This window comes from Pseudomonas sp. KBW05 (genome assembly GCF_003852405.1).
Classification (GTDB): Bacteria; Pseudomonadota; Gammaproteobacteria; order Pseudomonadales; family Pseudomonadaceae; genus Aquipseudomonas.
Map to the genome: position 1 here is coordinate 1 of NZ_QAJM01000001.1, position 56,516 is coordinate 56,516.

The 56,516-nt window shown below is 62.6% G+C and carries 49 protein-coding genes (1 of these 49 running past the window's edge); 22 read left to right on the forward strand and 27 right to left on the reverse strand.

Annotated elements, in window-relative coordinates:
• Positions 1-45 precede the first annotated feature (45 nt).
• The 4 genes from pgm to DBR46_RS00020 form a co-directional block, all read right to left on the reverse strand.
• Positions 46-1,689 (reverse strand): phosphoglucomutase (alpha-D-glucose-1,6-bisphosphate-dependent), encoded by a 1,644-nt coding sequence (pgm, locus tag DBR46_RS00005; RefSeq protein WP_124524441.1) that lies wholly within the window; start codon positions 1,687-1,689, stop codon positions 46-48.
• 112 nt (positions 1,690-1,801) lie between these two features.
• A complete protein-coding gene (locus tag DBR46_RS00010) occupies positions 1,802-3,208 on the reverse strand; it encodes a PLP-dependent aminotransferase family protein (protein ID WP_124524442.1) in 1,407 nt (468 codons plus the stop codon).
• A 35-nt stretch (positions 3,209-3,243) separates the two neighbouring features.
• Positions 3,244-4,680 carry a hypothetical protein gene (locus DBR46_RS00015; RefSeq protein ID WP_124524443.1) on the reverse strand — a complete coding sequence of 479 codons (1,437 nt, stop codon included), beginning with the start codon at positions 4,678-4,680 and terminating at the stop codon, positions 3,244-3,246.
• Between the two features lie 705 nt (positions 4,681-5,385).
• A complete protein-coding gene (locus DBR46_RS00020) occupies positions 5,386-6,408 on the reverse strand; it encodes a zinc-dependent alcohol dehydrogenase family protein (protein WP_124524444.1) in 1,023 nt (340 codons plus the stop codon).
• A gap of 269 nt (positions 6,409-6,677) precedes the next feature.
• Between DBR46_RS00020 and DBR46_RS00025 the strand changes: the two genes are divergently transcribed.
• The gene (locus DBR46_RS00025) at positions 6,678-7,592 is read left to right on the forward strand and encodes a LysR family transcriptional regulator (RefSeq protein ID WP_124524445.1); all 915 of its coding nucleotides are present in this window, start codon (positions 6,678-6,680) and stop codon (positions 7,590-7,592) included.
• Positions 7,593-7,609: 17 nt separating this feature from the next.
• Here DBR46_RS00025 and DBR46_RS00030 read toward each other — a convergent pair whose 3' ends face one another.
• Positions 7,610-8,467 (reverse strand): alpha/beta fold hydrolase, encoded by an 858-nt coding sequence (locus tag DBR46_RS00030; protein WP_124524446.1) that lies wholly within the window; start codon positions 8,465-8,467, stop codon positions 7,610-7,612.
• 91 nt (positions 8,468-8,558) lie between these two features.
• Complete coding sequence (locus DBR46_RS00035; RefSeq protein WP_124524447.1) at positions 8,559-9,455, reverse strand: LysR family transcriptional regulator; 897 nt, start codon at positions 9,453-9,455, stop codon at positions 8,559-8,561.
• A 105-nt stretch (positions 9,456-9,560) separates the two neighbouring features.
• Between DBR46_RS00035 and DBR46_RS00040 the strand changes: the two genes are divergently transcribed.
• A complete protein-coding gene (locus DBR46_RS00040) occupies positions 9,561-10,229 on the forward strand; it encodes an RraA family protein (RefSeq protein WP_124524448.1) in 669 nt (222 codons plus the stop codon).
• The gene (locus DBR46_RS00045; protein WP_124524449.1) at positions 10,226-11,449 is read left to right on the forward strand and encodes a pyridoxal phosphate-dependent aminotransferase; all 1,224 of its coding nucleotides are present in this window, start codon (positions 10,226-10,228) and stop codon (positions 11,447-11,449) included. The genes DBR46_RS00040 and DBR46_RS00045 overlap by 4 nt, the downstream gene beginning before the upstream one ends.
• A gap of 204 nt (positions 11,450-11,653) precedes the next feature.
• Here the strand turns inward: DBR46_RS00045 and DBR46_RS00055 are convergent, their stop codons facing one another.
• Both DBR46_RS00055 and DBR46_RS00060 read right to left on the reverse strand, forming a co-directional pair.
• Positions 11,654-12,316, reverse strand: coding sequence for an RraA family protein (locus tag DBR46_RS00055; protein ID WP_124524450.1), 663 nt, complete (start codon positions 12,314-12,316; stop codon positions 11,654-11,656).
• A 59-nt stretch (positions 12,317-12,375) separates the two neighbouring features.
• Positions 12,376-13,725: an MFS transporter gene (locus DBR46_RS00060; RefSeq protein ID WP_124524451.1), complete on the reverse strand. Its 1,350-nt coding sequence runs from the start codon at positions 13,723-13,725 to the stop codon at positions 12,376-12,378.
• A gap of 174 nt (positions 13,726-13,899) precedes the next feature.
• On the opposite strand from DBR46_RS00060, the gene DBR46_RS00065 reads away from it, so the two are divergent.
• A complete protein-coding gene (locus tag DBR46_RS00065) occupies positions 13,900-14,799 on the forward strand; it encodes a LysR family transcriptional regulator (RefSeq protein ID WP_124524452.1) in 900 nt (299 codons plus the stop codon).
• Between the two features lie 99 nt (positions 14,800-14,898).
• Entirely contained in the window at positions 14,899-15,564 is a 666-nt protein-coding gene (locus tag DBR46_RS00070; RefSeq protein ID WP_124524453.1) for an RraA family protein, read from the forward strand.
• Between the two features lie 63 nt (positions 15,565-15,627).
• On the opposite strand, the gene DBR46_RS00075 is transcribed toward DBR46_RS00070, so the two are convergent.
• The 3 genes from DBR46_RS00075 to DBR46_RS00085 are packed head-to-tail and all read right to left on the reverse strand — an operon-like array spanning position 15,628 to position 19,923.
• Positions 15,628-17,286 carry a N,N-dimethylformamidase beta subunit family domain-containing protein gene (locus DBR46_RS00075; protein ID WP_124524454.1) on the reverse strand — a complete coding sequence of 553 codons (1,659 nt, stop codon included), beginning with the start codon at positions 17,284-17,286 and terminating at the stop codon, positions 15,628-15,630.
• A 14-nt stretch (positions 17,287-17,300) separates the two neighbouring features.
• Positions 17,301-18,623, reverse strand: a complete 1,323-nt coding sequence (locus DBR46_RS00080) for an MFS transporter (RefSeq protein WP_124524455.1) — start codon at positions 18,621-18,623, stop codon at positions 17,301-17,303.
• Between the two features lie 49 nt (positions 18,624-18,672).
• Positions 18,673-19,923 (reverse strand): MFS transporter, encoded by a 1,251-nt coding sequence (locus tag DBR46_RS00085; RefSeq protein ID WP_124524456.1) that lies wholly within the window; start codon positions 19,921-19,923, stop codon positions 18,673-18,675.
• Between the two features lie 102 nt (positions 19,924-20,025).
• On the opposite strand from DBR46_RS00085, the gene DBR46_RS00090 reads away from it, so the two are divergent.
• Positions 20,026-20,994, forward strand: coding sequence for an AraC family transcriptional regulator (locus tag DBR46_RS00090; protein ID WP_124524457.1), 969 nt, complete (start codon positions 20,026-20,028; stop codon positions 20,992-20,994).
• Between the two features lie 38 nt (positions 20,995-21,032).
• On the opposite strand, the gene DBR46_RS00095 is transcribed toward DBR46_RS00090, so the two are convergent.
• Both DBR46_RS00095 and DBR46_RS00100 read right to left on the reverse strand, forming a co-directional pair.
• Complete coding sequence (locus tag DBR46_RS00095) at positions 21,033-22,133, reverse strand: extracellular solute-binding protein (protein WP_124524458.1); 1,101 nt, start codon at positions 22,131-22,133, stop codon at positions 21,033-21,035.
• A gap of 53 nt (positions 22,134-22,186) precedes the next feature.
• Positions 22,187-23,002 carry a carbon-nitrogen hydrolase family protein gene (locus tag DBR46_RS00100; protein WP_124524459.1) on the reverse strand — a complete coding sequence of 272 codons (816 nt, stop codon included), beginning with the start codon at positions 23,000-23,002 and terminating at the stop codon, positions 22,187-22,189.
• Between the two features lie 96 nt (positions 23,003-23,098).
• Here DBR46_RS00100 and DBR46_RS00105 point away from each other — a divergent pair, with 96 nt between their 5' ends.
• A complete protein-coding gene (locus DBR46_RS00105) occupies positions 23,099-23,881 on the forward strand; it encodes a helix-turn-helix transcriptional regulator (protein WP_124524613.1) in 783 nt (260 codons plus the stop codon).
• Here the strand turns inward: DBR46_RS00105 and DBR46_RS00110 are convergent.
• Both DBR46_RS00110 and DBR46_RS00115 read right to left on the reverse strand, forming a co-directional pair.
• Positions 23,872-24,975, reverse strand: coding sequence for a P1 family peptidase (locus tag DBR46_RS00110; protein WP_124524460.1), 1,104 nt, complete (start codon positions 24,973-24,975; stop codon positions 23,872-23,874). The two genes, DBR46_RS00105 and DBR46_RS00110, sit on opposite strands and share 10 nt — an antisense overlap.
• 99 nt (positions 24,976-25,074) lie before the next feature.
• A complete protein-coding gene (locus tag DBR46_RS00115) occupies positions 25,075-25,815 on the reverse strand; it encodes a class II aldolase/adducin family protein (protein ID WP_124524461.1) in 741 nt (246 codons plus the stop codon).
• A gap of 266 nt (positions 25,816-26,081) precedes the next feature.
• Here DBR46_RS00115 and DBR46_RS00120 point away from each other — a divergent pair, with 266 nt between their 5' ends.
• A complete protein-coding gene (locus DBR46_RS00120) occupies positions 26,082-27,212 on the forward strand; it encodes an LLM class flavin-dependent oxidoreductase (protein WP_124524462.1) in 1,131 nt (376 codons plus the stop codon).
• Between the two features lie 11 nt (positions 27,213-27,223).
• Positions 27,224-28,285: an ABC transporter substrate-binding protein gene (locus tag DBR46_RS00125; protein WP_124524463.1), complete on the forward strand. Its 1,062-nt coding sequence runs from the start codon at positions 27,224-27,226 to the stop codon at positions 28,283-28,285.
• Here DBR46_RS00125 and DBR46_RS30185 read toward each other — a convergent pair.
• Positions 28,268-28,408, reverse strand: coding sequence for a hypothetical protein (locus DBR46_RS30185; protein ID WP_158619141.1), 141 nt, complete (start codon positions 28,406-28,408; stop codon positions 28,268-28,270). The genes DBR46_RS00125 and DBR46_RS30185 overlap by 18 nt on opposite strands.
• 144 nt (positions 28,409-28,552) lie before the next feature.
• Here DBR46_RS30185 and DBR46_RS00130 point away from each other — a divergent pair, with 144 nt between their 5' ends.
• The 5 genes from DBR46_RS00130 to DBR46_RS00150 all read left to right on the forward strand — a co-directional run bounded on the left by DBR46_RS00130 (position 28,553) and on the right by DBR46_RS00150 (position 34,475).
• Entirely contained in the window at positions 28,553-30,793 is a 2,241-nt protein-coding gene (locus tag DBR46_RS00130) for a TonB-dependent receptor (protein ID WP_124524464.1), read from the forward strand.
• A gap of 2 nt (positions 30,794-30,795) precedes the next feature.
• A complete protein-coding gene (locus tag DBR46_RS00135; protein WP_124524465.1) occupies positions 30,796-31,977 on the forward strand; it encodes an MFS transporter in 1,182 nt (393 codons plus the stop codon).
• Between the two features lie 142 nt (positions 31,978-32,119).
• The gene (locus DBR46_RS00140; protein ID WP_124524466.1) at positions 32,120-32,902 is read left to right on the forward strand and encodes an ABC transporter permease; all 783 of its coding nucleotides are present in this window, start codon (positions 32,120-32,122) and stop codon (positions 32,900-32,902) included.
• Positions 32,899-33,654 (forward strand): ABC transporter permease, encoded by a 756-nt coding sequence (locus DBR46_RS00145; protein WP_124524467.1) that lies wholly within the window; start codon positions 32,899-32,901, stop codon positions 33,652-33,654. Before DBR46_RS00140 ends, DBR46_RS00145 begins: the two co-directional genes overlap by 4 nt.
• A 17-nt stretch (positions 33,655-33,671) precedes the next feature.
• Positions 33,672-34,475 carry an ABC transporter ATP-binding protein gene (locus tag DBR46_RS00150; RefSeq protein ID WP_124524468.1) on the forward strand — a complete coding sequence of 268 codons (804 nt, stop codon included), beginning with the start codon at positions 33,672-33,674 and terminating at the stop codon, positions 34,473-34,475.
• Positions 34,476-34,629: 154 nt separating this feature from the next.
• On the opposite strand, the gene DBR46_RS00155 is transcribed toward DBR46_RS00150, so the two are convergent.
• Entirely contained in the window at positions 34,630-35,697 is a 1,068-nt protein-coding gene (locus DBR46_RS00155) for a sigma-54-dependent Fis family transcriptional regulator (protein WP_124524469.1), read from the reverse strand.
• A gap of 267 nt (positions 35,698-35,964) precedes the next feature.
• On the opposite strand from DBR46_RS00155, the gene DBR46_RS00160 reads away from it, so the two are divergent.
• Genes DBR46_RS00160 through DBR46_RS00180 form a run of 5 tightly spaced genes read left to right on the forward strand, consistent with a single transcriptional unit; the run spans position 35,965 to position 42,117 of the window.
• Positions 35,965-37,314 carry an amidohydrolase gene (locus tag DBR46_RS00160; RefSeq protein ID WP_124524470.1) on the forward strand — a complete coding sequence of 450 codons (1,350 nt, stop codon included), beginning with the start codon at positions 35,965-35,967 and terminating at the stop codon, positions 37,312-37,314.
• A complete protein-coding gene (locus DBR46_RS00165; protein WP_124524471.1) occupies positions 37,311-38,381 on the forward strand; it encodes an ABC transporter substrate-binding protein in 1,071 nt (356 codons plus the stop codon). The genes DBR46_RS00160 and DBR46_RS00165 overlap by 4 nt, the downstream gene beginning before the upstream one ends.
• 21 nt (positions 38,382-38,402) lie before the next feature.
• Complete coding sequence (locus tag DBR46_RS00170) at positions 38,403-39,587, forward strand: LLM class flavin-dependent oxidoreductase (protein ID WP_124524472.1); 1,185 nt, start codon at positions 38,403-38,405, stop codon at positions 39,585-39,587.
• Entirely contained in the window at positions 39,587-41,170 is a 1,584-nt protein-coding gene (locus DBR46_RS00175) for an ABC transporter substrate-binding protein (RefSeq protein WP_124524473.1), read from the forward strand. The genes DBR46_RS00170 and DBR46_RS00175 overlap by 1 nt, the downstream gene beginning before the upstream one ends.
• Complete coding sequence (locus DBR46_RS00180) at positions 41,167-42,117, forward strand: ABC transporter permease (RefSeq protein WP_124524474.1); 951 nt, start codon at positions 41,167-41,169, stop codon at positions 42,115-42,117. Before DBR46_RS00175 ends, DBR46_RS00180 begins: the two co-directional genes overlap by 4 nt.
• 128 nt (positions 42,118-42,245) lie before the next feature.
• Here the strand turns inward: DBR46_RS00180 and DBR46_RS00185 are convergent, their stop codons facing one another.
• Genes DBR46_RS00185 through DBR46_RS00205 form a run of 5 tightly spaced genes read right to left on the reverse strand, consistent with a single transcriptional unit; the run spans position 42,246 to position 49,036 of the window.
• Complete coding sequence (locus DBR46_RS00185; RefSeq protein ID WP_124524475.1) at positions 42,246-43,700, reverse strand: ABC transporter ATP-binding protein; 1,455 nt, start codon at positions 43,698-43,700, stop codon at positions 42,246-42,248.
• The gene (locus DBR46_RS00190) at positions 43,697-44,533 is read right to left on the reverse strand and encodes an ABC transporter permease (RefSeq protein WP_124524476.1); all 837 of its coding nucleotides are present in this window, start codon (positions 44,531-44,533) and stop codon (positions 43,697-43,699) included. Before DBR46_RS00190 ends, DBR46_RS00185 begins: the two co-directional genes overlap by 4 nt.
• A 5-nt stretch (positions 44,534-44,538) precedes the next feature.
• Positions 44,539-45,699, reverse strand: a complete 1,161-nt coding sequence (locus DBR46_RS00195) for an LLM class flavin-dependent oxidoreductase (protein WP_124524477.1) — start codon at positions 45,697-45,699, stop codon at positions 44,539-44,541.
• Between the two features lie 48 nt (positions 45,700-45,747).
• Entirely contained in the window at positions 45,748-47,982 is a 2,235-nt protein-coding gene (locus tag DBR46_RS00200; RefSeq protein ID WP_124524478.1) for a TonB-dependent receptor, read from the reverse strand.
• A 4-nt stretch (positions 47,983-47,986) separates the two neighbouring features.
• A complete protein-coding gene (locus DBR46_RS00205) occupies positions 47,987-49,036 on the reverse strand; it encodes an ABC transporter substrate-binding protein (RefSeq protein WP_124524479.1) in 1,050 nt (349 codons plus the stop codon).
• Between the two features lie 297 nt (positions 49,037-49,333).
• On the opposite strand from DBR46_RS00205, the gene DBR46_RS00210 reads away from it, so the two are divergent.
• Together DBR46_RS00210 and DBR46_RS00215 are read left to right on the forward strand one after the other, a co-directional pair.
• The gene (locus DBR46_RS00210; RefSeq protein WP_177413977.1) at positions 49,334-50,551 is read left to right on the forward strand and encodes an acyl-CoA dehydrogenase family protein; all 1,218 of its coding nucleotides are present in this window, start codon (positions 49,334-49,336) and stop codon (positions 50,549-50,551) included.
• A gap of 88 nt (positions 50,552-50,639) precedes the next feature.
• Entirely contained in the window at positions 50,640-51,176 is a 537-nt protein-coding gene (locus DBR46_RS00215) for a sterol desaturase family protein (RefSeq protein WP_124524480.1), read from the forward strand.
• On the opposite strand, the gene DBR46_RS00220 is transcribed toward DBR46_RS00215, so the two are convergent.
• A complete protein-coding gene (locus DBR46_RS00220; RefSeq protein ID WP_124524481.1) occupies positions 51,131-52,111 on the reverse strand; it encodes a LysR family transcriptional regulator in 981 nt (326 codons plus the stop codon). The genes DBR46_RS00215 and DBR46_RS00220 overlap by 46 nt on opposite strands.
• Before the next feature lie 110 nt (positions 52,112-52,221).
• Here DBR46_RS00220 and DBR46_RS00225 point away from each other — a divergent pair, with 110 nt between their 5' ends.
• On the forward strand, positions 52,222-52,434 hold the full coding sequence (locus DBR46_RS00225; protein ID WP_124524482.1) for a DUF2790 domain-containing protein: 213 nt from the start codon (positions 52,222-52,224) through the stop codon (positions 52,432-52,434).
• Here the strand turns inward: DBR46_RS00225 and DBR46_RS00230 are convergent.
• The 4 genes in view from DBR46_RS00230 to benC are tightly spaced (at most 41 nt apart) and all read right to left on the reverse strand, a layout consistent with a single transcriptional unit that may run on beyond the window.
• Positions 52,431-53,687 (reverse strand): OprD family porin, encoded by a 1,257-nt coding sequence (locus tag DBR46_RS00230; protein WP_124524483.1) that lies wholly within the window; start codon positions 53,685-53,687, stop codon positions 52,431-52,433. The two genes, DBR46_RS00225 and DBR46_RS00230, sit on opposite strands and share 4 nt — an antisense overlap.
• Positions 53,688-53,727: 40 nt before the next feature.
• Positions 53,728-55,062 carry an MFS transporter gene (locus DBR46_RS00235; RefSeq protein WP_124524484.1) on the reverse strand — a complete coding sequence of 445 codons (1,335 nt, stop codon included), beginning with the start codon at positions 55,060-55,062 and terminating at the stop codon, positions 53,728-53,730.
• A 41-nt stretch (positions 55,063-55,103) separates the two neighbouring features.
• Entirely contained in the window at positions 55,104-55,865 is a 762-nt protein-coding gene (locus tag DBR46_RS00240) for a 1,6-dihydroxycyclohexa-2,4-diene-1-carboxylate dehydrogenase (RefSeq protein WP_124524485.1), read from the reverse strand.
• An 11-nt stretch (positions 55,866-55,876) separates the two neighbouring features.
• A protein-coding gene (gene benC / locus DBR46_RS00245; RefSeq protein ID WP_124524486.1) for a benzoate 1,2-dioxygenase electron transfer component BenC crosses the window boundary here: on the reverse strand, positions 55,877-56,516 show its 3' portion. Its footprint extends 383 nt past the window's final position; only the last 640 of its 1,023 coding nucleotides appear in the window; its start codon lies beyond the right edge, outside the window; the stop codon is at positions 55,877-55,879.

Consider the following 56,516-nt stretch of genomic DNA (forward strand, 5'->3'; position numbering starts at 1 on the left):
GCCCGCTCCCACACAAGCCCGTTCCCACATTTAGGGGCTGTGGTGTTACTGGGCAATAGCGCCGTCCACCAACACCTGGGCCTCTTCCACCAACTGCTTGAGGTGATCTTCGCCAATAAAGCTCTCGGCGTAGATCTTGTAGATGTCCTCGGTGCCGGATGGCCGCGCTGCAAACCAGCCGTTTTCAGTCATGACTTTCAAACCGCCAATCGCCTGGTTGTTGCCCGGCGCATGGCTGAGGATTTGCTGAATGCTTTCCCCGGCCAGTTGCGTGGACGTGACCTGCTCCGGTGACAGCTTGCCCAGCAGGGCTTTCTGCGCCGGCGTGGCCTTGGCATCGACGCGGATGGCAAACGGCTCGCCCAGGACATCGGTCAAGCCGCGGTAGATCTGGCTCGGGTCCTGGCCTTTGCGCGAGGTCATTTCCGCGGCCAGCAGGGCCGGGATCAGGCCGTCCTTGTCGGTGCTCCAGACGCTGCCGTCCTTGCGCAGGAACGACGCCCCCGCACTTTCTTCACCGCCAAACCCCAGCGAGCCTTCAAACAAACCATCGGCGAACCACTTGAAGCCTACCGGCACTTCGTACAGACGGCGGCCAATGCGCGCGGCCACGCGATCGATCAAGCCGCTGCTGACCACGGTCTTGCCCACAGCCGCGTCGGCACGCCAGTCGGGACGGTTCTGGAACAGATAGTCGATGGACACCGCCAGGTAGTTGTTCGGCGCCAACAGGCCGCCGGACGGTGTGACGATGCCATGGCGGTCGTGGTCCGGGTCGCAGGCGAAGGCCACGTCGAAACGCTCCTTGAGGCCGATCAACCCTTGCATGGCGTAGCTGGACGAAGGATCCATGCGGATCTGGCCGTCCCAGTCCACGCTCATGAAGCGGAACGTGGAATCGACTTCGGTATTCACCACGTCCAGGTTCAGGCGATAGTGCTCGGCAATCGCCGACCAGTAGCGCACCCCTGCTCCGCCCAACGGATCCACGCCCAGGCGCAGGTCGGCGCTGCGGATGGCGTCCATGTCGATCACATTGATCAGGTCGGCGACGTAGCTGTTGAGGTAGTCATGGCGATGGGTGGTATCGGCCTTGAGCGCCTGGGCGTGGGTGATGCGCTTGACCCCGGCCAGCTTATTGGCCAGCAACTCGTTGGCCTTGGCTTCGATCCACTTGGTCACGTGGGTATCGGCCGGGCCGCCGTTGGGTGGGTTGTACTTGTAGCCACCGCTTTGCGGCGGGTTGTGGGACGGTGTAATGACGATACCGTCAGCCAGGCCACTGGTACGGCCACGGTTGTAGCAGATGATCGCGTGGGAAATGGCCGGGGTCGGCGTGTATTCATCGCCTTCGGCCAGCATCACGTGGACGCCGTTGGCGGCGAGCACTTCCAGGGCGCTGGCGCCGGCTGGCGTCGACAGCGCGTGGGTGTCGAGGCCGACAAACAACGGGCCGTTGATGCCCTGTGCTTCACGGTACAGGCAAATGGCCTGGCTGATGGCGAGCACGTGCCATTCGTTGAAGCTCAGCTCGAAGGAGCTGCCACGGTGCCCGGAAGTGCCAAAAGCGACACGTTGAGTGGAGATCGCTGCATCAGGCTGGCCGGTGTAATAGGCCGTGACCAGTCGCGGGATATCCACCAGCAACTGGGCTGGCGCCGGCTTGCCCGCAAAAGGACTGATTGTCATGCATAAACCTCAGAAAGAAGGATTCGGAAAAATGGCAGTTTACTGGGTGTTGGACTACTGCGCGATGGTATCTATCCCACAGCAGAAGTAGAAATTTCACACAGCCATCAGCTCAATTGACCTGCGACTGAAGCAATGCGTCGGCCAGTGCGTCCAAGGCCACATCCAGGTTGGGATGCCCATTGAAGGCGTGGCTCACCCGTACATGCTGCTGATGCAGGCCGCCGAGGCTGAACAACTCCCCCGGTGCAATCACCACCTGCTGGGCCACCATGCGCTGAAACACCTGGCGCATGTCCACCAGGGCCAGCGATTGCAGCCAAAAGCTCGCCCCTGCGGCCGGCATCCTATAGCTCACATGCCCTTCAAGGCGCGCATCCAGGCGCTGGCTCATGACTTCGGCTTGTTCCTGAAGACGGTGGCGCACCGTGCGCAGGTGTTGGTCGAAACGCCCACTCTGGTAAAGCCGCGCAATGGCGCGCTGGCGGATCGATGACAGACGGAAAGAGCGCAGCAAGAATTGACGTTGCAGCTCGCTGCTCAAGTGGCGGGACAACACATAGCCAAAGGGCGCTTCGGCACCGAGGGTCTTTTCGAACGAGGAAAACACGATCAGCCGCTCCGGATTGACCAGATTGCGTAGCGCAGGCAGGCGGGGGCCGAAGACCAACTCACCAAAGGTGTCGTTCTCCAGCAGCCAGCAGCCGTGCTGATCCAGCAGATGCGCCACCTGCAAGCGCTCCGGCATGGATAGCGCCACCCCGGACGGCAAGCTGACCACCGACGACAGCAACACGACGTGCACCGGCTCGTCGCGCAAGAGTCGCTCGAATGTCTTCAGGTCCAAACGACCATCGGCTTGCCAGGGCAATTCGACCACGCGTACGCCAGCGGCCTGCAACAAGCGCAGGATCAACCAGTCGCAGGGCGACTCGACAAGCAACGTGGTGCCCTTGAGGCCCAATACATCGATCAGGATTTCCAGTACGCCCTGCAGGTCGGCGCCGACATACACCTCATCGGCCTGCCAGCAACGCGAGGGCGATGAGGTATAGCGTGCCGCCAACGCCGCCCGTAGCTCCCAGACACCGCAAGGTTGCGACCACGGCTGCAGGTGACGCGGGTACCGGCGTATCAGTTGCCGCTCCAACATCAGCAGCGTGCCATCCAGCGTTGCCAGCAATGCCGGTTCATCACCACTGAGCACCACCATTCTGGGACGACGCGCCGCTGCATAGAGCCTTTCCAGCAGATCGCCCGTCGATGCCAGCAGCGGGTTGCCGGCCACGGGCCAGGCAAAATACCCGGACTTGGCCACTGAATAGACCCGGCCTTCCTTTTCCAGCAACGAATACGCGTACTGGATCGTAGAGATGGACACACTCAAGCGCGTCGACAGTTGGCGCAGGGACGGCAGCCTGACGGGGGTCTCAAGGCTGACTTCGTTGATCAGGTTGATCATGTAGCGGTACACCGCCTGATAGGCAAAGTCCGCCTGCCGCTCACCGCGCAAGTTCATTGCCACACACTCGCGCGGCGTATTCCAAACATGCCCTAGCGCCCGGACAACTGAAACGTGCGCAATTCGGCGCCGCCCAGTGAACGCAGGCTACGTCGGCTGCGTGCGCCGGCACTGTGATCGGTCGACAACGGCCGCTTGCGGTACAGGTGCTGAAGCAACGGCAGTGGCAGCCCGCTGGTGTCGGTCACCCACTGTTGCAACATTTCCGCCGCCGACTTGCCTTGCAACACCTTGTGCAGCTCCGGCAGGGCGACCAGCATGCCCGGGTGACATTGGCGCAGGTAGCCTTCCAGCCGCGCGCCGTGGTGAATAAAGGGTGAGTAAAGCAGGCACGTCAGTTGCCCCTCCTCCAGGCCAAAAAACTCCTGGGCGTAGGTTGCCGACAACGTTCGTCCATCCCGGCTGCTCGCCCCGGCAATCAGGTGCTCGGGGATTTTTCGATCACACATGTAGTCCTGTGCCTGGCGGATAAATCCTTCCACCCCATCTTCGTAGGAAAGCTCGCGCAGGCACTGGGCTTGCAATCCAGACAGATGGGCCATCAGCAGCGGATTGGGAAAATCCGGATGGCTGAAATGGAAGCCGAGGGGGTCTGGCTTGCGGGCCAGAAACTCGTTAAGCAGCGGGGTCGAACCAGGGTCCACCTCGCCGAGCAGATCGGCAATGCCGATGTAGGCCAGGTGCCGGTGCCCCCCTCGCCCCGGGCTTTCACTCGCCACGTATTGCTCACCATAGAGGTCGCGATAACAACCGACGCTCCACTCTTCCATTCGCGCAAACAGCCCATTGAGCGATATCGGTTTTCCGGGGGGCATGGTAACGCCAGCCTTCAAGGCGTTCTTTTTCAGCCACGCCAGGTACTGGCCCTGCTTGCGCGGTGAATCACCACTGACCAGCGCATGAACCCCGCCATTCCAGGTGGTGATGCGCTGGTAGAAATCGCCAAGGGACAGGTAGGTGTCATTGCACAGCGTTGCGCGTACATCCCCGGACGTCAGGTGCCCGACCATCAACATGGCCCGCTGGCTGACTTCCCGCCCGGCGCTCGATGGGGGCCGCTGGTGATTGAAGGGCAGGACCTCCTGGTTTTCCACCATCAGCAGTTCCACCCGCGGGTCGTCATGGAAAAACAACGCGCTGTACCCTTGCTGCAGCGTATCGAGCGTGGCCTGCGTCATGCCAGCGTGACGCAGCGTTGCTACCCGTAGCTGGAAAGTCTTGGGGGCCCGACCGGCAATCGACAATTGCGCGGCACGCAGCAGCGCCAGCGTGTAGCTGCTGACGTCACCGCCACCATGGGCGACCAGCACCTTGTAGCCCCCCACTTGCTCCATTCCGCCCGCCGCCACCACGATCCGCTGAATCAGTAATTGAAGTGCAGTGCGTTCGACGCGGGAAAAGTGCCCAATCAGACGCTGCAGAACTTGTTGGTAAACATAGTTCATGGCTTGTTCGTGAATTACGCTCATAGCTTTACTACCCAAGTTGAAATATCAGTTTCAAGCAAGTGCTTAATTGGCACTTGCTCGACCCATTACATCTGTAGGCTTGACGTTTATTGCTCGGCACTTCGACTAATAAACACTAGCACCTTGCAACAAAAGCATTGCGGGCGAGGATCCATTCACTCAGCCGCCAGGCTGCTACAGAAAGGCTGAAGCGCCAGGCTGGGCTTGAGATCTCAACGAACCTAGGAATACTCCGACAACTTCCTACACCTTTTTAACCGGGAAATTAAAGACGCGTCCGACGTATATTAATCAACCGTATTAGCGCACCCCTTGTAAGGCTGTGCCTTTCAATAACCGGCCTTCGGGCACACAGAGAAGCGACCCGATTAGTACGAGTAGCGCGAAGCGCTGATGTCAGATATTCAATCATTGCTCAATCCTTGAGATGACAGTGAGGCCACAATTATCGGCACTCGAATAATGATTAACAGATACAGAAATTCACCTGAAACCAGCGCAGATGAAAAGCAACCGGGACTTTGTTTTCGCCCACACAACAACGCCGCACTGAAATTCAGTGCGGCGTCAGGGACAAAGGCATTGTTTGCGGGCCTTGGGGGCCGAGCGGCGACTCAACCCGAGAACGGGTTAAGCCCTGTCAAATGGCGTATTTACCCCATCCATTCGGATGCAGATACATTCATTTGCGAATACTCCTACAGCTCAAACAGCTTCAACCTGCAACGCAACCCGCTCACGACACGGGCATTCGTCCATGTAGCGGTGCGCTTCGACAAACTGGCTGAACGCAAATACCGTGGTTTTCAGCGGCACCAGCACGCGGTCGGCGGTGAGCTGGTTGATATCACGCAAGGCGCGCTGCAAGGCCACGTGGTCCTGGGTGATGCCCAGCTCCGGTTTACCGGTGAAGTTACCGATGCAGTGGACAAAGAACTGAATGTTCTTCTGGAACGCTGCACACGCCGGGAATGGCGTCTGGTTGCCGCCCTGCAAGCCGTACAGCACCAGGCTGCCACGCGGGGCCAGTACATCGCCGAGCAACGACATCTGCGGGCCACCCAAACCATCGAATACCACGTCCACGCCGCGGTTGTCGGTGAATTTGTTGATCTGCATGAGCAGGTCCTGCTCTTCGGTGACGATGACTTTTTCCGCGCCGAGCGACAACAAATACTCACGTTCTGCGCTGTCCTTGGTGGCGGCAATCACCCGCACACCCAGGGCTTTGCCCAGTTGCACAAAGGAAGGGCCAGCACAGTGACTCGCGTCCGTCACCAGAGCAAATTGGCCGGGCTTGACCCGCGCCAGGTCCACATAGGCAAAATAGGCGATCAGCAACGGGGTGTAATGTACACTGGCTTCAATCGGGCTCAAGACGTCCGGATAACGGGTCAGGGCCGAACGGGGCAAGACGATCTGCTCGCCATACACCGGGTAATCATTAGGGCTCTCGGCCGGAAAACTGGCGACTTTATCGCCCACTGCCAGGTCATCCACGCCTTCGCCCAGGGCGACCACCACCCCGGCCATCTCATGACCAAGGCCGGAAGGCAGGCGCGCATGGGAAGACGCCAGGTTCTGGCGCCACAGAATGTCGTACCAACTGATGCCGATCGCTTCGACACGCACCTGCACTTCGCCCGGTGCGGGCTGCGCGGCTACATGCTCTTCGCACTTGAGCACCTCGGCCGGACCAAACTTGTGAAAACGGATCGTGCGGGACATCGCAAACCTCGTCAAAGTAACCTCTAATGCCATGAACTCTATCTGGGCTTTCCCGGTAAGACCACAGGTCACCATTAATAGTCGACATGCCTGTCATTGATTCCGCTCCCGAGGAAAAGACCCCGGCTAACGCAGGAAAACTCAATTAGCCGGTGCAGAGTACCAGCCTTTCCCCGTAAGATTCATGCCGGTCATGCTTTTCTAATCGAATCCAAGGGGTTCTTTCATGGCCGCTCTCGTCAAGCTCGCTGACTCATCCAGGACACAAGATGAACCGTAACGACCTGCGTCGTGTCGACCTTAACCTCTTGATCGTATTCGAAACCTTGATGCATGAGCGCAGCGTGACCCGCGCCGCCGAGAAACTGTTCCTCGGCCAGCCGGCGATCAGCGCCGCACTGTCGCGCCTACGCGGGTTGTTCGATGACCCATTGTTCGTACGCACCGGCCGCAGCATGGAACCGTCGGCCCGCGCCGTGGAAATCTTCGCCCTGCTCTCCCCGGCCCTGGATTCGATTTCCACTGCCGTCAGCCGTGCCGCCGACTTCGACCCGGCCACCAGCACCGCCGTATTCCGTATCGGCCTGTCCGACGACGTTGAGTTCGCCCTGCTACCCCAACTGCTCAAACGCCTGCGCGCCGAAGCGCCCGGTATTGTACTGGTGGTGCGTCGCGTCAACTACATCCTGATGCCCGGCCTGCTGGCCTCCGGCGAAATCTCCATCGGCGTCAGCTACACCGCCGACCTGCCGGCCAACGCCAAGCGCAAGCTGCTGCGCCGCAGCGTGCCAAAACTGCTGCGCGCCGACAGCGTACCGGGCAGCCTGAGCCTCGACGACTTCTGCGCCCGCCCCCATGCCCTGGTGTCATTTGCCGGCGACTTGAGCGGGTTTATCGACGAAGAACTGGAAAAACTCGACCGCAAACGCCACGTGGTACTGGCCGTACCGCAGTTCAACGGCCTCGGCACATTGCTGGCGGGCACAGATATTGTCGCCATCGTGCCCGACTATGCCGCCGAGGCCTTGACGGCTGCGGGCGGCTTGCGCGCGGAAGAACCGCCGTTGCCGGTGCGTTCATTCGAGCTGCATATGGCGTGGCGTGGGTCGCAGGATAACGACCCGGGGGAAAGGTGGTTGCGGTCGCGGATTCAGATGTTCTTTGGCGACCCCGAAAGTTTGTAACTGAACGCCATAAAGATCTAAAAACCCTTTAATAACATAGCATTACCATTGTCCACACCGACACCCGGATGACGATGATGAAAGTCAGCAATGCGCTGCCACATCTCGACGGGGTTGGAATACATCGGGAAGTGACCGCAGGCTGAAATGCTGGCGAGTTCAACACCCTGCGCCTGAATATCGGCCAGGTAGGACAGGTGGCTGTTCTGCTCGCCATACATGAACATGCGAGGGCACAGTAGCCCAAGGAACTTGCTCATCAAGTCGCCGTGGTCGGACAACTCCACCATTGATGTGAATATCCCGCGGACTGCTTCGACGCGAACCTTGTATGGGAGGCTGCCCGCATAAAGCGCGCTGGCAGGGTCGCTGCCATGGCGTGTGCGCTCGATGAATGCGTCAAAAAACACTTCGGGTTCATCCGCAGGATAGTCGACGATCTGGCGGCTCAAGAAGCAGTCTTCCGGGGCAATGTTGCCCTCTATGTCGACAAAGCTGATAACCCGTTCGGGATGCTGATGGGCCAGCAGCAGTGCGGTGAGGCCGCCCATCGAATGGCCAACCAGATGAAAACGCTTGATGCCAAAATGATCAAGCACTCTGAGCGCGGTGGCCAACAGAATCGGGATGCACAAGCGTGACAGGTCAGCACACTGACTTTCACCAAACCCTGGGGCATCGTAGGCCACGAAGGGGCGCCCGGCGAACGCAGGTTGACAGGTCAGACCGGCGAAATCCTCCTTGGTTGAGCCGAAGCCATGCAAAAACAGGATGGGTGCGCCTTGCCCTGCGCGATACACGCTGGAGATTTCAAGACCAACGCCGTCAACACTGATGGGCACAAGGTCTTGGCGGAAGGGTTGCGAGTCTGGCACACGAAGGCTCCTTTATAGTTCAGCCCGTCACTGTCGGCGCTGGCCCAGGATATGTAAATTCCTCATCAAGAATGATCTTCATACGACAAACCTATTGATCAGACTGTCGGGACTGGGCCACCAGTGCTTCGACCAAAGGGTTGGTTCGATCGGCATTCCAGGCGACTGTCGTGGTCACTACGCTGACCTTCTGTGTCAGTGGGCGCAACACGACGTTGGCCGGCGCCAGCTTGCTCATGGCTGCGGGCACCAGCGCAATGCCCTGGCCACAGCTCACAAAGGCGATTTGCGACGCCACCGAACGCACTTCATGTAGTACCCGCGGGGCAAAGCCATAGGCCCGGCACGTGGCGATCAGATTATCGAAGTACAGTGGGCTGACTTTGCGTGCGAACATCACCAATGGTTCGCTGGCCAGACTCGCCAGGGCGACCCGATCCTGCTGTGCCAACGGATGCTCGGCCGGTAGGGCAACCATGAGGCTTTCTTCAGTCAGTGGCAGCCATTGGATGGACTTGCCCAGGTCGCCATCAAGACGCGCAAACGCCAAATCGATATCGCCCGACTCCAATGCCGGTACGGCTTCGACACTGTCGATTTCTCTCACCGATACCGTGATGTGCGGGTATTCCAGCTTGAAGCGCTCGATGATCCCCGGCAACACATCGAACATCGCTGATGAGATCGCGCCAATGGTCAACATGCCTCGATGGCCTGCCACTGCCTCATCGACTGCCAACTCCAGACGCTCAAGCTGATCGGCGAACTTGCGCACCGCCGGCAAGATCGCAGCACCCACCGGGGTTAACCGTGCGCCACGCCGGGACCGCTCGAAGAGCTTGACCTTGAGGGCCTGCTCAAGAATCTGGATTTGTTCGGTCAAGGGCGGCTGAGTCATACCGAGGCGCTTGGCGGCGCGACTGAAGTTCTGCTCTTCGGCCACGGCGAGAAACAGCCACAAGTGACGAACCAGGCGAAAATTGATCATGAAATTTCCATAGGTTTAGCGTATGTAAAAGATCTTTGATTAGTAATATACCTATCACACTGCGTGCTCGACACTCCCGGCTTCCAAAAGCCTAGAGGTCTACCTATGAACCAAGACGCCATTCTTGAACAGCTGGCGGCACTGGACAGCAATACCCTGTCTGATGCACTCGATTTTCTCGGCCTCCCCGGCGCGACCTTTGGCCTGCGTCCCTTGTGGGACTGCGCAAAAGTCGTCGGCCGAGCCAGCACGGTAAAACTGGCCGCGAAGACAGACGCCATACCCACCGTCCACCTGATCACGCCGGTTATCGAAGCGATCGAAACCGATGACCGCGTACTGGTTATCGCCGGCGGCATCGAAGGCATTTCCTGCTGGGGCGATATTCTGGCAAACGCCGCCGTGGCCAAGCGAGTGCGCGGCAGCATTATCGATGGCTGCAGCCGCGATATAGATGGCAGCGCAGAGCTTGGTTATCCGGTCTACGGTCGTGGCGTGACGATGATCAGCGCGCGCAATCGCGTGGTCCAAGTCGATGCCGCTTGTGCCGTTCTGGTTGCGGGCGTAACGGTGAATCAGGACGACTACGTGCTTGCCGACCGCTGCGGCACGGTCTTCGTCCCAGCAGGGCACATCGACGAAGTGCTGGAACTGGCTGAGCGGATCGCCCGTCGGCAGAGCGCCATGGTCGAGGCTGTACGCGCAGGACGATCGGTGGCAGACGTGATGCATGACAATCAATTTACAGCGATCAACACGGAGCACCACCGATGAATCGTGCCGGCCAAAAATCACTCAACCGGAACCTGGCGGCAGCTCAGCCCTCCGCCACCTACCGCATCATTGATCGGGTGGCCCAGCGTCGCGCCGAGGGTGCAAAGATTATCTCGCTGTGCGCCGGGGAGCCGGATTTCGATACGCCTATCCACATCCGTGAAGCCGCCAAGGATGCCATCGACCAAGGGTACACCCGCTACACTCAGGTCGCCGGCAGTCGAACCTTGCGAGAGGCAGTTGCGGCCAAGTTCCGCCGAGAAAACGGATTGCCGATCGACTGGCAGGACACACTGGTCTGCAGTGGTGGCAAGCAAGTGATCTACAACGCGCTGGCAGTCACGCTCAACGAGGATGATGAAGTCATCGTACCGGCGCCTTACTGGGTCAGCTACCCAGAGATGGTTCAACTCAGTGGTGCACGAAGCGTAATTGTGACCTGCGAGGCCAGCAATGGTTTCAAGTTGACGCCCGAGGCCTTGGCGGCAGCAATCACGCCACGCACCCGCTGGCTGATCATCAATTCGCCCTCCAATCCGACCGGTGCGGTCTACAGTCACAATGAACTGCGGGGCCTTGCGGATGTGCTGCTTCAACACCCTCACGTGCTGGTGTTGGCGGACGATATCTACGAGCATCTGATTTTCGACAATCAGGTATTACACACGCTGGCCCAAGTCGAGCCCCTCTTGGCAGAGCGCACCCTGACAATGAACGGTGTGTCCAAAGCCTACGCCATGACGGGCTGGCGAATCGGCTTCGCCACTGGACCTCGCTGGTTACTGGCGGCAATGGAAAAGCTGCAAGGCCAACAGACATCCGGCGCGTGTTCGATTTCCCAACATGCCGCGACTGCCGCGCTCGAAGGCCCGAGGAACTTCATCCTGCACAGCAGGGAAGTTTTCCAGCGACGGCGTGATCTCATGGTCGACATGCTCAATTCCATCCCGGGCATTCAGTGTGAAAAGCCGGCGGGTGCGTTCTACGTATTCGCCAACTGCGAGGGCTTGATCGGTAAGACCTCATCGGCAGGTCGGCTGCTTGCCACTGACGAAGATGTAGCGCTGGCGTTGCTGGAAGAGAATGATGTCGCGGTAGTCCATGGCAGCGCATTTGGCCTTGGCGGTCATATCAGGATCGCTTACGCGATGGACGATTCGTCACTTGCCCGGGCGTGTGAATCAATCAAGCAGTTCTGTCAGGGCACTCAGAGCATGTGACCGGCCCAGATGCCCTGCTCCACCAATTCCGACGCCCACTCGACAAATGTCTCGCCGACATAACGCGTGGCCGGACTGACTTTTCTGTCGGCAGTATTCGCGACGGTTAAATCACATGAGGGTTGTTGTAAGAAAAACGGCAAGCGCTTCGTCCAACGGATTGAACGTCTCACTTGCCGTCTGCGGGGGATCTACGCAACAGTATTACGACTTGCGTTGCAAGGTGTGATAGCCCAGCTCTTCCCGGGCTTGCTTGAGGGTGCGACCCTGGCTGATCAAGGCACGGATATCAGCTTCGATCGCTTCAATCTGCCGGGCAACCTGGGCAACCTCTTGCGCCCGCGCACGCGGCACCACCACAACGCCATTGGCGTCCGCGACGATAATGTCACGAGAGCATACCCGGGCCTGGCCGATGGACACCGGCTGGTTGACTGACTCGACTTGGACACGGTCTTTGCCGGTACGCATAAAACGTCCTTGGGTAAACAACGGATAGGCGTCGCCCAAGGCTTTGTTGACATCGCGGCAGACGCCGTCGATCACCGTGCCCGCAATGTTCCGGCTGCCGGCATATTGGGTCATGATGTCCCCCCACACCGTGCAATCGGTACGGCCATCATTGTCGATAACCACGATATCGCCTTCAGCGACATCCTCAATGAAGTCGCCGACAGTGCCAGGCGGAACGCTCGCCGAGACGTACTTGACCGTAAACGCAGGCCCCACGACAACCTGCTTGTAGTTGTCGAGCGGCATCACACCAAAGCAGTGGCCTGGCAGGCCGAGCTTGTCCAAGGCATCCGAAACACCGGGTGTATCCAGGCCATCGAACAGGGCGACCAGCGCTTTATCTTCTGAGTGCATCATTAACTCCTTTCAAACAGGTTGATTGATCACATCGGGTGACGCCACCCGCGTTAAGGTCACACCTTGTTGGACGTGGGCACCGGTTCCAGAATCGTCAGCAACAGCACGAAGCTGGCAAACGAACCAATTGCAAGGTAGGTGAACACGTAGTTCCAGCCGTAGCTGTCGAGCAATAGCCCGGTCATGAAGGGGGTCGCTGCCGCCCCAAGCTGCCCGACCATGTTGACAATGGCGTTGGCGACGGGGAAGGTCTTCTTGGTTGCCAGCGCCATGGGATAGACCATGTACGACGAGAACCCAAAGCTCAGCACGATCCCCGTTGCCATCAGCAATAGTCCGTATGAGAGTGGTTCGCCAGGCGAGTGGATCAACAGGTACATCATCACCGATGTCCCGAGTGCCGACAGCAACATCCCGGGCTTGCGCCGCCCGCCCAGCCATCGGTCTGAACAGTATCCGCCCAACAAGTTGCCCAGCACGGCACCGACCCAGGGCGCTGCCGAGACCAGGCCCATGTTCATCAGCGAGAAGCCTTTGACCGTGATGAGGTAGGTAGGGATCCAAGACAGCAACACACTGGAGACACCCAACTGGAAGCAGTAGGCCAGTGCACTCCCCCAGATCAACCACGAGCCGAAAACCTGCCGTTTGGTCTCCAGCGCAGACACTTCGCGGCGACGAATAAAGAAGTCCAGACGCTTGAAGGCTCGCTCCGACGTCTTGTTCAGAGCCGGCGCAACACTGGCTGCACCGTTAAGCGGGGTTTTATCGGCAATGTAGTCGAGCTCCGCCTGATTGACGAAGCGGCTTTTCGACGGGTGATCCGTAATCAGAAAATACCAGGCAATCGACAATAAAATGCCGGGTATGGCAAAGAAGTAGAACACCTCGCGCCAGCCCCAGACGGCGATGATTACCGCACAGAGTGGCGGCACGATGACCGGACCAAACTTGACCGCAGACAGAAAAATGCCCGAGGCGATGCCTTTCTCCCTCGGCGGAAACCAATTGTTGATCGTGGTGGTCATGCTAATCGGCAGCGGCCCCTCGGCCAGGCCCAGACCGAACCGATAGATCTTCAACGCGAGCAATGAACCCGCCGTACCGACCAAGCCCGTCAGCACCGACGTCATGACCATGGCAGTCGGCAAGATCCGGCTCACGCCCAAGCGACTGAACGCCAAACCTGCCGGGATTTGCGCCAACGCGTAGGCCAGCAGGAACAGGCTCATCAGCCCACCGGCTTGCGCGTTACTCATCTCGAATTCTTTGCGAATGAACGGCAGTGCAACACCTAGATTGGCCCTGTCAGCAGCAGCAATGGTGTAGATCGAAAAGATCATGCCAGCCACGATCCACCGATAACTGCTGCGCCCTTTTGTATGAACCACTTCAGCGGTCGACATACTTCATACCTTTGTTTTTGTAATTCGGCGGTAATCTAGGCGCGACGAAGGTAGAAAAAAAGCGACAAATACTCACCACTTATCATCGCTTTTGGTGGACAATCCGCCTTCCTTTTCTGCCTTGCAACTCTGGCCAAGCCGCGCGATTGCAGGCTCACGACCTTGGGGCACGCGATGATCACGTTGAAGCAGATCGAGGCAATCTACTGGATTGTCGAGTTGGGCAGCTTCGAAGCGGCCGCGACCAAGCTCAACATGTCCCAGTCTGCGATCTCCAAACGTGTGCAAGAGCTCGAGGATGCCTTTGGCGTAGCCATTTTCGATCGATCCAAACGCAGCGCCCGACTTACCCAGAAAGGCCTGGAGCTACATGGCTGTGCCGTCGAGATGCTGCGCCAGCGGGATAACCTGCTCGAGCGCGTCAGCTCTAAAGAGACGCTGGTGCGGCGCTTGAGGCTTGGTGTGACGGAACTCACGGCGCTGACCTGGCTGCCGATCCTGGTCGATCAGATACACCAGACCTATCCCAAAGTGGATCTCGAACCCTCGATCGAATTGAGCACCGACCTGTTGCGACGGCTGCAGGCCGACGAGCTTGACCTGATCATCGTGCCTGACATTTTCCGTGACGCCCGCTTCGTCAGCACCCCGCTCATGGCTGTTGAAAACGCCTGGATGTGTTCACCCTCGCTTTACCCGAGTGACGCGCCAATGGACTTGCAGGCGCTCTCCTCGTTCACCGTACTCACTCAGGGTGGCAGTTCAGGTACCGGGCAAACCTACGAACGTTGGTTGGCAGAGCATAATGTGCGACTGACCAAGACCCTGACCAGTAACTACCTTGTCGCTCAGGTCGGGCTGACGATATCTGGCGTAGGGCTCAGCTACCTGCCTAGACAATGTATGAGCAGCTTGATCGAACAGGGCCGCTTGAAGGTCATTCAAACCGATTTGCCGCTGCCGCCGATCAGTTATGTCTGCGTACATCGGGCTGACCGCTACCAAGGACTCATTAGCGAAGTCACACGCCTGGCGCAAAATGTATGCGACTTCACACGCCTTATCATCACCTGAAGCGATGTTTTTTTATCAATAAATATCGCTAAAAGTAACTGCTTTTCTCTCCTACCATCGGTGCCTACCCCGCTGGTTTAAATCATTCAGGAGATTGTCATGCAGTTACCCGGGTCTCGTATCCTGCCGTCGCCAACACTCGCCCCTGCCCATGTGATCGAATCGTTCCAATCGGTCGTCACGCCGCACATCAGCGACAACCTCGGTCGACACATCGGCGCGCGTGGGCTTACTCGCTACAACTCCTCGGGCAAGATTATCGGTACTGCGCTGACCGTGAAAACCCGCCCAGGTGACAACCTGTTCATCTACAAGGCATTAACCCTGATTGAACCCGGCCATGTGCTGGTCATCGATGCCCAGGGTGACACCAATAATGCGGTCATCGGCGAATTGATCAAGCTCTACGCAGAGCAGCGCGGCTGTGTGGGCTTCATCGTCGACGGGGCGATACGCGATGTTGATAGCTTCAAGTCCAGCCCTTGCTATGCCCGGGCGGTTGTTCACTGCGGCCCGTACAAAACTGGCCCAGGCGAAATCAACGTACCGGTATCGATTGGCGGCATGATCATCTCACCCGGTGACATCATCGTCGCGGACGAGGACGGCATCGTCGCGTTCCCTCAGGATGTCGCAGAACAGGTGCTGGAAAAGGCACGTGAGCACGAGGCGCATGAAGAGGCGGTCAAGGCAGAGATCGCTACGGGCGCACTGGACCAATCGTGGCTGGACAAGGTGCTGGAAAAAGCAGGCCTGGCGAACTGACGCGAGTACGCTCGTTTGTCTGTAATCACCCTGATCAGTCGTTGATAAATGAGGGCAGATCACTCAGCCCTCGCGTTCAATCAAGAAACGCTCGAGTACATTTCTTGTGATCATCACGGTGTAAATGTCTGCCTGCATGAGCCCATGTACCCATTCGCACGTGGCGGCAGTAAAAACCTCACCTCGACCTTTGTGGAAGTGCACCATCATGCCGGCCCCACGGCTGTGCAATGCGATGCTGGCGTCGCTAAGGTCGGGCGCCAGGATGGAAGCACGAAACCGCGCATCGCCGTCGCCGAGCATGAATGAATAGACGTCCTCGGACCGGCCGTGCTCGGCATTGGTCGCCCAGCCCATGGCGAGAATTTGCAGTGCGCTGGGCGCCCCGTCTGTGCCGAGCGGTTCTGGAAGGCCGTCGATGAACGTGTAGTCGAGGCCGTCCACTTCATAGCCAAAGATGTTGGCTTCGTCCCCGAACATGTCCGCGTAGCCAAGGCCCGTCCCGGTAAATGCCCAGTGCTCAGGCCTGAACACCGTATATCCACGCGGGTTGCGCGGTGCCATTGCGCCAAAGCTGGCGTATATCCCGCGCAGCGCATTCACCCCGAACGTCGATGCCCCGGGGTGATTTACCCGCGGGTCTTCCCAGGCTCCCGTTAGCCGATGAGGCTCGGTAGCCGCCACAGGATCGAGCGCGCCGGCATCGTACTTGTAGGCCACCTGCCGCCGCCCCTCGTCCTCCAGGCGAATCTGCCACATAAAATTGCCGGCGAATCGCGCGACCTTGCCGCCCTCCTCGACAAAGGCGTCGACATGGTCGCGCATTTCCCGCGTCCAGTACTCGTCGTGCCCAACAAAGACGGCGCAGGCGTAGCCCTCCAGCGCGTGCGGGTCGTGATGCACATCGTCCTGGGTCAGGATATGCACCGTATAACCTTGCTGTTCGGCCCAGACCACAAAGGGTCTCTCGAAAGAAGCCCACCCCGCCAGCGCGTAGTACTTGGCGTAACCGTTAAGGCCAGCCCATTCGATGAACTCATAGCGCGCCGGCCCAGGCTGGCCGGGCCGGGTGGCGTTGACGCAACGTGGCGCGTCGTCCGGCAGCCACACCTGCCCTCGCGCCCAGGGGCGCTGTGCCGACAGCAACGGTGAGCGGCCACGCGGCGTGCCGGGGTGAAGGCCAAAGTAATGATTGGCACCGCCCCAGTCGTTGTACGCGGCCCATGTCGAGGTGGCCGCGACGAGTACCAAGGCATCGGCACGCTTGCGCAGCGCCTTGACGATAAACAGATGATGCCCGAGGACGCTGCCAGCGCCGTCCTGTACTTCGACGATATAACCACCCTGCTCGGCATCCGTCGGGATTGACCATTGCATGAAGACGGGCCATTGGCAGCCATGCTCATAGGCGCGTTCAGGCAGGGGGTGGAATCTTGCGTCAAGGCTGTCGGTGGTATGCAGCGTGTGGGCAATGGCGCCATCGCGATAGATCCTGAGCCGCACTTGCGGGCAGTTCGACGACAGATACAGGCAAACCGAATCACCCGGGCGATAGGCGCGTCGATCCGAATAACACCAGGCAGCCGCCGGGCCTGATGCTGAAGGGACTTCAACCCAGGTCTCGCGTGCGGCCTGACGTGGTCCTGACGTCTGGCTGACGGTCACGCTGGCGCCGGGACGTTCACCGCGTGCAGCGAGTTTTTTGAGGTCTGTGGAATTCATTGATTCGTACTCCTTTATTCGGCGGTTCGGCCAGCCAGGGTATTGACGCTGACTCGAGCGCCAGGGGCCTCGATGTGCGCGAGGTCGATGCCCGCCGTTTCGTCGATCAGAAATCCTGCCAGGACGGTGACTACGCCCAACCCGATGACATAGCTGACGTACAGATAGCCAAGGTCGGCGCCGCTCAGGTAGCTGTGCAGATAGGGAGCCGTGCCGCCAAAGATCGCCACTGACACCGATGAGACCAAGCCGACGCCCTGGGCCCGTGCCTGGGTAGGCACCTGCTCGGAGAGCACCGCGGGGAAAATCGCCGCGATCAACGACCAGGCGCCGAGCCCCAGCACCTGGGCCAAGAACAGCGTGTAGGGTTCAGTGGTCACCATAATCGAGATGGGATAGGTCAGTACGATCACGCCCAGGCCCCAGGCGATGACCATGGGGCGGCGCCCTACCCGATCGGACAACATTCCGCAGACCGGCAACCAGCACACACAAAGGATCTGCGCGAGAAGACTGGCGACATAGGCACCCGTAGAGTCCATGCCTTGGGCAATCGCCGTCGACGCGCCGAACGTGACCCAGGCGTAGTAAGTGACATTGGCGGCCGCCGCAAGCATGACGATGTTACGGGCCACACGTAGCATCTCCCCCGTGGACAGCTTGCGCGGCGGCCGCGCTTGCCCCTGCTGCGCGACAAACACATGGGATTCCTGCGCACCGCGGCGCAAGAACAACGCGTAAATACCCAGCACGCCACCCAGGGCGAAGCCTATCCGCCAGCCGTAGTCACCCATGGCTTGCGCGCCCAGCAGCCAGGTGAGTGTCGCCGCCACGGCCGTCGCCGCCATCACCCCGAACGTCACCCCCACATACACCGAACTCGACCATAAGCCACGATGTTTGCTGGGGGCGATCTCGGCGACATAGGTGTAGGAGACCCCTGTCTCGCCACCATGAGCGAGCCCCTGCATCAGCCGGAAAAACAGCAGCGCGCCGGATGCATACAGGCCGATGCTCGAGTAGTCCGGAATAAGCGCGATGCCCATACTGCTGAGCGCAAGCAGCAGCATGGTAAGCACCATGATGGTCCGACGCCCCAGCCGGTCGCTCAGTCGGCCAAACAACCATCCGCCGATAGGGCGTGCGACAAAGCCACCCGCAAACACAGCGAGGGTCGCGAGCATCGCCGAGCGCGCATCGCTCTTGTCGAACAGATTGCTGGCCAGGTACACCGAAAAGGTTGCGTACAGGGTCCAGTCAAACCATTCGAGCGCATTGCCGATACCTGCCGCGCGCAACGATTTGAGGCGTCCTTGGTGAGACGTCGTATTGTTCATCGGTTAATTCCTGATTACGGATGGGATCAAAGCGATTTGGCTAATCGAATCAAAGGTGCAATGCGGGTTTGGATTGGCGAACGGCATGGGCAGAAGGGACGCGGACCCGCAGCGCAATCAGCAGCGCGGCCAGCAACATCAACACGGCCGCGGCGACGAATACGCCTGCGCTGCCACCGAAGCTGAACACGGCACCACCAGCGGCGGCGCCTGTCGCGATGGCGGACTGCACGGAGGCCACCACCATGCCTCCGGCGCTTTCGGCCTGATCGGGTACCGCACTGGCCACCCAGTTCGACCACGCCACCGGCACCCCACCAAAGGCCAGGCCCCAGATCGCCAGGAGTATCGCCTGCCCCGGCAACGAGGCCGGCAACAGCACCAACGCAAGTGCGGCAACGCCGACCAGTGCAGGCATCAACACCAAAGTGGCCAGCGGGTGGCGCTCCAGCAGCCTGCCGGCCAACAGCGTGCCGACGAAGTTGGCCACACCGAACCCCAGCAACATCAGTGACAGCCCTTGCGCGCCAATGCCGGTAGTGCCTTCGAGGAAGGGCCGAACATAGGTGAACATCGCGAAGTGCCCGCTGTGCACCAGCACACAACCGAACATCCCCATGGCGATGCCTGGGCGCTGCAACACCTCTAAAACAGTGCGCAGCCTTGCCGGCCGACGCGGCGCGAGGCGCGGCAGGGTGAACGACTGAAACGCCAGGGTCACCATGCCGACCGCCGCCGCGGCAAAGAACGCACTGCGCCAGCCGTAAAGCCCGCCCAGATAGCTGCCCAGGGGCACGGCAACGACCGTGCCGATGGCAATCCCGCTAAAAATGATCGAAAGCGCCCGGGGCAATAGCGCACTCGGCACCAACCGCATCGCAACCGCCGCCGCCATGCTCCAGAACCCGCCAAGGGCGATACCCAGCAAGATGCGCATCAACAACAGCACCGCGAAGCTGGAAGAAACGGCGACCAATAGATTGGAAGCAACCATCAACGTGGAAAACCCCAGCAACACCCAACGCCGGTCGATGCCACGGGTCAGGCCTGGCACCAGCAAACCGGCGAACAGCGCGACGACTGCCGTCACCGTTACCGCCTGGCCAGCCAGCGCTTCGGACACGCCCAGGTCAGTCGCCATCAGCGTCAACAAACTGGCCGGAAGGTACTCGGCGGTGAGTAAGCCGAACACGCCCATTGCCAACGAAAACACGGCCATCCACGCGGGGGTCGCAGGTTCTACATCCAAACCGACGCCAGGATGGCGGTCGGGTACGGCATTACAGACACAATCGGTCATCGTACGGATCTCCCAATCTTCATGACGAACCGAAGTCTAGGCGCCGGATTCCGGATGATCTATGATTGAAAATCTCGACTTTTTGACTAAAACACCTGAACGATGCCTGCAGATCAGTTTGCTCTCTCCTCGGACCTCATCAACGAACTGTTGCGCGGCATGCGCCTGCGCGGTGTCGAATACCGGCGTATCCAGGCCGGCCCTACCTTCGGCTTGGGCTTCACGGAAAAACCTGGGCACGCCTGGTTCCACTTCATCGCCGTCGGCAATGCGCTGCTGCGCATGGAGGATGGCACCCCTTACGAGCTGTCTGCCGGCAACGCCGTGTTCATCTCCCATGGCGCGGCCCATCAACTGCTTTCACATCCAGACGCGCCTGTTCTGGACATCAACCATCTGGACGGCGCCCCTCTCGGTGACACCGTCAGCGCAGTGGCTACCGGCGCCGATGCCAGTGCCACGCCGAGCACTATTGTGTTCAGTGGTTGCATGGAGTTTGAACTGGGCAGCATCCATGGCCTGGGCAAGCTGATGCCGGGCCTGATGCTGATTGATGCCGGCGGCCAGCGTTACCCCGGCCTGGTACCGATCCTGAGCACCATGGAACGCGAGGTCAGCGCCGCGCGTGTCGGCTTCGCCGGTATCCTCGCGCGTTTGGCCGACGTGGTGGCGGCCATGGTCGTTCGCGGCTGGGTGGAATGCGCCTGCGGCAATGCCTCAGGCCTGGTCGCCGCCTTGCGCGATCCACGCTTGGCCGGAGCCTTGCTTGCGCTGCATCAGCAACCGGGCCGCGACTGGACCGTTGCGCAGTTGGCGGCGCACTGCAACACCTCACGCTCGGTCTTCGCCGACCGCTTCCAGGTGACGATTGGCATGACCCCGCTGCGCTATGTCACCGAACTGCGCATGCGGCTTGCGAGCCAGTGGCTGACTCTCGAAAGGCTACCGATTGAAGAGGTGGCGCAGCGTTTGGGCTACACATCGCAGGCCGCTTTCAGTCGTGCATTCAAGCGCATTACGGGTAAGACACCGGGATTGAGTCGTAAGGTGAGGCAGGCCGCTGTGACTTGAAACCGAGCGCGAGCAGTTCCACTTAACAATAATGCACCTCAAGTCCCACTCTTCACCTTGCTCCAAACCCGCGTGCGCACCCGCTCCAACTTGAGCGGCAGCGGCTCCAGCGGAAACAGCGTATCCAACACCACTTTCGCCGGATAAACCCCGGGATTATCCCGCACCCGCTCATCCAACAATGCAGTGGCGTCCTTGTTCGCATTGGCGTAACTGAGGTAGTTGGACGTCTGCGCAATCACCTGCGGACGCAGCATATAGTCGATAAACGCCAGCCCCTGCTCGGGGTTCGGCGCATCGTTGAGCAGCACCAGGCTTTCAACCCAAACCGGCGCGCCTTCCTTGGGGATGCTGTACTGGATCTGTCGGCCACTGCCCGCTGCATCGGCGGCTTTCTTGGCGTCCATCACGCCGCCGGCCCAGCCGACCACCGCGCAGATGTTGCCATTGGCCAGGTCGGTGATGAACCGCGATGAGTCGAAGTAGCGGATATGCGGGCGCAGTTTCAGCAGCAGTGCCTGGGCTTTCTGGTAGTCGTCCGGGTTCTGGCTGTTGTAGGGCAGGCCCAGGTAATGCAGGGCGATGGGGATGATTTCGCCCGGTGCATCGAGCATGGCCACGCCGCAGGTGTCCAGCTTGGCGAGGTTGTCTTCGTTGAAAATCAGCTCCCAGGAGTTGACCGGTGCGTCGGCGCCGAGGATGGCGCGGACTTTTTCCACGTCGTAGCCGATGCCCGTGGTGCCCCACAGGTACGGCACGGCGTAGCGATTGCCGGGGTCGTTGCTCTGCACCTTGGCCAGGATGGTCGGGTCAAGGTGGGTTGCGTTGGGCAACTGCGCGCGATCCAGCTCCTTGAGCACGCCCGCCTTGATCAGGTTGGGCAGCAGGTCGCCGGTGGCCACCACCACGTCGTAGCCACTGCGGCCGGCCATGAGTTTGCTCTGCATGACTTCACTGTTGTCGAACACGTCGTACGCGCTGTGTATGCCGGTCTGCGCCTGGAAAGTTTTCAGCGTGTCAGGGGCGATAAAGTCGTACCAGTTGTAGATATTGACCTTCGGTTCTTGTGCCTGGGCGCAGGTCACCGCGCCACTGATCAAGCAGGCCAGGCCCCATCGTACGTATCGAGTCAGGATCATCGAGCACTCCTGGGCGTTGCCGCCCGATTATTGTTTGGGTTGGGCAAGATCGATCAGCGCAGCAGCAGTTCGCGGCGTCCATCGGCATGCTGCACGCTCTCGCCGCTCAGGTGCAGGCGACGATCATTGAGGTAGTGGTAGTCCGCGCGGGCGGCGTCGAGTTGCGTCAGGTCCAGGGTCACGACCTGCCGGGTTTCGTCGCGTCCAGCCTCGAACAACGGGCGGCCGAACGGGTCGATGGCGGCGCTGCCACCGGCAAATACCAGGCCGTCGTCGCCCTCGCCGACGCGGTTGACCATCACGCTGAATAGCTGGTTTTCCTGGGCGCGGGCCATGATGGCGGTGCGGTGCACCGGGCCATAGGGGTCCATATTGCCGTTGGTGACGATGATCAGCTCGGCCCCCAACTGGGCCAGGGCGCGGGCGGTTTCCGGCAGTTCGATGTCGTAGCAAATCAGGATGCCGACGCGGATGCCCTTCCACAGCGCCGTGACAAGACGGTCGCCGGGGGTGATGTCGCCGCGCTCGGAAGGCCACAGATGGGTCTTGCGATAACGCAATGCAATGCCCTCGGGCGTGACCAGCACCGAGGTGTTGTAGTGTACGCCGGCATCGCTCTCGACCAGACCGATGACCACCGCCACATCACGCTCGCGGGCGGCCTGTTGGATGGCACGCAACGCCGGGCCGTCAAGGGGCTGCGCCACCTCGGCCAATTGTTCGCCGGCGACAAAGCCCATCAAATGGGTTTCAGGAAACACCAGCAAGTCGGTGTCCGCGCCACACGTGGCGATGGCTTCCAGGGCGCGTCGCAGGTTATAAGCAGTGTCGCCGTCGCGGCCGGCCAGTTGCATGAGTTCGATCTTCATCGTGGATCCTTGTGCACAGTAAGCTGGCAACGAGTATGGGCCGTACCCCCATGGCACAAAATCACTTCGATGGGGTAACCCCGAATGGGTAGCGAGATGCACCTGACCTTGCAGGACCTGGCCTGGCATGACGCCGTCGGCCGGCTGATCGAGACGCTGGACCGGCCGAATTTCTGGACGTCACTCACGCGCCTGCTCGGGCGTTATGTGCCGATGGACAACTGGGTGGTGTTGATATTCAGCGCAGGGCGCCCGCAGTTGCTGGCCGAGTCACCGGCGCAGGAAAGCGCCAGCGACTCGCTGTTCCAGGACTATCTCAAGGGCTTGTACTTGCTCGACCCGTTTTACCTGGCCAATCGCGAAGCGCCGCAAAGCGGCTTGTTCCAGTTGGATGATGTCGCCCCGGAATGCTTTGAGCAGACCGACTATTATCAGCGCTACTTCCGCCTCAACATCGTCGCCGACGAGATCCACTTCAATGTGCAACTCGACGCCGAGCGCACCCTGAGCCTGTCCCTCGGCAGCAGCACACGCTTCAGCCACGAACACTTCGCGTTGCTCGGGTTGATCCAGCCATGGGTCGCCGGGCTGATGCGCCAGCGTTGCCTCTTTGAACAGGGCTTCAAGCGCGTGCCAGAAGCCGCAACCGACTGGCAGGAACGCGTGGATTCCCCCGGGTTGCACATCAGCTCAACCCTGACCAGCCGCGAAACCGAGGTGGCCCAGTTGATGCTCAGTGGCTGTTCGAACAAAGAGATCGCGCGCAAGCTGGCGATCTCGGCCGAGACGGTTAAGGTGCACCGCCGGCACCTGTACAACAAGCTGGGGATCAAGTCCCAGTCCGAGCTGTTCCTGCTGTTCCTGCAAGCTCAGGAGTGAGGCGCCCAGCCGACCTGTTTCAGCGCCGCCAGCAGTTGCTCGGGCTTGAGGGCCAGGGCGGTCTTGCCCCGGCCGTGCAAGTCGTTGGCGGCCAGCATGGCGTTGAGGATCGCTTCTTCAACCGCGTCCGCCGCCGCGACAAACAACGCCGAGATATAGTCGTTGTTGACCATCTGCAACGCCGTCGTCGGCGCCCCTGGCTGCCCCAGGTTGGCCACCGGCAAGCCGTTGTTGCCCACCGAGAACGCGATGAAAATATCGCCACTGTCGTCTTCGGTGCCGCCACCCACCCGTGCCAAACCGATGCTCGCCCGCTGGGCCAGGCGTGTGCATTGGTGCGGCAGTAACGGCGCATCCGTCGCCAGGGTAATCACGATGGAGCCCATGCCTGGCACGCCGACATTCACCGGGCCGTCGTAAGGCGAAGGCACCTCGCGCAACACGCTGCCAACCGGGTAACCCGCCACCCGCAATGCGCCGCGCGCGCCGTAGTTGGCCTGCACCAGCACGCCGACGGTCCAACCGCCCTCCTCCTCGCTCAGTACCCGTGACGACGTGCCGATACCGCCCTTGAATTCATGGCAGATCATGCCGGTGCCACCGCCCACACAACCTTCCTGCACAGCACCGCTACGGGCGTCACGCAGCGCTGCGTGGACATGCTCGGCCGTCACGTGCTGGTCCCAGATATCACTGAGGATGCCGTCATAGGTTTCCAGCACCACGGGCATGCACCAGTAGGTGTGCTGCTGGCCCATCTCACGCTCGGCGGCGACCAGCGCATCACGCACCACGCCGACGCTGTGGGTATTGGTGTAGGCGATGGGCGTGGTCAACAGGCCGGCTTCGCGAATCCACTCCAGGCCCGTGGCGTCGCCGTTGCCATTGAGCACGTGCACACCGGCAAAACACGGCGCCAGGTGCGCGGCAACCGCACGCGGTTCGATGACGGTCACACCGGTGTGCATGGAACGGTCGGCGTGCTCGGCATTGAGGGTGTGATGGCCGACGCGCACGCCGGGAACGTCAGTGATGGCGTTGAACGCCCCCGGTTTGCCGTCGCCGATGGTGATACCCAGATCTCGTAAACGCATGTTTTTACTCTTGATTGTCGAGTGAAGAACGTGCGGTAAGTCTAGGTTCACCCTGCGGCGGTGACGATAACCCCCTGTTGTTAACCCCGAAGCGTTAGGTCATCGCACCGGTGCAACCAACGTGCGCCCCTGCTCCCACAACCCGGTCATGCGCCATTGCTGCTCCAAAACACCTTCACCGAACGGCCGCACGCCCCCGAGGTTTTCCCCCAGTGCCTGGAAGTAAGCGCCCTCTTCAAACAGCAAGATCCATTCAGCCGATTGCAACAGGGCCGGCCCAAAGAACGTCGCGCCGCCATTGGCTTCCAGCACCGCTGGCGTGTGCGGGTTGGCGGTGAGCACATCCAGGATAAACTCGGCTTCAGGCTGACGCCGGTCGATGTACACCGGCAGCTCGCGGGCCAGCGTTACCCGTTGTGCCGCAGCATAGTTGAGCGGGAACACCCGATGCGCCGCCGCATAACCTCCCAGGTACGGCGTGTGCACATGGATCACCACGTTGACCTGCGGCGCGCCGCGAAAGGTCGCCGCATAACGGCGGCCACCACCGCCCTGGCGGCTGGCGCTCAGGGGCTGGCCCGGCGCCAGGTATTCATCCAGATGCACCACGCCGTCGTAGCTCGCGACCACCGCACGGATGCTCTGGTCATCGTCCCACGGGCCAGGCGTGGCCACGACGATCAGCAAGTCGCTGCCCGGCACCCGCACATGGGCCTGGAAGGTGTTGGTGGCGGTCAAGGTGCGGGTGTCCTTGAGCACCTTGAAAATCTTCGCGGTATCACGCTTGGTCTGTTCGACCTGGTGCAGCAGGGCTTCACTCAACGGGGCAGGCTGGCTCACTTGATGAACTCCAGAATCAGGAAATGGGTTACTCCATCTCTCAGCTCTCAGCACGAGTTGTGCCAGCCGCCACAGGCCCGTGATCCGGGGCATGTACGCCGCGCGGATGTTGTCTCCCCAGCAACCACTGCTGACCGACTGCTGCCACAGCAGCACCCGGCCCTGCTCACCGCCGGATCGAGCCTGCGATTACGCCGCCCTGGGGGACTGGCATGGGCGTTGCTATCAGCCTCTGCAACGTTTTCCATTTCCTTTCGGGAGCCTGTATGAGCACGGAGTTTTTCTGGCGGTTGCCCCTGGGCACCGACGGCCAGCAACTGAGTACAGACCTGCACAACCGCGGCAGCTTCAACCGCAGCCCTGGGCATATCGCGCCAGGCCATCGGCCCAACGGCGAGCCGGATGGCTTCACCTACATCGACTACATCGCGCAGGTGGCCAAGGCCGCCGAGCTGGCCGGCTTCGAAGGTGCGTTGTTGCCCACCGGCCCGGAGCCGTGGATCGTCGCCGCGGCGCTGGCCCGCGAGACCCGGCGCATTCGTTTCCTGGTGGCGTTCCAGGCCACGTGGACCCTGCCCGCCTACGCCGCGCAGCAGGCCGCGATCCTGCAACACCTGAGCCACGGGCGCCTGGACTGGAACATCATCACCGGCGGCAACCCGGCCAGCCAGCGCGCCCAGGGCGATTTCCTCGAACATGACCAGCGCTACCGGCGCACCGGCGAATTTCTCGACATCATTCAGGGCCTGTGGGAGCACGAGACGTTCTCCTATGAGGGCCAGGTCTACCAGCTGGAGAACGGTTCACTGCCCCCCGGCCTGCGCGCCGAACGCAAACCCGGCGTGTACTTTTCCGGCTTCTCCGAGCCTGCGCTGGACGTCGCCGCCAAGCACGCCGACGTGTACCTGAACTGGGCCGAGCCGTTGGACAAGCTCCAGCCGCACATGGACCGGGTTCGCGAGCGCGCCGCGCAACAAGGCCGCGAAGTGCGCTTCGGCCTGCGTGTGGACTTGTTCGCCCGGGAAACCGAAGAAGCCGCCTGGCGCGACTTGCGTCGCCAGTTCGACGCCGTGGGCAATCGCGGCAGCAACGAGGCCAAGGCCTTTGTCGGCGGCTCGGATTCGGTGGGCGCCGCACGCCAGACCGCCTATCACCAGAATGTCGACCGCTTTGAAGACCTGATTATCGGCCCCAACCTGTGGGCCGGCTTTGCCAAGGCCAAGCCCGGCCCCACCGTGGGCCTGGTAGGCAGCCATGAAAACGTCGCCGAACGCCTGGCCGAGTACCGTGACGCGGGTTTCTCGACCTTTATCCTCGCCAGCAACCCACACCTGGAAGAAGCCCTGCGCATCGGCCAGGAAGTATTGCCGCTGGTGCAAGACCGCCCTTCGCGCTGAACAGGATGACCATGAGCACACCTTCTCTCGACACCCTCTGGTACACCCACAGCCCGGTGCCGACCGGCCTCGGCATCGCTGTGGAATCAGGGCGCCTGGCCGAGGCGTTCCTGCCTTCGGGCACCAATATCCAGGCCCTGCGCGAGTCCAGCGAGCGGGATATCCGCGAAGCCCATTACGACCATCACCTGCCCAATTCCGTGCGCCACGGCGGCAACATTCCGGCGATCTGGGCCTACGCCAACGGCGGCGACACGCGCCTGCTGGGGTTGTCGTGGAGCGACGAAGTGCAGTTGATCCTGACCACCGTTGAAAGCGGGGTCAAAACCGTGCGCGACCTCAAGCACCGCCGCTTCGGCATCCCCAAGTGGGCCAACGTGCAGATCGACTTCACCCGCGCCCAAGCCCTGCGCGGCCTGGAAAATGCGCTGAAACTGGAAGGCATGAGCGTCAGCGACGTGGACCTGGTGGACTACCCCTACGGCGGCACCTACAGCGATGAACAGATGCGCCACGTCCACGGCGCCCAGGTGTCGTTCGGTTTCAACCGCGCGCAACGGCGCAACAACGAGCTGATCGGCCTGCTGCGCGGCGACATCGACGCGATCTTTCTCAAGGGCGCCCACGCCGTGCAACTGGCTGCCGAGTTCGGCCTGCATGTGGTGATCGACACCGGCTCCCACCCCGACCCGATGATCCGTTCCAACAACGGCACGCCGCGCACACTCACCGTGGACGGGCATTTGCGCGAGCATCACTTCGACGCCGCGAAAACCATCGTCGACTGCGTGCTGCGCGCCGAGCAATGGGCCTGGGCCAACCCCGAGAAGACCCGCCAGTTCCTCGCCCGCGAACTCAACACCAGCGAGTACTGGGTGGCCACGGCCTATGGCGAAGATGCCCATCGGCGCCTGCGCACCATGCTCGATGAACAGTCGATCCTGGCGTTGCAGGACTTCACCGATTTCCTCCATCGCTGGCAGTTCATCCCACGGCGTTTCGATGTGCGTGACTGGATTGATTTCAGCGTGCTGGAAAGTGTCCTCGGTGCCACTTCACGCTTGTCCGTCTAGTTTCATGTCGCGCACCTTGGCCGGCTTGCCGGCCTTTTTTTCGCCCATGGAAAAGCCCGCCTGCTCACCCGCAAACAGCCCCTTGCTGACCGGCTGCTGCTGGGGCAGCAACACCTTGCGCAAATACAAATAAAATCCTTAATTATCAACAATATAAAACTTGGCACAGGCCCTGCTATAGCGCTGTAGCTTTCAAGGTTTGCAGCGCACTTAAAAGACAACTTAAGCAGACCGAAAAGTACCAGCACCATTACTTTCGGAGGGGTTATGTACCGCATCAACAGGATCACCCACAGCCTATGGCTGGCCACGGCATTGACCGGCACGCTGCACAGCCTGCCCGCAATGGCACAGGAACAAACGCCCGCCGCCGACGACAGCGCGCCCACCCTCAAGTCGGTGACGGTCACCGCCCAGCGCCGCGAAGAAAGCGTGCAGGACATCGCCAACGCGGTCAGCGCCGTGTCCGGCGAAAGCCTCGGCCAGACCGGCACCGACTACATCGGCAAGGCCCTCAAGTTCGTGCCCAACGCCCAGGCCAACAACCCGGACGGCGATGCACGGCCGCGCTGGTACATTCGCGGCGTGGGCACTGGCGACCAGGGCGCCGCCACGGTGTTCCCGGTGGGCGTGTACGTCGACGATGTGTACCTCAACGCGCCGCTGGCCGGCGGCGACCCGCTGTTCGACCTGGACCGCATCGAGATCCTGCGCGGCCCGCAAGGCACGCTGTATGGCAAGAACACCACCGGTGGCGCGGTGAACATCCTGACCAAAAAACCGAGCTTTGAGAACGACGGCTACGCCACCCTCGGCTACGGCAGCAAGAACGAGAAAATCGTCAATGGCGCCATCGGCGGCACCCTGGTGGAAGACCGCCTGGCCGCGCGCGTCTCGCTGTATTCCAAGGAGCGCGACGGCTTTATCAAGAACGTCTATGACGACAAGGATTACGACCGCGTCGACAACAAAGCCGTGCGCCTGCAATTCCTCGCCAAGCTCAACCCCGACCTCACCGCACTGTGGACCCTGCACGACAGCCAGACCCGCGGCACCGCAGCGGGCCTGTTGCCGGTGGGCAGCTTCCCCTGGCTGGGCGGCTATAACCGCAGCAACCCGGACCGGCGTTACATCGACAGCAACGTCGACAATAAATCGAAGATCGAACACGCCGGCACGGCCCTGACCCTCAACTACGACCTGGGCGACTACCGCCTCACCTCGATCAGCGCCTACGACGAAACCAAGCAACGCAGCATCAGCGATGATGACCTGTCGCCGGTGGAAAGCGGGCGCAACTACACCAATAACCGCTGGCGCCAGTACTCCCAGGAATTCCGTGTTGCCTCGCCCACCAGCGAGACCCTGCGCTGGATCCTCGGCACGCACTTCTTCCACGAAGACCTGCAAAGCGCCGGTGCCACCTCGGCCTTGCCGGATGAAGGCGCGTCCGAGGCCAGCTATACCGGCACCTCATTCAGCCATAAAAACACCAGCTACGCGTTGTTCGGCAACCTGGCCTACGACTTCACCGACCAGTTCACCGTTACCGGCGGCCTGCGTTGGACCCGCGAGAAAAAAGCCATCGACCTGGACCTGGTACAAACCACCGGCAGCAACTTCAACGGCGACTGGTGGGACTCGGGCTCCCTGCAAAACCCGGTGGACGTGACCGGCGCCGGCATCACCACCAACGGCAATGCCAAGCGCAACAAGACCTGGAGCGCGGTGACCTACGACCTGACTCCGGAATACCGCATCAACGACAACCTGCGGGTGTATGCCCGTTATGCCAAGGGCTTCCGCTCGGGGGCGTTCAACACCGGTTTGTCCAGCAGCCTGGAGCAGTTGAGCACGGTGCAGCCGGAAACCCTCAATTCCTACGAACTGGGGCTCAAGTCCGAGTGGTTCAACGGTCGGGTACACGCCAACGCCAACGTCTTCTACTACGACTACAAGGACATGCAGGTCAGCGCTACCACCACCACCGCCAGCGGCAGCCTGGTGTCGTTGCTCACCAATGGCGCCGAAGGCACGGCGCGTGGTGCGGAGTTCGAACTGGAAGCCCAGGCCACCGACAACCTGCACCTGCAACTGGCCGCCTCGGTGTTTTCCAGCGAGTTCACCGGCGACCTGTGGAAAGGCAACAGCTTTATCCGCGCGCCACGCCACACCTACGCGCTGGGCGCCGACTACCGGTTCCCGCTGGATATTCCAGGCGCCCTGGTCCTGGGCGGCGACCTGCGTTACCAGAGCAAGGAGTACTTCATCTCGGCGTACCAGCAGTCGCAGTGGACCTGGCTCAACCAGGGTGGCTACACCGTCAGCAATGCGCACCTGAGCTACACCACCGCCGATGAGAAGTACAACATCACCGGCTTCGTCAATAACCTCACCGACAAGCAGTACCAGAACCACGGCATCTCCCTCAACCGTGGCAGCGCGCCGTATTGGGCATCGTTCGGTGACCCGCGCACCGCCGGTGTGACCGTGACGGCGAAGTTCTGAGGATGCCCGTGAAGACCTCGCGCCCGGGATTCCTGGTCAACTTCATGCTGCTGGCCACGTTCAGCGGCGCCACCATCGGCATGGCCAAGATCGTCACCACCTTGTACGCCCTGTCGTTGGGGGCGAACGCCATGCAGGTGGGGATTATCTCGGCGATGGAATCCTTGGGGATGGTGTTTCTCACCCTGCCTGCGGGTTTCGTGATCGCCCGCTATGGCGCCAAGCCGATCTACTTTGCGTCGAGCCTTGGCCCGATGCTGGTCAACCTGCTGATCCCGCTATTCAGCGGTTGGCTGTGGCTGGCGCTGGCGCAGTGGCTGATCGGGTTGTTCATCCCGTTTCGCATCGTGGCGATGAACAGCGCCTTCCTGCGCGAACTCAAGCACCTGGGGCTGAGCAAGGCCGGCTGGTACCGCGGCGCCTTGACCCTGGGCCTGGGCTTGCTGGGGCCGCTGCTGGGCAACCAGTTCAGCGGCGAGGGCCAGTTTCACTGGGCGTTTGTGCTGATCAGCCTGTGCTTTGGCGCGATGGCGGTGTACAGCCTGAGCTTCTGGGAAGGTGAACCGCCCAGCGAGCGCGCGCCTGCGCTCAACCTGGCGGACATGTTCAGCGAAGCCCGTGGGCTACTGGGGCATCGAGAGATCCGCGAGCCGTGCGCCATGGAGGCGCTGAACAGCGCGACCACCTCGGTGTTCAGCACCTTCATCATCCTCTATGCGCTACAGGAGGCGGGCCTGTCTCAGGACCGTGCGGTGGCGTTGGTGGTGATTGAAGGGATCGGCGCGGTGCTGGCGCTGTTTGGCCTGGGGTACGCGCTGCGTCACCTCAGCCAGGGCTTGGCCTATGGCGTGAGCCTGCTGTTTGGCATAGCGGCGCTGCTGCTGATCGGGCTGAGTCGGGACTTTGTCTGGCTAGCCCTGGCGGGGGTTCTGCTGAGCCTTGCGGCCGCCGCGTTGCACCTGCTGAACATGAACCAACTCAGCCAGCAGGTACAGGACAAGAGCAAGGTGTCGGGGCTGTTCCAGCTCGCCTCCATGGCCGGCGGTTTTGTCGGAGCCATGGCGGGCGGTGTGATCAGTTACCTGATCGGCCTCGGCCCTCTGTTTATGTGCTGGGCGCTGCTGATCCTGGTGATCGCGGCGACCTGGTATACGGCACGGCGCCACGTGCCGGTCGCGGCCTGACTGCTGCTGTAGCAGCAGTGCACCAGCAACGCGTTGCCCTTGCAGCAGCGCGGCTGCCCTCCTTCACCCGTGTTTGCCGGGCCTTGGGCCTTGGCATACAAGCTGCACTAATCGCCTGAAGCAGACTGATAAGAGTATCCCCATGCCCCAACCCTCACTGCCGGCGCTTGCGTCCCGGCTCTCTTGGCTTATTTCGCCGCTGGCCTTGCTTGCCCTGTGGGCCGGCGTCGCGGCGGCCGGGGTATTCCCCCGGCAGTTGCTGGTGCCGCCCGCCCAGGTGTGGCGCACCTTTGAACTGCTGCTGGCAAATGGCGAACTGCTGGACCACTTGCTCACCAGCCTCGGCCGCCTGGGCTGGGGTCTGGCCATTGGTGCAGCGAGCGGGCTGCTGTTCGGCTTGCTGATGGGGTTGTCGAAAACCATGGAAGCCTATTGCGGGCCGCTGTTCCATAGCCTGCGGCAGATCCCCAGCCTGGCCTTGATTCCTTTGCTGGTGCTGGTGTTCGGCATCGATGAAATTTTCAAGATCGTCATCGTTGCCGAGGCCGCGTTTTTTCCGCTGGCGTTGGCCACCAGCCAGGGCGTCAAGGGCATTCCCCGCAGCTATTTCGAGGTGGCGGCGGTGTATCGCCTGCCCTGGCTGAGCCTGGTCAGGGCGGTGGCGCTGCCAGCCGTGACGCCGCAGATGGTCACCGGCCTGCGCATCGGCCTGACCCGCGCCTGGGTGGTGCTGATCGCCGCCGAACTGCTGGCGGCCGACAGCGGCCTGGGGCAGATGATCGAGATGGCGCGGCAGATGTTGCGCATCGACGTGGTGATGGTCGGCATCGTGGTCACCGGCCTGGTCGGCTTCGCCCTCGACTGGTCCCTACGTCGCCTTGAGCGCCGCTTGCAACGCTGGCAACCGACGCGGGTGGTGCCATGAAGCGCCTGTTGCACCACACCCGTGGCGCGCTGCTGCCCCTGCTGTTGCTGGCCGCCTGGGAATATGCCTCGCGCCAGGGTGCCAGCGGCGCGTACGCCGTGGTGCCGTTGGCGCAGGTGGTGGCTGGCTTGGTGGAGATTGTCGGCAACGGCGAGCTGCTGACCAACCTGCTCGCCAGCCTGCTGCGCACCAGCCAGGGCCTGCTGTTTGGCGTGCTTGCCGGGACCGTGCTTGGCGCCAGCATGGCGTTGTCCGCGTGGGGCGAGCGCTTGATTGCACCGCTGTTCCATAGCCTGCGGCAAGTGCCGATGCTCGCCTGGATTCCCTTGATCGCGCTGTGGTTCGGCAACGGCGAAAGCTCCAAGGTGCTGATCATCGCCCTCGCCGCCAGCTACCCGATGGCCCTCAACACCTTCGAAGGCTTGCGCCAGGTGGACGCGCGCCACCTGGAAGTCGCCCAGGCCCTGGTCCTCAACCGCCGCCAACGTTTTGCCCTGGTGCTGCTGCCGTCGGCACTGCCAAGCCTGTGTACCGGCGTGCTGCAAGCGATTGCCTTCGCCTGGGTCACAGCGGTGGGCAGCGAACTGTTCCTCTCTGCCGGCCCCGGGCTGGGCAACCTGATGATGAATGCCGAAGCCGGCGCGCGCATGGAGATCATCTTGCTGTGCGTGATCAGCATTGCCGCCCTGGGCTACGGCATGAGCCTGTTATTCACCTGCCTGAGCCGCTACCTGCTGCGCTGGCGCCCCTGATTCTGGAAGGCTTGGACATGACTGCAATCGCACCGGACATTGTTTCCCTGACACCCCACATCCTGCCCGGCGCCCTTGAAATCAAAGGGCTGAGCAAGGACTACAACCTCAAGGGCCAGCGCCTGGCCGTGCTCGATGGCATCGACCTGACGGTTGCCCCCGGCGAGTTTGTCAGCATCGTCGGCCCCAGTGGCTGCGGCAAATCCACCTTGCTGCGCTTGATCCTCGGCCTGGACAACGACTACAGCGGTCAGATCCTCCTCGACGGCCAACCCGTGACCGGCACCAGCCTCGACCGTGGCATCGTGTTCCAGGACCATCGTTTATTCCCGTGGATGACCGTCAGCCAGAACATCGCCCTCGCCCTGAAAAACCACCGCCTGAGCGCCAAGGCCAAGCAGCAGTTGGTGGACGAGCACATCGCCAAGGTCAACCTCGAAGGCTTTGCCGACGCCTACCCGCACCAACTCTCCGGCGGCATGGCCCAACGCGCCGCCATCGCCCGCGCGTTGATCAACACGCCAAAAGTGCTGTTGCTCGACGAACCCCTGGGCGCCCTGGATGCCCTGACCCGGGTATACCTGCAACAGGAACTGCAACGCATCTGGGTCAAGCAGCGGTGCACGGTCATCATGGTCACCCATGACATCGAAGAGGCGCTGTACCTGGGGGATCGGGTGATCGTGATGCAGGCGCATCCGGGCAAGATTCGGCGGGAGATTGCGGTGGGTTTGCCCCATCCGAGAGATCATCTGTCGCCAGAGTTGCATGGGTTGAAGGCGCAGTTGCGCGCCGAGTTGCTAGGGGAACATCAGGCCTGACACATACAAAAATGTGGGAGCTGGCTTGTGTGGGAGCGGGCTTGCTCGCGAATGCGGAGTATCAGTCACCTATATTTCGACTGATCCACCGCATTCGCGAGCAAGCCCGCTCCCACAGGGGATGGTGTTGAGTCAGGCCGTAAGCGTGCGCCTGTCACTCAACCTTTGCCGGATACCCCCCAATCGGCGGCAATTCCCCAATCTTCTCCAACCGCGCCCGCACAATATTGCGGCTGATCCCCAGCAACCGCCCGGTCTGCAACTGGTTGCCATGGCAGAACTGGTACGCCGTGCGAAACACCTGTTCCTCGATATGATCGAACAGGTTGTCCAGGTTCTTCTCGAACAAACTGATCAACGCCGACTCCAGGTCACCGCCTGCCGCAGGTAGCGCCTGGATCTCCTGACGCACCGCCGCACTCATCTCCACCAGGTGCAAATCCCCCGGTTGGATCAACTGCTGGCGGCACACCAGCAACGCGTGGTGAATGGCGTTTTCCAGCTCACGGATATTCCCCGGCCAGTTGTGCGCCAACAGCTTGCGCTCGGCCTCTGGGCTCAGTTGCGCGCTGCTGTAGCCCAGGCGCCGGCAGTGTTCGGCGACAAAGAACTCGGTGAGCGGCAGGATGTCCCCCGGGCGCTCGCGCAGCGGCGGCAGGCGGATGGTTGCGACGTGCAGGCGGTAAAACAGATCCTCGCGAAAATTGCCCGCGACCACCGCATCCGCCAGGTTGATATTGGTCGCCGCCACCAGCCGCACATTGATCGGAATCGGCGTACGCGAGCCCAGGCGCACCACTTCGCGCTCCTGCAACACCCGTAGCAACTTGACCTGCATGCCCAATGGCAAATCGCCGATCTCGTCGAGGAACAAGGTGCCGCCGTTGGCCGCTTCAAACCAACCGGCCTTGTTCTGCGTAGCGCCGGTGAAGGCGCCCTTCTCATGGCCGAACAGTTCGCTCTCGACCAGGGTTTCGGGGAACGCGCCGCAGTTCACCGCGACAAAGTTGGCCTGGCTGCGCCGACTCAAGTTGTGGATCTGCCGCGCCACCAATTCCTTGCCGGTGCCGGTCTCGCCGATGATCAACGCGTTGGCCTCACTGGGCGCCAGGCGCTCGATGCGGTTGAGCAGTTCCTGGGAACGCGGGTCTTTGAAAACCAGTACGGTGGCCCGCACCGTTTTGCTCAGTTCACGGGCGTTGGGGTGGGTGAGCAATGACATCTTACGGTCCTGTTTCCAAAGTACTTGGGCGCCATAGTGAACCAAGCCGCATAGATAAAATAATTATTAATTGGCATTTGAATATTCCAATAAAACATATGAGATTCACTGCTGCTGGAGCAGCAATCCATCAGCAATCGGTCGCTGCTGATTCAGCAAAAGCCCAGTCGAAAACGCCGTAAAACCCCGAGAACAGGGGATGTGGGCGGCTGGCATGCATTCTGCGTTGTCCCTCGGCATTCGTCGTTTGAACCCCGAGGCTTTTGCATGAAGTTGACCTGCCCCCTCCCCGCGCTGCTCGCCGCCCTGTTGGTCGCGCCCCTGGCCTGTGCCGTCGAGCTCGACCCGCAACGGTTGAGCCAACTGGACCAAGACATCCAGCGCGCCACCCCGCAGTTGATCGAACTGCGCCATGCCATCCACCAGCATCCCGAACTGGGCAACCGTGAGTTCGAGACGGCCAAACGCGTGGCCAAGCGTTTGCGTGAACTCGGGCTGACGGTGCAGACCGAAGTGGCCCACACCGGCGTGGTGGCGATTCTGCGCGGCGGCAAGCCCGGCCCGGTGGTGGCGATCCGCTCCGAGCTGGATGCGCTGCCCGTCACCGAGCAAACCGGCCTGCCCTACGCTTCCACGGTCAGCGTGCCCTACAGCGGCAACGACTTCAGCCAGGCCGGCAAGACCGTCGGCGTGATGCACGCCTGCGGCCACGACGCGCACATCGCGATTGTGCTGGGGGTGGCCGAAGTGCTGGCCAAGCACAAGGACAGCCTGCCTGGCACCGTCAAGTTCATCTTCCAGCCCGCCGAGGAAGGCGTGCCGGTGGGCGAGAAAGGCGGCGCGCGCCTGATGATCGAACAAGGCGTGCTGGCCGAGCCGGCGCCGCAGGCGATTTTCGGCCTGCATGTGGGGCCCGGCGTGTCCGGCTCGCTGTCCATCAGCCGCGAGCGCACCACGGCAGCGGCCGACACCTTCGTCGCCACCGTGACCGGCGAACAAACCCACGGCGCCTTCCCCTGGGCCGGGATCGACCCGATTCCCCTGGCGGCGCAGATCGTGCTGGGCTGGCAAACCATCCCGAGCCGGCAGATGGATCTGGTGGCGCTGCCGGCCCCGGTGATTTCCGTCGGGCGCATAGACGCCGGTGTGCGCAGCAACATCATCCCCGCGCAAGTGCGCCTGGAAGGCACCGTGCGCACCTTGAGCCAGGCCCAGCGCGACAACGTGATCGAACGCCTGCGGCGCACCGCCAGCAAGATCGCCGAAAGTGCCGGCGCCAGTGCCAGCATCGACATCACCCCGACGTACCCGGCGGGCTACAACAACAGCGCGCTGGTGGATGCGCTGCTGCCGCAACTCAAGGCCTCATCCAAGCTGCCGGTGGACATCGAATCCGGCGTCTACGCGGCGGACGACTTCGCTGAATACTCGCGCAAGATCCCCGGCGTGTTCTTCGGCCTCGGGGTGACGCCCGACGGCATCGACCCGGCGCACACCTGGCCCAACCACTCCCCCAAGTTCCTGGTGGACGACAACGCGCTGCCGGTGGGCGTGCGGGCGCTGTCCCGCGTGACCCTGGCCTATCTCGCCAACAACGGCTTTGGAGCACAACCATGAAGCTGCCCTACAAACGCTTGATCGCAGCACTGGCGCTGATTCCCGCGCTGAGCGTGTTTGCTGCCGACACCCCGAGCAGTGTGCGCATCGGCATCGTTTCGTTCACCCAGGGTGGCAAGCCGGTGTTCGGCGGCATTCCCGGGCGCGTCATCGAGGAAGGCTGGCTGCAGCAGGAACTGCAAAAACGCGGGGTTACCCTGGAGTGGCAAGCCCTGCCCCACGCCAACGCCGGGCCGCAGATCAACGAAGGTTTTTCCAACAATGGCCTGGACTTCGCCGTGCGCGGTGACCTGCCCTCGGTGATCGCCCTGGCCGGTGGCGTGCCCGGCAAGCTGGTGGTGCCCGGCGGCAGCGGCAATAACATCTACCTGGTGGTGCCCAAGGATTCGCCTGCGCAGTCCATCGCCGACCTCAAGGGCAAGCGCCTGGCCCTGCACCGTGGTCGGCCGTGGGAGTTCCCGTTCAGCCAGTTCCTCGCCAGCCAGGGCCTGGCGCTGAAGGACTTCAAGATCGCCAATATCAATCCGCAGGTCGGTGCGGCGGCGGTGTCGGCAGGCAAGGTCGATGCCGCCGTGCTGCTCAGTGAGGCCTATCTGCTGGAAGACAAACAGGTCGGCCGGGTGCTCTGGTCCAGCAAGCAAGGCGACACTGACTGGCGCCTGGCCTCGGACCTGTGGGGCACCGAACGTTTTGTCGATAGCCAGCCGCAACTGACCCAACTGGTCGCCACCGCCTGGGTCAAGGCCAGCCAATGGTTGGCCGATGAGCATAACAGCGCTGAGTACTACCGCTTCTCGTCCCTGGCCGGCACCCCGCAAAGCGTGCTGCGCCGTGATGATCAAGGCGACCCGGTACCGTGGGTACAACGCTGGGCCCCGAAGACCGATGCGCAGTTGCTCAAGCACTTCGCCGCGCTGTCCCAGTACGCCCTCGACAACCAGTTGATCAGCAGCCAGCCCGACTTCAGCCAGGCCCTGGCCACCCGTTTCACCGACCAGGCGATCCGCGACCTCGGCCTGATCGACCTGTGGCCCAACCTCAAGGCCCAGGTCGAAAGCGCCCGCTAACTTTTCCCAGGAGACTGCTTGATGAGCATCGACTTCTTCACCCGCCTGCCCTTGCATGGCGAAACCCAATTCCTCCCCGGTGACCCGCGCAACCGCGGCGACTGGCAAGCCCCGGAAAACAACAGCGGCGCCGTCTCGGACTTCGCCGTCGGCGACCCGTTCACCTACATTGACTACCTCGGGCAGATCGCCCGTGCCGCCGAGATCAACCGCTTCAGCGGTGTGCTGATGGTCAACGCACCCAGCGGCGAAGAACCCTGGACCGTCTGCTCGTTGCTGGCACGGGAAACCCGCACGCTGAAATTCGTCAGTGCGTTCCAGCCCTTCCATTTCTCGCCCTTCGTCGCCGCGCAGATGGCCGCCACCTACCAGCGCGCCAGCGGCAACCGCCTGGTGTGGAACATCATCAACGGCGGCTCCGAAGTGATGCAGCGCCAGGTCGGCGACGTCACCGGCCACGATGAGCGTTATGCGCGGGCCAGTGAGTTCATGGATGTAGTCAAGGGCTACTGGAACAACGAAAGCTTCCACTACAGCGGGCGCTACTACAGCGCCGAAGGCGGCGGCCTGCGCGGCCCGCAGAAAAAAGCCGAGCTGCCGTTGATTTGCACCGCAGGCTCTTCCGAAGCCGCCCGCGAATTCGCCGCCAAACACGCCGATTACTACCTGATGCGCGCCGAGCGCCCGGAAGAAATCCGCGCGCTGATCGACGACGTGCGCCGCCGCGCCGTGGCACATGGCAATGGCACGCTGCGTTTCGGCTTGTCGGTAGACGTGGTCACCCGCCCCAGCGAAGACGAAGCCCGTGCCGAGGCCCGGCGCTTTTTCGACGAAGGCGTGGCCAAGGGCGTGGTCCAGCAACTGGCGGCCCACGACGGCCTGCGCTCGGCGCGCAAGCTGGGTTTTGAACATGAATACGCGCAAAAACAGGCACCCGGGTTCGATGACTTTTTCATCCACCCCAATGTGTGGTCCGGCTTCGGCTATATCGGCGTGCCGCCCGGCGTGGCGCTGGTGGGCAGCTACGCCCAGGTGATTGAACGGATTCACGAGTACAACGCGGTGGGCATCGAGCTGTTTTTCCTCGCTGGCTACCCGCACCTGGAAGAAAACTATCGCCTGGGCGAACACATCCTTCCGCACTTCCGCCACCTGCGCCAACCCGCGGCGCGGCAGCCGGCCCAACCCAGCGAACAGGTGGCGTGATGGATCAGACGCTTTTCAGCCGCCGCCGTTTTCTCGGCAACAGCCTGACCCTCGGTTCTGGCCTGGTACTCGGCAGCAGCCTGCTCAGCGCCTGTGGCGACGGCGCAGCACCGCAAGCCTTGGCGAATACCCTGCCGAGCGGCCCGCAGTACGGCGGGCGCCTGCGTCTGGGGGTGATCGACGGCAGCCGCAGCGGCAACCTCGACGCCCATAAACCGGTGGGCAGCGGAATCATTCGCGGTTTTGCGCTGTACAGCAAACTGTGGGAATGGGACGAAAACATGCTGCCGCGCCTGGCCCTGGCCGAGGAGGCCGAAGTCAGCGCAGATGCACGCACCTGGACCCTGCGCCTGCACAAGGACCTGGAGTTCCACCACGGCAAGACGATCGACGCCGATGACCTGGTGTTCTCCATCCGCCGCCTCACCGACCCACAACTGGCCTCGCCCTACGCGGCGCTGCTGCACTGGATCGACCGCGACAACCTGGAGAAACTCGACAACCGCACCCTGCGCGTGCGCTTCAAGGACGGCGCCGGCTTCGTGCCATTGCCGGAAACCTGGGTCAACTTCGGCGGCATCGTGCCAGTGGACTATCACCCGGTGACCAATCCAGTGGGCGCCGGCCCCTACAAATTCAAGAGTTTCAACCCGGGCCAGCGCTCGCTGTTCACCCGCTTCGAGAACTATTACAAGGCCGGCAAACCCTATGCCGATGAATTGGAGATCATCGATTTCAAGGACCAGACCTCACGTCTGGGCGCCCTGCAATCCGGGCAGATCGACCTGGCCAACGGCTTGGCCAACGAACACCTGCGCCTGGTCCAGGCGGATCCCAAGCTGCACGTGCTGACCTCGGTCACCGGCAACTGGCTGACCTTCGACATGAACCTCAGCCAGGCACCGTTCAACGACCCGCGCGTGCGCGAAGCCTTTCGCCTGATGGCCGACCGTGAAGAACTGGTGGCCCGCGCCCTCAACGGCCAGGGCCGCGTGGCCAACGACCTCTATGCGCCCAACGACCCGACCTTCGACCACAGCATCCCGCAGCGCAGCTACAACCTGGAACGCGCCAAAGCCCTGCTGCGCGAAGCCGACCAGGAGCACTTGAGCGTAGAACTGGTGGCCGACCAGGACAGCGGCGGCGTCGGCTCGGCGCTGGTGTTTGCCGAACAGGCCAAGCGCGCTGGCGTGGACATTCGCGTGCGTCAGGTCGACAGCGCCACCTTCAACGGCCCGCAACTCACCGAGTGGCCGCTGAGCACCGGCGGCAGCATCGGCGCGCCGTTCCTCACCTGCGGGCTGCACTCCGACGCGCCGGTGTCGGTGGCCAACAAGACCCACTTCAGCGACCCGCGCTTCGACCAGCTGTTCCTCGAGGCCCTGGCCCAACCCGATCTGGAAAAACGCCGCGTGCTGGTACACGAAGCCCAGCAGATCCAGCATGACAAAGGCGGCATGCTGATCTGGGGCTACGCCAACCTGCTCGACGGCATCGCGAACCGGGTCGGCGGCGCCCAGGCGGAAAAAACCCTGTTCCCCACCTGGCGCTTCGACAGCCTGTGGCTCAAGGAGCCCGCGTGAGTGGGCTGGCACGGCGCGTGTTGTCCGCGCTTGGCAGCGTGCTGCTGATCAGCTTGCTGGTGTTCCTCGCCATCCGCCTGCTGCCGTCCGACCCGGCGCGGGTGATCCTCGGGCCGGGCGCGCCCGAGGCGTCGTTGCAGGTGCTGCGCGAACAACTGGGCTTGCACTTGCCACTGTGGCAGCAATACCTGCACTGGCTGGGCGCGGCGCTGCAGGGTGACCTGGGCCTGTCCCTGGACTCCCAGGTGCCCGTGACCCAGCTCCTCGGCCAACGCTTCGCCAACTCCCTGGCGTTGCTCCTCCCCGTTGCCCTGTGCAACCTGCTGCTGGCCGTGGGGCTGGGTACGCTGCTGGCGATGTACCGCGACCGCTGGCTTGACCGCCTGACCCTGCCCCTACTGGTGATGTTCAAATCATTGCCGGGGTTTGTGCTGGCGATCGGCTTAATCATGCTGTTCGCCACCAGCCTGTTCACCTGGCTGCCAGCGGTGTCGCTGCTCGACCCGGATCACTCGGCGTTCACCCAGGGCCGCTACCTGGTGCTGCCCGTGGCCGCGCTGGTGCTGGCGAGCGCGCCGTACCTGATCCGCCTGGTGCGTGGGGCGATGATCGAAGCGCTGCACAGCGACTACCTCGAAGCCGCCCGGCTGCGTGGCCTGCAACCCTGGCGGCTGGTGCTCGGCCATGCGCTGCCCAACGCCATGCTGCCGCTGATCCAGGGCCTGGCGTTGACCCTCAGCGTGTTTTTCAGCAGCACGTTGCTGGTGGAGATGGCGTTTACGTATCCGGGGGTGGGCAGCCTGCTCAACGATGCGATTCGCCTGAGGGATGTGCCGGTGATTCAGGGTGGGGTGAGTGCGATTGCGGCGTTTGTGGTGGGGGTGAATTTGCTGGCGGATGTGCTGGCGAGGCTATGCGTGCCCAAACTGCGTACCCAACACCTCTGACTACATGGGATCAAAACTGTGGGAGCGGGCTTGCTCGCGAATGCGGTCTTCCAGTTGATGAATTCATGGCTGACACACCGCATTCGCGAGCAAGCCCGCTCCCACATTTTTTAGCCCGCGTACATCCGTTACTCAAGTGTCATGACCCGATCCGCAATCGCCCGCACCACATTCAGATCATGGGTAACAAACACCAGCGCCATCCCCTCCGCCTGCAACCCCCGCAGCAATTCGAGGATCGACGCCTGCACCGACACATCCAGCGCCGAGGTGATCTCATCGCAAATCAGCAACCTCGGCTCGCACACCAGCGCCCGGGCAATCGCCACACGCTGGCGTTCGCCACCGGACAAACTGCCGGGATAGGCATCGGCGATGGCTACGGGCAAGGCCACGCGGGTCAAGGCTAGCTCGATGCGTTCGCGCAGTGCCGCGCCGCTCAGGCCGAAGAAGTGCCGCAGTGGCGTGGCCAGGCTTTGCGCCACGGTATGGCGCGGATTCAACGCACGCAGAGGGTTCTGGAAGATGTACTGGATGCGCCGCCGTTGCTCGGACGAGCGTGCGCCCACCGCCAGGCTCAGCGGTGCGCCGGCAAATCGCAGGCGCCCTGCCGCTTCCTGGGCCAGGCCGACCAACGCGCGGGACACGCTGCTTTTGCCGGAACCCGACGCGCCCACCACGGCCAGGCATTCGCCCCGGCGCACATGCAGGTTCACCCCTGCAACCACGCGCCGCCCGGCATAACTCACCGCCAGCTCATCGACCTCCAACAACAGCGGCTGCTGCGACAAGTCCTCCAGTGGCCGCGCCGCCAGCCTTGCCGCAGCCAGCAAGCGTTGGCTGTACGGGTGTTGCGGCTGGCGAAACAACTGCGCGGTCTCGGCGCATTCCACCACCCTGCCGGCGTACAGCACCATCACCCGGTCGGCCAGGGACTCGACCACGCCGAGATCATGGGACACGTACACCGCCGCCACGCCCTGGGTTTTGCACAACTGGCGCAAGGCGGCCAGGAAGTGCGCCTGGGTGGTCACATCCAGCGCGGTGGTCGGCTCGTCGAGCACCACCACTTGCGGACGCAGGATAAACGCCAGGGCGAGCAATACCCGCTGCTGCTGGCCGCCGGACAATTGATGGGCAAAGCGCCTGAGAAAGCCTTGGTCATCCGGCAACCCCACTTGCTGCAAGGTGTCGCGCAGGCGTTGCTGGCGAGCCTCCCGCGACAGCTGTGGCGCATGAGCGGCCAGGGTTTCCTGCAACTGGCCGAGGATGCGCAGCGCAGGGTTGAGCGCCATCGCCGGGTCCTGGGGGATATAGGCGATCACACCACCCCGGGCCTGGCGCAAGGCTTCGCCCTGCAAGCCGAGCAGATCAGTGCCGGCGACAAGCACCTGCCCACCACTGATCCGCGCGCCCTTGCGCACATGCCCGAGCAACGCGGTGGCCAGCGTGGTCTTGCCCGAGCCGGACTCTCCCACCAGGCCGAGGATTTCTCCTGGGTTCAGTTCGAAATGGATATCGGCAACCACCGCCTTGCCGCTGTCCAGTTGGACCCGCAGGTCCTGCACACGCAACGGCATCATGGCGTGTGCTCCAGGACCCCGGCGCGCACCCGGCCGATGCCTTCGGCGAGCATGTTGCTGGCATAGGCGAACACGCCGATCAGCAGCGCCGGCACCAGCACCGCCCAGGGTTGCAGGACCAGCCCGCCCTGGTTCTCGCTGATCATCAGGCCCCAATCCGCCGCCGGCGGCGCCACGCCGTAACCGAGAAAGCTCAGCCCCGACAAGATGCCGATGGCCCAGGTCAGCATGCTGCCAAAATGCACGAGCATGGGGGTGAGGATATTCGGCAGCACTTCGCGCAGCAGCAGGTGGCGGCGCGGCAAGCCCATGGCCCGCAGCACTTCGATGAACTCCTGCTCGACCACAGCCTGGGTGCTGGCGCGGGTCTGGCGGATCATGCCGGGCAAAAACGCGAAGGCCACCGTCAGCACGATCAGCCACGGCTCGCGCCCCAGCAGCGAGACCACCAGCAGCACCAGGATCAACTCGGGAAACGCCAGGGACAGGTCGGCGCTCCAGCGGATCAAACGGTCCAGCGGCCCACGGGAAAAACCCGCCAGCAGCCCCAGGCCCGCGCCCACCAGCAACGCAAGCAATGCGGCCGCCAACGCCATCCACACCACGCTCCAACCGCCTACCAGCACCCGTGACAGCACGTCATGCCCGAGGTAGTCGTAGCCCAGCGGCGCACGGGTGCTGGGCGCGCCGTACACGGGCCCGAGCAGTTCACTCGCGCCATGGGGCGCCAGCAGCGGCCCGGCCAGTGCCAGGCCGATCACCAGCAGGCTCAGGCCGGCGCCCTGGCGCACTTGTCGATTGGCGGCCAAGGCACGCCAAGGTAAGCACAGCATCAGGTTCACCTCGCCGACAACAACGGGATGTCGAAACCGTGATCCAGATCCAGCAACGGGAACAGCAGATCCGCCACGCGTTGCGCTTCGTCGATCAGCGGATAACCCGAGAGGATGAACGCCGACACGCCCTGCGCCTGGTACTCACGCACGCGCTCGGCCACCTGGATGGCACTGCCCACCAGATAGGTACCGGCCGCCGGACGCAGAATGTCGAACCCAAACAGGCTCGGCCCGACCCACACGTTGGGGTAGATCTCCAGTTCCCGCGCCGTGGGCAGGCGGCCTTCGCGCAGGGTTTGCAGGTTGCGTTGCACCTGGGGGTCGTCACTGACGTACGTCTCCAGGGTTTCGCCCGGGGGCAACTGCGCGGCCACGCCGTCGAGGGCGGTTTGCAGGGAGGTGCGCTGCAACAACAACTCGGCGTGGGCCCACGCCTCTTCTTCGGTCTCGCGCACGATAATCTGCAAGCGCGTACCAAAACGCAGGCTGCGCCCGCGCTTGGCCGCCTCCAAGCCGACGCGGCGGAACTTGTCCCCCAGGCGTGGCGGCGTATCGGCAAAGCTCAGGTACACGTCGAGCAGGTCGGCCGAGTGGGCCACACCGGCGTCGGACGTGCCCGCGCCCCAGAACTCGATGGGCGTGGATTGCGTCGGCGCCAGCCAACCGCCCAACGGGTGCTCGGCGTCTGCCGGATCGCGGGGTGCCAGGTTGATGTATCTACCGGCAAAACCTTCGGTTTCACCGGCGTACACACTGCGAAAAGCCCGCCAGTAGTCGCGGCTGAAGTCGTAGCGCTCATCGTGGGGGAAATGCACGCCCAAGGCCGCCAGGCCGCTGTCATCGCCATTGACCAGGTTGAGCAACAAACGCCCACCGGAATACTGGTCGAAGCTCAACGCCCACTTGGCCAATACCGCTGGCGACAGTTCACCGGGGTACTGCGCAATCAAAAACCGCAGGCGTTTGGTCGCATCGATCAAGGCAGCGGCCGTGGCCAGGTTGGAATTGGGGCTGGTGCCCAGCAGCGAGCCGTAATAACCCAGGCGGTCGGCGACCACGGCAATCTGCTTGAGCTGTTCGAAACCGGTCACCCAGCGCCCGGCCGCTTCCCACGGGTACGGGCCATCGGGGGTGGTGAGGTACCACAAGAGTTTGATCGTCATGCTGTGTTGCTCCAGAAAAAGGTCAGGGATGCACGCAAGGGCATGGCCTTAGAAACGGGTCAGCGCACTGACACCAAAGGTGCGCCGGTCGCCCCGCGCGTCCCAGGCCACATCGAAGGGCAAGGGCACGCTGTCGGTCTTGTATTGTTTGTCGGTGAGGTTGTTGACGTAGGCGGTCAGGTCCAGGTCCAGGCGCCCGCCAAAGTGGTATGTGGCGCTGGCGCTGCCCAGGGTGTAGCCGCCTTGGGACACGCTGTGGTCCTGCTGGGCGGTGGGCAGGAAGTAGATGCGGCTCTGGTAGCGCCAGTCGCTGCCGAAGTTGAGCGCATTGCCGTTGTCCAGCGGGATGCGGTAGCTGGCGCCCACGGCCAGGGTGCGCGACGGCGAACGGGCGATGCGGTTGCCGGAGTAATCGACGCCGCCGGATTCGAAGTCCTGCAACTCCGTGTGCAACAGGCCCGCCGAGGCGTTCAGGTGCAGGTTGGTGAACGGCAGCGCTTCAAGTTCGAACTCGGCGCCGCGAATCACGCCCTTGCCACTGTTGGTCAGCAGCGACACCACCTGGCCGTCGCGCACCGACACGGCGTTGACCTGGATGTCTGAGTAGTCGTAGTAGAAGACGTTGGCGTTGGCGGTCAGGCGTTCATCAAACCATTCACTCTTGATCCCCAGTTCGTAGGCGTCGACGTTTTCCGGCGCCACCACCGACGCTTCGGCTTGCACCAGCGCGCCGCCGCTGAAACCACCGGATCGGAAGCCCTTGGCATAACGGAAGTACACGCGGGCGTTGTCGTTGAGCTGGTACTCGGGGGTGATGTCGTAGGTGAGCTTGTTCCAGGTGCGTTTTTCGTCCTGCACCACGGTGGTCGCCAGCGGCCCGGTGTAGTGCTTCCACCACTGGTCGGCGCTGGCGAACGACACGGCATCACTGCTCGGCGCGGCCACGCGTTGCAGGTCGATGTCCTTGGTTTCGCGGGTCCAGCGTAGGCCGGTAGTGATACTCAAGGGCTCGCTGACCTGCCAGGTGGTGCTGCCGAAGATTGCGAAACTGTCGGTGGTCTGGTCAATCGAGGTCTTGCCGTAATCGGCGACGCCGAACGCCTGGTTGTAGTCGGCCGGCAGCAACGCACTGCTGGAAGCGCTGTCCAGGTGTTCGTGGAACAGGTGGGTACCGACGATCCAGCTCACCGCCTGGTTCTTCGCCGAGGACAGGCGCAGTTCCTGGGAGGCCTGCTTCCAGTGGTCGTCGGAATAGGAGCGGCCGAACTCGTAGATACTCATGTTCGGGCCCTGGGCTTTTTCCTGGATGTCGTCGAACGCCGTAATCGAATCCAGTTGCAGCTCGCCCAGGTCCCACTTCAACGCCAGTTGCACGCCGTTGTGCTGGATGCGGTCGTCGGCCTTGCCGGTAAACGCGGCGTGGCCGGTGTTCGGCTTGGGCGCCGGGCCGAACAACGTGCTGCCGCCCGCCCCTGCGCCCCAGGCGCGGGTGGCGATGCCCTGGCCTTTGTAGTCGCGGGCATGCAGTTGCAGGGTGGCTTGCAGGTCATCGTTGATTTGCGCCAGCAGTTGCAGGCGCAGGGCTTGGTCGTGGATGTCGCCAACCGTGTGGCCGTCCACCTGGTTTTTCAATTGGCCGTCGCTGCTCTGGTCGATAAACGCCACGCGGCCGGCCAGCTTGTCCTTGAGCAAGGTGCCGCCGTAGGCGCCTTCATACAGCTTGGAGTTGTAGTTGCCAGCATCGGCCTTGAAGTAGCCTGCGGGATCTTCGAAGGTCGGTTTGCGCGAGACAAAGTTGATTGCCCCGCCGGTGGTGTTCTTGCCCCACAGGGTGCCTTGGGGGCCACGCAGCACTTCCACGCGCTCCATGTCATACAGCGGAAAACCGGTGGCCACGTGGGGGTCGATGTACACGTCGTCGGTGTAGATGCCCACCGGGTACACCGTGGTCGAGGCCATGTCGCCGGAGCCCATGCCTCGGATGTACCAGCGCGGGCGCTGGTGGCCGGCAAACTCCGGCGCGATGGCGTTGGGCACATTGCGCAGGGCTTTGCCGGCACTGAAACCGCCGCCGTTACTCTCGATGTCCTTGGCGCTGACCACGGAGATCGCCGAGGGCACGTCCTGCAGCGATTCTTCGCGTTTTTGCGCGGTGACGGTCACCGTGGGCAACGCATCGTTAGCTGCGGCCACCGGTTCGTCGGCGGCGGCGAGTGGGCCGTGCAGCGCCAGGGCCCCGGCAATGGCCCAGGCCAGGAGGTTGAAGCGAAAGTGTGCGGGCATGGGCTTACTGTCCTTGGCTACGGTTGAGCAATGCGCGGGCGTCTTGCAACGGTTGGGGGGCGACCCACTGGGCGAGGTCGAAATCGTGCTCAAGGAAGCCATGCCGGTAGAGGAAGTTCTTTTGCAGCGCCAGGTACTCCAGGCGCTCGGCCGATAAATCCGGGTGCAGCGAGGTGTGGAAATCCCCCCGGTAGGCCGCCTCGACACCGGCACTGGCGGCACGGGTTTCTTCGGCGAGGATGCCGCGCAGCGCATCAAGGTTCTGCGCGGCCCAATCGGCGGCACGCAGCGTTTGCGCGAGGAACCGCACCACTACGTCGTAGTGCTCGTCCAACAGGTTCTGGTGGATGGTGATCGGGCGCGGCGTGCCGTTATTGATGCGTTGGCGAGGCGTGGCGACCTGGTCGAGGTCGATGCCCACCACCAAGCCCAGGCGCTGCGCGGCATCGGCGGCCGAGGCGCCCTTGACGTACACCGCGTCCACCTCGCCGCGCACCAGGTGATCGAGGCCCGACCACAGGCGCTGCAAACCTTCCTCGGGCGGCAGGCTGTCGTCACGTGGGTGCAGGGCCACTTCCACCAGGTCCACATCGCTGAAATCCAGGCCGGCCAACGACAGCGCGCCCTTGTAGCCGGACAGGCTCATGGCGCGGGCGATGCTGCCGGGACGGTCCCCGGCTTCCCAGGCCGGCAGGGCCAGGCGCTTGCCGCGCAGGTCGGCGGGCGAACGAATGCCCGAGTCGGGACGCACGAGGATGGTTTGCCATTCCTCGATCCAGGTCAGGCCGATCAAGCGTGTGGGTGTACCGGCGCCGCGTGCGGCCAGGGCCGGCACGTTGCCGCCTTCACGAAACAGCCCCGGCAGTTCGTGATCGTAATGATGACGGCCCAGTTGCAAGGCGTCCTGCAAGGTGGCGACGCGGATACCGTCGCGGGCGAATTCTTCGCCCAGCCAGCCGAGCTTGAAGGCAATACCCGAGGCGGTCGGCACCGGGCAGCGGGTGAACCACAGTGTGTCCAGGGTGGAAGGAGGCAAGGCAGCAGCAATGGGCATGGGAACTCCGGTCAGCACAAATGAAAGACCCGTTAGCGGGTAGATGGGCAGCTCATCGCAACGACCATGCCAATCATCCAAGCCAATGATTTATATGGATTTTATTCAGTGACTCGATTTTCAAAGGCATTGACTGCTGCCAGCGCAGCAGGCCACCAGCAGCCATTGCTGCCAATGCCACAACCAGCGCGGTTGCGTCGCGCCAAAGCCCCAGCGCACGGGCAAATGCGCGCTGGCGCAGAACTTGCTCAGGGCTGGCGTGAGCCTTTTTTCATCTGCCCAACGAGACGTTTACCCATGAGCGACATCGCCCTGCCCCTACGCACCGAACGCCAGGCCCTGGACGCCGCCCACGCGGCCGCCCTGCGCATCGCCGAGCTGGCCCGCGACCCTGCGAACAACGAACAACTCCCGACCCGCCAGGCCCAATGGCTCTCCGATTACGGGCTGACCGCCATCGGCGTGCCCACCGCCTTGGGTGGTCTCGGCGCCTCAGTGCGCACCCAGGTCGAGGTGGTGCGGATCATTTCCACGGCCGATGGCGGCGTCGGCCAGTTGCTGCAGATTCACTACGTGATGCTGCGCGGCATCCTCGAGGACTACAGCGCCACGGCACGCGAGCGCATCGTCAGCGATGTGTTGGCCGGCAAGCGCCTGGCCAACGCCCTGGCCGAAGTCGGCGGGAAAAACAAATTTGCCTTGAAGACCCGCGTCGAGCGGCGCGCCGACGGGCAACTGGTGCTCAACGGCAGCAAGTTCTATTCGACCGGCGCCTACCTGGCCGACTGGATCTGGCTGGCCGCCGCCTCAGAGCAAGGCGGCGCGGGTATCTGGCTACACCGCGACACCCCCGGCCTGACCCTGGTGGACGACTGGCGTGCCTTTGGCCAGCAGCATTCGGTGAGCGGCACCGTGCGCTTCGATGACGTGATCCTCGACCCCGACTTCGTGTTGCTGCGCGAAGGCCCGATGAAGCGCACCGGCCTGACCTTCCCGCAAATCCTCCACGCCGCTATCGACACCGGCATCGCCGCCGGCGCGTTGCAGGCCGGCGTCGACTACCTGCGCCAGCACGCACGACCGTGGGTGGAGAGTGGCGTCGATCACGCCTATGAAGAGCCCCACGTGATCCGCCAGATCGGCGAATTCGCCGTGGCCCTGCGCGCCGCCGAATCCCTGCTGCGCGACGCCGCCCGGCTGTTTGACCAGCATCTGCTGGATGAGCACGACACGGCCCTGCAAAGCGAGCTGATCCTTGCGGTGGCGACGGTGCGCGCCCACTCCGACAGTGCCTCGCTGAAAATCTCCAGCGAGATCTTCGCCCTGCTCGGCGCCAGTTCCGCCCTGAGCAAATGGAACCTCGACCGCTTCTGGCGCAATGCGCGGGTGCACACCACCCATGATCCAATCCGCTGGCGTTTGCACCATGTCGGCAATTACTACCTCAACGGCGTGGACCCCGGCGAATACACCGCGATCCTCGCCAAAGGCGAACAGGGCCGTAAAGCCGGTTGAGATGCAGGTAGCTGCAAGGAAGCGCCAATGTGTGATCCAATCGCCGCCAACTCGCCCCAACCATCGGCACTACAAGGATATTGCGCACATGGCTGCTTCCAATAAATGGCTGATGTCATCAGTCGCTTATTACCTCGACTTTTTCACCGTCCCGCTGTTTATCGCCCTGGCCCTTTACCTCGCGCCGTTCGACGCCGGCCTGGCCCTGCTGGGCCTGCTGGCCTGGACGCTGGTGGAGTATTCGACGCACCGCTTCCTGTTCCACTCGCTGTACCGCCGCGAACACTGGACCCACCATGTCGACGTGCTGGCCTATATCGGCGTGTCGAGCTGGAAGACCAGTTCCACCTTCGCCGCCCTGCTGCTGTTTGCCTGGTACATCGGGCTGACCTCGGTGTTTATCGGCGCGGTCACCGGTTACTTCTTCTACATTTCCCTGCACTACGTGATGCATCGCCCCGAGCACTGGGCTTACCGCTACATTCCCGGTTTGGTGGCCAACCACGACCTGCATCACCGCAAGGGCATCGAGAAAAACTTCGGGGTGTCGTCCCCGCTCTGGGACCATGTCTTTCGCAGCTACATCCGCGCCGAATCGCTGAGCACCGAGGAAAAGCCAGCCTGACCCGTGGGTCGCGAATACTCAGGGTCGTCAATCACCCGTACATGCTGGGCCAGCAGCAAGGGCAGCTGCGCTTGCAGGAACTCCACCCAGGTGCGCACCTTGGCATCCAGGAAGCGCCGGGACGGATACAGCGCGAAGATGCTGCGTTCACGCAAGCGGTGATCCGGCAACAGGCGCACCAGCGAGCCGTCCTGCAACGCCTGGTGCACACTGAAAAACGGCAGCAGGCTGATGCCCATGCCTTCCTCGGTGGCCTTGACCATGGCGTCGGCCACGTTGGTCCTGAAGGTGTCGCCCGGGGCAATGGCCAGGTCACCCGCTGGGCCTTTAAACAGCCAGGCGTCTTCCTGGAAGTCTTGCAGGTGCAGGCGCCGGTGTTGGATCAGGTGCTCCGGCTGTTCGGGCACGCCGTGCTGAAGCAGGTACCGGGGCGCGGCGCAGGGCACGCTGAACAACTGGCCAAGCGTCTGGCTGACCAATGCCGAGTCGGGCAGTGAGCGGGCAATCGAGATCACCACGTCGTGGCCTTCCTCCAGCGGGTCCGGGTTGTGCTGGGAGAGGCTCAGCTCGATGCACACGTCGGGGTAACGCTCGCTGTAACGCGCGATCAAGGGTGTAATCAGTACGCCCAGCCCGCTCATGCAATGCACGCGCAAACGCCCGCGCGGGTTGCGATGGGCGCCGTGGGCCTCCGCCGTGGCCTCGCGGACGTCTTCCAGAATGTCGCGACAACGCAGCAGGAAGCGCTCGCCGGATTCGGTGAGGCACAGGCGCCGCGTGGTGCGTTGCAACAGGCGCGTCTGCAAGTGCTTCTCGAGGTCGGACACCAGCCGCGATACCTGTGCGCCGGACAGGTCCAGGCACTCGGCGGCGCCCGCAAAGCTGCCACTGTCCACCACCCGTGCGAACACCTGCATGCCGTGGAGCAGGTCCATCAGCGCGGCCCCGCGATTGCTGCGTAAAACGTATGAGTCATTTACCCGCTCCTGTCTTTAACCCTGCGCTGTGCTGGCTAAACTGAAGCCTACTGACAGAGGGTCATCCCATGAACATCAAGTTTTGCAGCCTTATCCTGCTCTTCGCCGCCAGCGGCGCTTTCGCCGCCGACAGCGTGCCGGATGTGCAGCGTGTGGTTTCCGTCACCGCCGTGCCTGGCGGTTGCCAGGTGGCGCCGGCAACCCTGGTGTATCTCGACAGCCAGGGCGTGCAGCACACCGTCAACTACCTGGTGATGGGCACCTGCCAGGGCGGCGTTTAAAGCAGGGTCCAGGTGTAGCTGAGGATCAGCCGGTTCTCGTCGATATCACTGCGGTAGTTGGAACGCGCCATGACATTGCGCACGCGAATGCCCAGGCCGCGTAACACGCCGCTTTGCACGGCGTAGCCGATGTCGAGGTCGCGCTCGCGGTCCTTGCCTTCGTAGCCGGCGCCGGTGGTCACGTTGTCGCCGGTGATGTAGCGCAGCGTGGTGGTCAACCCAGGCACGCCGAGCGCGGCGAAGTCGTAGTCATACCGCGCCTGCCAGGAGCGTTCGTCGGTGTAGGCGAACTCGTAGGTGGGCACCTCGTTGCCCAGCGGCGTGACGTTGGCAAACACTCGAGGGAACGCAGTATCGCCGTACATGGCCTGGTAGCCGACATAGACCGTGTGGCCGCCGTGCCGGGCCGACAGCAGCGAGAAAAACGCGCGGTTGTCGATCTTGCCCAGGCGTTTTTCGCCGTCTTCCCGCGCCGTGTAGTAACCGAGGTTGGCGCCCAACACCCAATTTCCCAGCGGCTGGCTGTGCTTGAGGCCGAGGAAGTTCTGCGCGTAGATGTCTTGCAACTCGCCACGCCACAGGCTGACGCTGGTGCGGTTGGCGTTGAAGGCGTAGTCACCGCCCACATAATCGAAGGCATCGCTGTCGGCACTGCGCTGCGGCACGTGGCCGAGCATGGCGAGCATCTTCTCGTCACCGGCTTCATTGCGCAGGCTGGTGGTAGTCAGGTGGCCGGCCTGTAGCGTGAGGCCTTTGATCTCACTGGAGCTGATGTTCACCCCCTGATAACTCGGTGGCAGCAGGCGGATATCACTGAAGGCCAGTACCGGCAGGTTGGGCTGCAATTCGCCGACCTTCAATTCGGTCTCTGACAGCCGCGCCTTGAAGGTCAGGCCCAGGCGGCTGTAGTCGTCCGCCGCGCGGCCATCGTCCTTGACCGGCAACAAACCTGTATTGACCCGGTCCGGGCTGCTGTCGAGCTTGAGGCCCAGGGTGCCCAGGGCATCCAGGCCAAAGCCGACAGGCCCCGGGGTATAGCCGGATTTGTAGGTGAGGATAAAACCCTGGCCCCACTCTTCAGCCTTGGACTGTTTATTCGCGCCGACGATGTCGGAGAAGTCGCGGCTGAAGTAATAGTTGCGCGCTTGCAAGGTGGCACTGGAGCCTTCGAAAAAGCCGCCCTCGGCCGCCGTCGCGGCGAGGGGCATGCCCAGTAAAGACAGCCAGAGTCGCTGGGTGGTCTGCTGATTCATGTCGTTGCTCTTTTAATTGTTGTTATCGACGATGGGGAGATCAACGCGCGCCAGCCGTCTCCAGGCGCTCGCGCGGCCGGCGCACATTCAGCGCATAGGTCAGCATCGCCAGCGCCGCAATCGCGCCGGGAATGGCAAAGACCAGGAAGTTCAGTTGCAACGGCAGCTCCGCCGACATCAACGCGCCCCCCAGCAATGGCCCGACGATTGCGCCATTGCGGCCGATGCCGGACGCCCAGCCCAGGCCGGTGGCGCGGATGGACAAGCCATAGAGCTGCGCGGCAGCGGCATACAACAGGATTTGCGTGCCAATGGTGGTGGCGCCCGCAAGGAAGATCAGCAGGTACAGGACCGGCATCGGGCTGTTGATGCCCAGCAGGCTGATGGACACCACCCCGGTGAGGAAGAACGCGATCATCACTTTGATCAGGTTCAAGCGGTCACCCAACCAGCCACCCACCAACGCCCCGGCCATGCCGCCGAGGTTCAGGGCCACGAGGAACGACAGGCTCGAACCGAGGCTGTAACCCGCCCCCGCCATCAGCTTGGGCAGCCACGAACTCAGCGCGTAGACCATCAGCAGGCAGCAGAAAAACGCGACCCAGACCATTGCCGTGCGCACGCCCAGCCCGTGGCGGAACAGCTCCACCACCGACGCGCCCTTGGCTTTCACATCGTTGAGCACCAGCTCATCGCCCGCCTCGATCTGCGTGCCCGGCGACAGACGCATCAGCAACCCCCGCGCCTGTTCGTGGCGGCCCTGGCGCACCAGGAAGCCGATGGATTCCGGCAGCCAATACACGATGATCGGCAACAGCAACAACGGCACAGCCGCCGCGAAGAACATCGACGACCAGCCATAGTTGGGCAGCATGAAAATCCCCACGCTGGCCGCGAGCATGCCGCCCAGGGAATAACCGCTGAACATCACCGCCATCAGGGTACTGCGCAGTTTTTTCGGTGCGTATTCGTTCATCAGCGCCGCTGCATTGGGCATCAGCCCGCCACAGCCAAGCCCGGCGATAAACCGGCAGATACCAAATTCCGTGGGGCTGCTGGCAAAGCCGTTGACCACCGTGGCCACGCTGAACAGCGCGAAGCACACGGCGATGCCTTTCTTGCGCCCGAAGCGGTCCGCCAGGCTGCCAAACACCAGCGCGCCGAACATCATGCCGAACAGCGCATAACTGCCCAGCGCCCCGGCTTGCAAGGGCGAAAGCCCCCACTCTTTCATGATGGACGGCAGGACCACGCCGTAGATGAACAAGTCGTAGCCGTCGAAGATCAACAGCAAGGCACACAGGCCCACCACCATCCAGTGGAACCGGCTGAAGCGGGCGTTATCGATGATTGAATGAACGTCATGGGTACGCATGGCAGTGCTCTCTTTATTGTTGTTGTGAGTGCAAAGGAGGCTCAACCCAGGTCGCCGCCTCCCACGGGCAGGGTCACGCCGGTGATGTAGGAGGCTTCGTCAGACGCGAGGAACAGGATCGCGCCGGCTTGTTCGTCGATGCTGCCGTAGCGTTGCATCGGGCTGCTGGCGAGGGTCTGGTCGACGATCTGTTGGTACCACACGCGTTCCTGTTCGGTTTGCGCCTGGCTGTTACGCGGAATACGGCGCGGCGGTGCTTCAGTGCCACCGGGCGCGGTGGCGTTGACGCGGATGCCGCTGCCGGCGGTTTCGAAGGCCAGGCACGCGGTGAGGGCATTCACGCCGCCCTTGGCCGCGCCATACGGCACGCGGTTGACACCGCGCGTGGCAATCGACGACACGTTGACGATGGCGCCGCTGCCCTGCTCCAGCATGTACGGCAACACGCAATGGCAGCACCACAACGTGGGGAACAGCGAGCGGCGCACTTCGGCTTCGATTTGCGCCGCGGCGTAGTGCTCGAAGGGCTTGGCCCAGATGGTGCCGCCGACGTTGTTGACCAGAATATCGATGCGCCCGAAGTGCGCCTGGGCCGCCGCCATCACCCGCGCGCAGTCGGCGTGTTGCTCCAGGTCGGCGGTGAGGATCAGCGCGCGCTCGTGCTGCAATTCGTGCACGAGCTCCGAACGATCGACGGCCACCAGCCAGGCCCCCTCCTCCAGCAAACGCTCGGCCACACGCCGGCCAATGCCTTGGGCAGCGCCCGTCACGAGGGCCACCTTGTTGTTGAACCTTAAAGTCATGGGGGGGCTCCTCAGGCTGCATCGCCGGTGACGATGGCGTTGGGGGTGAATTTCTCGTAGTGGAAGCTGGCCGGGCTGACGCCTTGGCGCTTGAAGTACTCGCGCACGGCATCAACCATCGGCGGCGGCCCGCACAGGTACACATCGACGTCACCGTCGTGGAGCGCGTCGCCGGGCATGTGCTGGGTGACATAGCCCTGGCGTGGGTGGGTGGTCTGCGGGTCGGCGACGCAGGTGACCACGGTAAGATTCGGTAAACGCTGGGCAAACCCGTGCAGCGCCTCGACCATCACCAGGTCCTGGTCACGGGTCACCCCGTAGATCAGCGTGATTGCACGCGCTTCCTGGCGTTCGGCGAGCACTTCAAGCATCGACAGAAACGGCGCCAGCCCAGTACCACCGGCCAGCAGCAACAACGGCCGCGCCACCTCGCGCAGGTAGAAGCTGCCCAGTGGCCCGATCATCGAGACCGCGTCGCCGGGCTGGGCCTGGGCCAGCCAGCCGCTCATCAAGCCGCCCGGCACCTGCTTGATCAGGAAACTCGCACGGCGCTCGCCAGGGCGGCTGCTGAAGGAATAGGCGCGGGTCTGGCCGCTGCCGGGCACGCCGATATTCACGTATTGGCCCGGCAGGAATACCGGCGCTTGATCC

What these genes read in the sequence shown, in the direction of transcription:
- DBR46_RS00160 (WP_124524470.1), top strand. Translation starts at nt 35,965, where the DNA reads ATGAAGTTGACCTGCCCCCTCCCCGCGCTGCTCGCCGCCCTGTTGGTC.
- DBR46_RS00055 (WP_124524450.1), bottom strand. Translation starts at nt 12,316, where the DNA reads ATGCACTCAGAAGATAAAGCGCTGGTCGCCCTGTTCGATGGCCTGGAT.
- DBR46_RS00230 (WP_124524483.1), bottom strand. Translation starts at nt 53,687, where the DNA reads ATGAATCAGCAGACCACCCAGCGACTCTGGCTGTCTTTACTGGGCATG.
- DBR46_RS00025 (WP_124524445.1), top strand. Translation starts at nt 6,678, where the DNA reads ATGAACCGTAACGACCTGCGTCGTGTCGACCTTAACCTCTTGATCGTA.
- DBR46_RS00035 (WP_124524447.1), bottom strand. Translation starts at nt 9,455, where the DNA reads ATGATCAATTTTCGCCTGGTTCGTCACTTGTGGCTGTTTCTCGCCGTG.
- DBR46_RS00235 (WP_124524484.1), bottom strand. Translation starts at nt 55,062, where the DNA reads ATGCGTACCCATGACGTTCATTCAATCATCGATAACGCCCGCTTCAGC.
- DBR46_RS00020 (WP_124524444.1), bottom strand. Translation starts at nt 6,408, where the DNA reads ATGTCCCGCACGATCCGTTTTCACAAGTTTGGTCCGGCCGAGGTGCTC.
- DBR46_RS00205 (WP_124524479.1), bottom strand. Translation starts at nt 49,036, where the DNA reads ATGCCCATTGCTGCTGCCTTGCCTCCTTCCACCCTGGACACACTGTGG.
- DBR46_RS00145 (WP_124524467.1), top strand. Translation starts at nt 32,899, where the DNA reads ATGAAGCGCCTGTTGCACCACACCCGTGGCGCGCTGCTGCCCCTGCTG.
- DBR46_RS00105 (WP_124524613.1), top strand. Translation starts at nt 23,099, where the DNA reads ATGCACCTGACCTTGCAGGACCTGGCCTGGCATGACGCCGTCGGCCGG.
- DBR46_RS00065 (WP_124524452.1), top strand. Translation starts at nt 13,900, where the DNA reads ATGATCACGTTGAAGCAGATCGAGGCAATCTACTGGATTGTCGAGTTG.
- DBR46_RS00210 (WP_177413977.1), top strand. Translation starts at nt 49,334, where the DNA reads ATGAGCGACATCGCCCTGCCCCTACGCACCGAACGCCAGGCCCTGGAC.
- DBR46_RS00155 (WP_124524469.1), bottom strand. Translation starts at nt 35,697, where the DNA reads ATGTCATTGCTCACCCACCCCAACGCCCGTGAACTGAGCAAAACGGTG.
- DBR46_RS00195 (WP_124524477.1), bottom strand. Translation starts at nt 45,699, where the DNA reads ATGACGATCAAACTCTTGTGGTACCTCACCACCCCCGATGGCCCGTAC.
- DBR46_RS00220 (WP_124524481.1), bottom strand. Translation starts at nt 52,111, where the DNA reads ATGGACCTGCTCCACGGCATGCAGGTGTTCGCACGGGTGGTGGACAGT.
- DBR46_RS00165 (WP_124524471.1), top strand. Translation starts at nt 37,311, where the DNA reads ATGAAGCTGCCCTACAAACGCTTGATCGCAGCACTGGCGCTGATTCCC.
- DBR46_RS00125 (WP_124524463.1), top strand. Translation starts at nt 27,224, where the DNA reads ATGAGCACACCTTCTCTCGACACCCTCTGGTACACCCACAGCCCGGTG.
- DBR46_RS00095 (WP_124524458.1), bottom strand. Translation starts at nt 22,133, where the DNA reads ATGATCCTGACTCGATACGTACGATGGGGCCTGGCCTGCTTGATCAGT.
- DBR46_RS00040 (WP_124524448.1), top strand. Translation starts at nt 9,561, where the DNA reads ATGAACCAAGACGCCATTCTTGAACAGCTGGCGGCACTGGACAGCAAT.
- DBR46_RS00175 (WP_124524473.1), top strand. Translation starts at nt 39,587, where the DNA reads ATGGATCAGACGCTTTTCAGCCGCCGCCGTTTTCTCGGCAACAGCCTG.
- DBR46_RS00100 (WP_124524459.1), bottom strand. Translation starts at nt 23,002, where the DNA reads ATGAAGATCGAACTCATGCAACTGGCCGGCCGCGACGGCGACACTGCT.
- DBR46_RS00070 (WP_124524453.1), top strand. Translation starts at nt 14,899, where the DNA reads ATGCAGTTACCCGGGTCTCGTATCCTGCCGTCGCCAACACTCGCCCCT.
- DBR46_RS00010 (WP_124524442.1), bottom strand. Translation starts at nt 3,208, where the DNA reads ATGAACTTGCGCGGTGAGCGGCAGGCGGACTTTGCCTATCAGGCGGTG.
- DBR46_RS00215 (WP_124524480.1), top strand. Translation starts at nt 50,640, where the DNA reads ATGGCTGCTTCCAATAAATGGCTGATGTCATCAGTCGCTTATTACCTC.
- DBR46_RS00200 (WP_124524478.1), bottom strand. Translation starts at nt 47,982, where the DNA reads ATGCCCGCACACTTTCGCTTCAACCTCCTGGCCTGGGCCATTGCCGGG.
- DBR46_RS00135 (WP_124524465.1), top strand. Translation starts at nt 30,796, where the DNA reads ATGCCCGTGAAGACCTCGCGCCCGGGATTCCTGGTCAACTTCATGCTG.
- DBR46_RS00225 (WP_124524482.1), top strand. Translation starts at nt 52,222, where the DNA reads ATGAACATCAAGTTTTGCAGCCTTATCCTGCTCTTCGCCGCCAGCGGC.
- DBR46_RS00130 (WP_124524464.1), top strand. Translation starts at nt 28,553, where the DNA reads ATGTACCGCATCAACAGGATCACCCACAGCCTATGGCTGGCCACGGCA.
- DBR46_RS00170 (WP_124524472.1), top strand. Translation starts at nt 38,403, where the DNA reads ATGAGCATCGACTTCTTCACCCGCCTGCCCTTGCATGGCGAAACCCAA.
- DBR46_RS00060 (WP_124524451.1), bottom strand. Translation starts at nt 13,725, where the DNA reads ATGTCGACCGCTGAAGTGGTTCATACAAAAGGGCGCAGCAGTTATCGG.
- DBR46_RS00090 (WP_124524457.1), top strand. Translation starts at nt 20,026, where the DNA reads ATGCCTGCAGATCAGTTTGCTCTCTCCTCGGACCTCATCAACGAACTG.
- DBR46_RS00080 (WP_124524455.1), bottom strand. Translation starts at nt 18,623, where the DNA reads ATGAACAATACGACGTCTCACCAAGGACGCCTCAAATCGTTGCGCGCG.
- DBR46_RS00190 (WP_124524476.1), bottom strand. Translation starts at nt 44,533, where the DNA reads ATGCTGTGCTTACCTTGGCGTGCCTTGGCCGCCAATCGACAAGTGCGC.
- DBR46_RS00045 (WP_124524449.1), top strand. Translation starts at nt 10,226, where the DNA reads ATGAATCGTGCCGGCCAAAAATCACTCAACCGGAACCTGGCGGCAGCT.
- DBR46_RS00120 (WP_124524462.1), top strand. Translation starts at nt 26,082, where the DNA reads ATGAGCACGGAGTTTTTCTGGCGGTTGCCCCTGGGCACCGACGGCCAG.
- DBR46_RS00185 (WP_124524475.1), bottom strand. Translation starts at nt 43,700, where the DNA reads ATGATGCCGTTGCGTGTGCAGGACCTGCGGGTCCAACTGGACAGCGGC.
- DBR46_RS00015 (WP_124524443.1), bottom strand. Translation starts at nt 4,680, where the DNA reads ATGAGCGTAATTCACGAACAAGCCATGAACTATGTTTACCAACAAGTT.
- pgm (WP_124524441.1), bottom strand. Translation starts at nt 1,689, where the DNA reads ATGACAATCAGTCCTTTTGCGGGCAAGCCGGCGCCAGCCCAGTTGCTG.
- DBR46_RS00075 (WP_124524454.1), bottom strand. Translation starts at nt 17,286, where the DNA reads ATGAATTCCACAGACCTCAAAAAACTCGCTGCACGCGGTGAACGTCCC.
- DBR46_RS00140 (WP_124524466.1), top strand. Translation starts at nt 32,120, where the DNA reads ATGCCCCAACCCTCACTGCCGGCGCTTGCGTCCCGGCTCTCTTGGCTT.
- DBR46_RS00085 (WP_124524456.1), bottom strand. Translation starts at nt 19,923, where the DNA reads ATGACCGATTGTGTCTGTAATGCCGTACCCGACCGCCATCCTGGCGTC.
- DBR46_RS00240 (WP_124524485.1), bottom strand. Translation starts at nt 55,865, where the DNA reads ATGACTTTAAGGTTCAACAACAAGGTGGCCCTCGTGACGGGCGCTGCC.
- DBR46_RS00150 (WP_124524468.1), top strand. Translation starts at nt 33,672, where the DNA reads ATGACTGCAATCGCACCGGACATTGTTTCCCTGACACCCCACATCCTG.
- DBR46_RS00110 (WP_124524460.1), bottom strand. Translation starts at nt 24,975, where the DNA reads ATGCGTTTACGAGATCTGGGTATCACCATCGGCGACGGCAAACCGGGG.